This is a genomic window from candidate division WOR-3 bacterium, assembly GCA_039802005.1.
Classification (GTDB): domain Bacteria; phylum Hydrothermota; class Tepidihabitantia; order SM23-42; family JAOAFX01; genus JAOAFX01.
The window spans coordinates 1-57,671 of record JBDRVV010000006.1; the positions used below are offsets into that span (position 1 = coordinate 1).

Annotated in this window: 58 protein-coding genes, 2 tRNA genes and 1 rRNA gene (1 of these 61 running past the window's edge); 38 read left to right on the forward strand and 23 right to left on the reverse strand. The window is 36.5% G+C overall.

Annotated features, from left to right (window positions below; all coding sequences use genetic code 11):
* The coding region (locus ABIL69_03170) for a DPP IV N-terminal domain-containing protein (protein ID MEO0122987.1) at positions 1–385 on the forward strand (385 nt) is incomplete at its 5' end.
* Here the strand turns inward: ABIL69_03170 and ABIL69_03175 are convergent.
* Positions 328–711: a hypothetical protein gene (locus ABIL69_03175; protein MEO0122988.1), complete on the reverse strand. Its 384-nt coding sequence runs from the start codon at positions 709–711 to the stop codon at positions 328–330. The genes ABIL69_03170 and ABIL69_03175 overlap by 58 nt on opposite strands.
* A 775-nt stretch (positions 712–1,486) precedes the next feature.
* On the opposite strand from ABIL69_03175, the gene ABIL69_03180 reads away from it, so the two are divergent.
* The 12 genes from ABIL69_03180 (at position 1,487) to ABIL69_03235 (ending at position 14,207) form a co-directional block, all read left to right on the forward strand.
* Positions 1,487–2,698, forward strand: a complete 1,212-nt coding sequence (locus ABIL69_03180) for an L-serine ammonia-lyase (protein MEO0122989.1) — start codon at positions 1,487–1,489, stop codon at positions 2,696–2,698.
* Positions 2,699–2,800: 102 nt separating this feature from the next.
* Entirely contained in the window at positions 2,801–3,715 is a 915-nt protein-coding gene (locus ABIL69_03185) for a V-type ATPase subunit (GenBank protein MEO0122990.1), read from the forward strand.
* Positions 3,705–4,025, forward strand: a complete 321-nt coding sequence (locus ABIL69_03190; protein MEO0122991.1) for a V-type ATP synthase subunit F — start codon at positions 3,705–3,707, stop codon at positions 4,023–4,025. The genes ABIL69_03185 and ABIL69_03190 overlap by 11 nt, the downstream gene beginning before the upstream one ends.
* Positions 4,022–5,794 carry a V-type ATP synthase subunit A gene (locus ABIL69_03195; GenBank protein MEO0122992.1) on the forward strand — a complete coding sequence of 591 codons (1,773 nt, stop codon included), beginning with the start codon at positions 4,022–4,024 and terminating at the stop codon, positions 5,792–5,794. Before ABIL69_03190 ends, ABIL69_03195 begins: the two co-directional genes overlap by 4 nt.
* Entirely contained in the window at positions 5,791–7,170 is a 1,380-nt protein-coding gene (locus ABIL69_03200) for a V-type ATP synthase subunit B (protein MEO0122993.1), read from the forward strand. The genes ABIL69_03195 and ABIL69_03200 overlap by 4 nt, the downstream gene beginning before the upstream one ends.
* A gap of 120 nt (positions 7,171–7,290) precedes the next feature.
* Positions 7,291–7,911 carry a V-type ATP synthase subunit D gene (locus tag ABIL69_03205; GenBank protein MEO0122994.1) on the forward strand — a complete coding sequence of 207 codons (621 nt, stop codon included), beginning with the start codon at positions 7,291–7,293 and terminating at the stop codon, positions 7,909–7,911.
* Positions 7,912–7,916: 5 nt separating this feature from the next.
* Complete coding sequence (locus tag ABIL69_03210; GenBank protein MEO0122995.1) at positions 7,917–8,237, forward strand: hypothetical protein; 321 nt, start codon at positions 7,917–7,919, stop codon at positions 8,235–8,237.
* Positions 8,219–10,252, forward strand: a complete 2,034-nt coding sequence (locus ABIL69_03215; GenBank protein ID MEO0122996.1) for a V-type ATPase 116kDa subunit family protein — start codon at positions 8,219–8,221, stop codon at positions 10,250–10,252. The genes ABIL69_03210 and ABIL69_03215 overlap by 19 nt, the downstream gene beginning before the upstream one ends.
* Positions 10,253–10,438: 186 nt before the next feature.
* On the forward strand, positions 10,439–10,918 hold the full coding sequence (locus ABIL69_03220) for a V-type ATP synthase subunit K (protein MEO0122997.1): 480 nt from the start codon (positions 10,439–10,441) through the stop codon (positions 10,916–10,918).
* A 2-nt stretch (positions 10,919–10,920) separates the two neighbouring features.
* Positions 10,921–11,484 (forward strand): V-type ATP synthase subunit E, encoded by a 564-nt coding sequence (locus tag ABIL69_03225; protein MEO0122998.1) that lies wholly within the window; start codon positions 10,921–10,923, stop codon positions 11,482–11,484.
* A 268-nt stretch (positions 11,485–11,752) separates the two neighbouring features.
* A complete protein-coding gene (locus ABIL69_03230; protein MEO0122999.1) occupies positions 11,753–13,543 on the forward strand; it encodes a sigma 54-interacting transcriptional regulator in 1,791 nt (596 codons plus the stop codon).
* A 118-nt stretch (positions 13,544–13,661) separates the two neighbouring features.
* Complete coding sequence (locus ABIL69_03235) at positions 13,662–14,207, forward strand: hypothetical protein (GenBank protein ID MEO0123000.1); 546 nt, start codon at positions 13,662–13,664, stop codon at positions 14,205–14,207.
* A 74-nt stretch (positions 14,208–14,281) separates the two neighbouring features.
* Here the strand turns inward: ABIL69_03235 and ABIL69_03240 are convergent, their stop codons facing one another.
* The 4 genes from ABIL69_03240 to ABIL69_03255 are packed head-to-tail and all read right to left on the reverse strand — an operon-like array spanning position 14,282 to position 17,058.
* Positions 14,282–14,827, reverse strand: coding sequence for a 2-oxoacid:acceptor oxidoreductase family protein (locus ABIL69_03240; GenBank protein MEO0123001.1), 546 nt, complete (start codon positions 14,825–14,827; stop codon positions 14,282–14,284).
* A 27-nt stretch (positions 14,828–14,854) separates the two neighbouring features.
* On the reverse strand, positions 14,855–15,673 hold the full coding sequence (locus ABIL69_03245) for a 2-oxoacid:ferredoxin oxidoreductase subunit beta (GenBank protein MEO0123002.1): 819 nt from the start codon (positions 15,671–15,673) through the stop codon (positions 14,855–14,857).
* On the reverse strand, positions 15,660–16,802 hold the full coding sequence (locus ABIL69_03250; protein MEO0123003.1) for a 2-oxoacid:acceptor oxidoreductase subunit alpha: 1,143 nt from the start codon (positions 16,800–16,802) through the stop codon (positions 15,660–15,662). The genes ABIL69_03245 and ABIL69_03250 overlap by 14 nt, the downstream gene beginning before the upstream one ends.
* 52 nt (positions 16,803–16,854) lie before the next feature.
* Positions 16,855–17,058 (reverse strand): 4Fe-4S binding protein, encoded by a 204-nt coding sequence (locus ABIL69_03255; GenBank protein ID MEO0123004.1) that lies wholly within the window; start codon positions 17,056–17,058, stop codon positions 16,855–16,857.
* Positions 17,059–17,400: 342 nt separating this feature from the next.
* On the opposite strand from ABIL69_03255, the gene aroF reads away from it, so the two are divergent.
* From aroF to ABIL69_03300, 9 genes are all read left to right on the forward strand, one after another.
* Entirely contained in the window at positions 17,401–18,417 is a 1,017-nt protein-coding gene (gene aroF, locus ABIL69_03260; GenBank protein ID MEO0123005.1) for a 3-deoxy-7-phosphoheptulonate synthase, read from the forward strand.
* Positions 18,414–19,268 (forward strand): prephenate dehydratase domain-containing protein, encoded by an 855-nt coding sequence (locus tag ABIL69_03265; protein MEO0123006.1) that lies wholly within the window; start codon positions 18,414–18,416, stop codon positions 19,266–19,268. Before aroF ends, ABIL69_03265 begins: the two co-directional genes overlap by 4 nt.
* Positions 19,249–20,562, forward strand: coding sequence for a 3-phosphoshikimate 1-carboxyvinyltransferase (aroA, locus tag ABIL69_03270; GenBank protein MEO0123007.1), 1,314 nt, complete (start codon positions 19,249–19,251; stop codon positions 20,560–20,562). The genes ABIL69_03265 and aroA overlap by 20 nt, the downstream gene beginning before the upstream one ends.
* On the forward strand, positions 20,522–21,904 hold the full coding sequence (gene trpE, locus ABIL69_03275; GenBank protein MEO0123008.1) for an anthranilate synthase component I: 1,383 nt from the start codon (positions 20,522–20,524) through the stop codon (positions 21,902–21,904). The genes aroA and trpE overlap by 41 nt, the downstream gene beginning before the upstream one ends.
* Entirely contained in the window at positions 21,901–22,485 is a 585-nt protein-coding gene (locus ABIL69_03280; protein ID MEO0123009.1) for an aminodeoxychorismate/anthranilate synthase component II, read from the forward strand. Before trpE ends, ABIL69_03280 begins: the two co-directional genes overlap by 4 nt.
* Before the next feature lie 14 nt (positions 22,486–22,499).
* Positions 22,500–23,768 (forward strand): histidinol dehydrogenase, encoded by a 1,269-nt coding sequence (gene hisD / locus ABIL69_03285; protein ID MEO0123010.1) that lies wholly within the window; start codon positions 22,500–22,502, stop codon positions 23,766–23,768.
* Between the two features lie 44 nt (positions 23,769–23,812).
* The gene (locus tag ABIL69_03290; GenBank protein ID MEO0123011.1) at positions 23,813–24,421 is read left to right on the forward strand and encodes a hypothetical protein; all 609 of its coding nucleotides are present in this window, start codon (positions 23,813–23,815) and stop codon (positions 24,419–24,421) included.
* Positions 24,421–25,626: a hypothetical protein gene (locus tag ABIL69_03295; protein MEO0123012.1), complete on the forward strand. Its 1,206-nt coding sequence runs from the start codon at positions 24,421–24,423 to the stop codon at positions 25,624–25,626. Before ABIL69_03290 ends, ABIL69_03295 begins: the two co-directional genes overlap by 1 nt.
* Before the next feature lie 93 nt (positions 25,627–25,719).
* Positions 25,720–25,790, forward strand: a tRNA-Gln gene (locus tag ABIL69_03300).
* 4 nt (positions 25,791–25,794) lie between these two features.
* Here the strand turns inward: ABIL69_03300 and ABIL69_03305 are convergent.
* The 8 genes from ABIL69_03305 to ABIL69_03340 are packed head-to-tail and all read right to left on the reverse strand — an operon-like array spanning position 25,795 to position 32,530.
* Complete coding sequence (locus ABIL69_03305; protein ID MEO0123013.1) at positions 25,795–26,196, reverse strand: OsmC family protein; 402 nt, start codon at positions 26,194–26,196, stop codon at positions 25,795–25,797.
* A gap of 27 nt (positions 26,197–26,223) precedes the next feature.
* A complete protein-coding gene (locus ABIL69_03310) occupies positions 26,224–26,718 on the reverse strand; it encodes a TlpA disulfide reductase family protein (GenBank protein ID MEO0123014.1) in 495 nt (164 codons plus the stop codon).
* On the reverse strand, positions 26,715–27,065 hold the full coding sequence (locus ABIL69_03315) for a thioredoxin domain-containing protein (GenBank protein ID MEO0123015.1): 351 nt from the start codon (positions 27,063–27,065) through the stop codon (positions 26,715–26,717). The genes ABIL69_03310 and ABIL69_03315 overlap by 4 nt, the downstream gene beginning before the upstream one ends.
* Before the next feature lie 37 nt (positions 27,066–27,102).
* A complete protein-coding gene (locus ABIL69_03320; GenBank protein MEO0123016.1) occupies positions 27,103–27,774 on the reverse strand; it encodes a hypothetical protein in 672 nt (223 codons plus the stop codon).
* An 11-nt stretch (positions 27,775–27,785) separates the two neighbouring features.
* On the reverse strand, positions 27,786–31,160 hold the full coding sequence (dnaE, locus tag ABIL69_03325) for a DNA polymerase III subunit alpha (protein MEO0123017.1): 3,375 nt from the start codon (positions 31,158–31,160) through the stop codon (positions 27,786–27,788).
* 6 nt (positions 31,161–31,166) lie between these two features.
* Complete coding sequence (locus ABIL69_03330; protein MEO0123018.1) at positions 31,167–31,445, reverse strand: hypothetical protein; 279 nt, start codon at positions 31,443–31,445, stop codon at positions 31,167–31,169.
* Positions 31,446–31,447: 2 nt separating this feature from the next.
* Complete coding sequence (locus ABIL69_03335; protein ID MEO0123019.1) at positions 31,448–32,029, reverse strand: GTPase domain-containing protein; 582 nt, start codon at positions 32,027–32,029, stop codon at positions 31,448–31,450.
* Positions 32,030–32,035: 6 nt separating this feature from the next.
* Positions 32,036–32,530 (reverse strand): roadblock/LC7 domain-containing protein, encoded by a 495-nt coding sequence (locus ABIL69_03340; protein MEO0123020.1) that lies wholly within the window; start codon positions 32,528–32,530, stop codon positions 32,036–32,038.
* Positions 32,531–32,623: 93 nt separating this feature from the next.
* Between ABIL69_03340 and ABIL69_03345 the strand changes: the two genes are divergently transcribed.
* The 9 genes from ABIL69_03345 to fba are packed head-to-tail and all read left to right on the forward strand — an operon-like array spanning position 32,624 to position 41,049.
* Positions 32,624–33,130, forward strand: a complete 507-nt coding sequence (locus ABIL69_03345) for a hypothetical protein (GenBank protein MEO0123021.1) — start codon at positions 32,624–32,626, stop codon at positions 33,128–33,130.
* Entirely contained in the window at positions 33,130–33,825 is a 696-nt protein-coding gene (locus ABIL69_03350; GenBank protein MEO0123022.1) for a biotin--[acetyl-CoA-carboxylase] ligase, read from the forward strand. The genes ABIL69_03345 and ABIL69_03350 overlap by 1 nt, the downstream gene beginning before the upstream one ends.
* The gene (locus tag ABIL69_03355) at positions 33,822–34,550 is read left to right on the forward strand and encodes a type III pantothenate kinase (protein ID MEO0123023.1); all 729 of its coding nucleotides are present in this window, start codon (positions 33,822–33,824) and stop codon (positions 34,548–34,550) included. The genes ABIL69_03350 and ABIL69_03355 overlap by 4 nt, the downstream gene beginning before the upstream one ends.
* On the forward strand, positions 34,543–34,977 hold the full coding sequence (gene tsaE, locus ABIL69_03360; GenBank protein MEO0123024.1) for a tRNA (adenosine(37)-N6)-threonylcarbamoyltransferase complex ATPase subunit type 1 TsaE: 435 nt from the start codon (positions 34,543–34,545) through the stop codon (positions 34,975–34,977). The genes ABIL69_03355 and tsaE overlap by 8 nt, the downstream gene beginning before the upstream one ends.
* The gene (gene tsaB, locus ABIL69_03365) at positions 34,958–35,671 is read left to right on the forward strand and encodes a tRNA (adenosine(37)-N6)-threonylcarbamoyltransferase complex dimerization subunit type 1 TsaB (protein ID MEO0123025.1); all 714 of its coding nucleotides are present in this window, start codon (positions 34,958–34,960) and stop codon (positions 35,669–35,671) included. The genes tsaE and tsaB overlap by 20 nt, the downstream gene beginning before the upstream one ends.
* The gene (rimI, locus tag ABIL69_03370; GenBank protein ID MEO0123026.1) at positions 35,668–36,117 is read left to right on the forward strand and encodes a ribosomal protein S18-alanine N-acetyltransferase; all 450 of its coding nucleotides are present in this window, start codon (positions 35,668–35,670) and stop codon (positions 36,115–36,117) included. The genes tsaB and rimI overlap by 4 nt, the downstream gene beginning before the upstream one ends.
* Positions 36,114–36,629 (forward strand): hypothetical protein, encoded by a 516-nt coding sequence (locus ABIL69_03375; protein ID MEO0123027.1) that lies wholly within the window; start codon positions 36,114–36,116, stop codon positions 36,627–36,629. The genes rimI and ABIL69_03375 overlap by 4 nt, the downstream gene beginning before the upstream one ends.
* Positions 36,626–40,126, forward strand: a complete 3,501-nt coding sequence (locus ABIL69_03380; GenBank protein ID MEO0123028.1) for a tetratricopeptide repeat protein — start codon at positions 36,626–36,628, stop codon at positions 40,124–40,126. Before ABIL69_03375 ends, ABIL69_03380 begins: the two co-directional genes overlap by 4 nt.
* A gap of 2 nt (positions 40,127–40,128) precedes the next feature.
* The gene (gene fba / locus ABIL69_03385; GenBank protein MEO0123029.1) at positions 40,129–41,049 is read left to right on the forward strand and encodes a class II fructose-1,6-bisphosphate aldolase; all 921 of its coding nucleotides are present in this window, start codon (positions 40,129–40,131) and stop codon (positions 41,047–41,049) included.
* Between the two features lie 102 nt (positions 41,050–41,151).
* Here the strand turns inward: fba and ABIL69_03390 are convergent, their stop codons facing one another.
* A complete protein-coding gene (locus ABIL69_03390) occupies positions 41,152–41,313 on the reverse strand; it encodes a nickel-binding protein (protein MEO0123030.1) in 162 nt (53 codons plus the stop codon).
* A 496-nt stretch (positions 41,314–41,809) separates the two neighbouring features.
* On the opposite strand from ABIL69_03390, the gene ABIL69_03395 reads away from it, so the two are divergent.
* A complete protein-coding gene (locus ABIL69_03395) occupies positions 41,810–42,742 on the forward strand; it encodes an Ig-like domain-containing protein (protein ID MEO0123031.1) in 933 nt (310 codons plus the stop codon).
* A 16-nt stretch (positions 42,743–42,758) separates the two neighbouring features.
* On the opposite strand, the gene ABIL69_03400 is transcribed toward ABIL69_03395, so the two are convergent.
* Positions 42,759–43,979, reverse strand: a complete 1,221-nt coding sequence (locus tag ABIL69_03400) for a 4Fe-4S binding protein (GenBank protein ID MEO0123032.1) — start codon at positions 43,977–43,979, stop codon at positions 42,759–42,761.
* A gap of 269 nt (positions 43,980–44,248) precedes the next feature.
* Positions 44,249–45,169: a DUF362 domain-containing protein gene (locus ABIL69_03405; GenBank protein ID MEO0123033.1), complete on the reverse strand. Its 921-nt coding sequence runs from the start codon at positions 45,167–45,169 to the stop codon at positions 44,249–44,251.
* Between the two features lie 124 nt (positions 45,170–45,293).
* Between ABIL69_03405 and ABIL69_03410 the strand changes: the two genes are divergently transcribed.
* Positions 45,294–46,214, forward strand: a complete 921-nt coding sequence (locus tag ABIL69_03410) for a PhzF family phenazine biosynthesis protein (GenBank protein ID MEO0123034.1) — start codon at positions 45,294–45,296, stop codon at positions 46,212–46,214.
* 17 nt (positions 46,215–46,231) lie between these two features.
* On the opposite strand, the gene ABIL69_03415 is transcribed toward ABIL69_03410, so the two are convergent.
* Positions 46,232–46,879 carry an HD-GYP domain-containing protein gene (locus tag ABIL69_03415; protein MEO0123035.1) on the reverse strand — a complete coding sequence of 216 codons (648 nt, stop codon included), beginning with the start codon at positions 46,877–46,879 and terminating at the stop codon, positions 46,232–46,234.
* Positions 46,880–46,997: 118 nt separating this feature from the next.
* Here ABIL69_03415 and ABIL69_03420 point away from each other — a divergent pair, with 118 nt between their 5' ends.
* Positions 46,998–48,404: a PQQ-binding-like beta-propeller repeat protein gene (locus ABIL69_03420; protein ID MEO0123036.1), complete on the forward strand. Its 1,407-nt coding sequence runs from the start codon at positions 46,998–47,000 to the stop codon at positions 48,402–48,404.
* A 73-nt stretch (positions 48,405–48,477) separates the two neighbouring features.
* On the opposite strand, the gene pth is transcribed toward ABIL69_03420, so the two are convergent.
* From pth to ABIL69_03450, 6 genes are all read right to left on the reverse strand, one after another.
* Complete coding sequence (gene pth, locus ABIL69_03425) at positions 48,478–49,050, reverse strand: aminoacyl-tRNA hydrolase (protein MEO0123037.1); 573 nt, start codon at positions 49,048–49,050, stop codon at positions 48,478–48,480.
* A 17-nt stretch (positions 49,051–49,067) separates the two neighbouring features.
* On the reverse strand, positions 49,068–49,751 hold the full coding sequence (locus tag ABIL69_03430) for a 50S ribosomal protein L25 (GenBank protein MEO0123038.1): 684 nt from the start codon (positions 49,749–49,751) through the stop codon (positions 49,068–49,070).
* A complete protein-coding gene (locus ABIL69_03435; GenBank protein ID MEO0123039.1) occupies positions 49,748–50,686 on the reverse strand; it encodes a ribose-phosphate pyrophosphokinase in 939 nt (312 codons plus the stop codon). Before ABIL69_03435 ends, ABIL69_03430 begins: the two co-directional genes overlap by 4 nt.
* 56 nt (positions 50,687–50,742) lie before the next feature.
* Positions 50,743–50,813: transfer RNA gene (locus ABIL69_03440), tRNA-Gln, on the reverse strand.
* A 139-nt stretch (positions 50,814–50,952) separates the two neighbouring features.
* Complete coding sequence (ispE, locus tag ABIL69_03445) at positions 50,953–51,786, reverse strand: 4-(cytidine 5'-diphospho)-2-C-methyl-D-erythritol kinase (protein MEO0123040.1); 834 nt, start codon at positions 51,784–51,786, stop codon at positions 50,953–50,955.
* Positions 51,783–52,130, reverse strand: a complete 348-nt coding sequence (locus ABIL69_03450; protein MEO0123041.1) for a septal ring lytic transglycosylase RlpA family protein — start codon at positions 52,128–52,130, stop codon at positions 51,783–51,785. Before ABIL69_03450 ends, ispE begins: the two co-directional genes overlap by 4 nt.
* Before the next feature lie 266 nt (positions 52,131–52,396).
* Here ABIL69_03450 and dnaA point away from each other — a divergent pair, with 266 nt between their 5' ends.
* The 4 genes from dnaA to ABIL69_03470 all read left to right on the forward strand — a co-directional run.
* A complete protein-coding gene (gene dnaA / locus ABIL69_03455) occupies positions 52,397–53,719 on the forward strand; it encodes a chromosomal replication initiator protein DnaA (GenBank protein MEO0123042.1) in 1,323 nt (440 codons plus the stop codon).
* Positions 53,720–53,912: 193 nt separating this feature from the next.
* Positions 53,913–55,007, forward strand: a complete 1,095-nt coding sequence (gene dnaN / locus ABIL69_03460; GenBank protein ID MEO0123043.1) for a DNA polymerase III subunit beta — start codon at positions 53,913–53,915, stop codon at positions 55,005–55,007.
* Positions 55,000–55,491: a hypothetical protein gene (locus ABIL69_03465; protein MEO0123044.1), complete on the forward strand. Its 492-nt coding sequence runs from the start codon at positions 55,000–55,002 to the stop codon at positions 55,489–55,491. The genes dnaN and ABIL69_03465 overlap by 8 nt, the downstream gene beginning before the upstream one ends.
* A gap of 228 nt (positions 55,492–55,719) precedes the next feature.
* Positions 55,720–57,671 (forward strand): 23S ribosomal RNA (locus tag ABIL69_03470) (it continues 1,077 nt past the right edge of the window).

A 57,671-nucleotide genomic window follows, 5' to 3' on the forward strand; every position in this document is an offset into this window, starting at 1 on the left:
AATGAATATTGCGAGTAAATTTATGGAGCTTGCTATTGTCAATATCGATGGTACTAATTTCCAGGTTTTAACCAACGATACCTTTCCTGATTTTGCGCCGGCAATTTCACCGGATGGAAAGTTTATTGCCTTTGAGTCGGTCCGGGAACGGAACAGGGATATTTATATAATGGAAATTGAAAGTAGAAAACTAACCCGATTAACTGAACATCCTGCGGATGATTATTCACCTACCTGGTCGCCGGATGGTAAGCGTGTTGCCTTTATATCGGATCGTGATGGTCATTCGCATATTTATGTGATCAATGCTGATGGGACAGGGTTGTTTCAATTGACCAAAGGTGAGTTTGAAGTCTGGCCCGGCATTTCCTGGTCCCCGAGATAACTTTCCTGTGCCTTTTTCGTCTTACGCATCTTTGCCCGAATTTTTCTTTTATACATTCGCCAATAGCGTCTTAATTTTTTTCTATTTTTTAAACGATAATTTTGATAATAACCCGGATGTTTTTCTCTAAACCTTCGCGAATTTTCAGCGGCATGATTAGGATTATCTGTTTTTAACTTTTTGTAATAATACTTCCAATAATCAGGATGAATCTTCCGCCAGTTTAAATAATAATCAGGATTTAACTGGCACCAAACACTTCTATATAATCTTGTATAATAACCATCTTCGTCATTTTTTTGATTGTTAATATCATCGTTAATCATTTTTTAACCTCCTTATGTTCAATTTTGTAAATTAATGTAAAAGGTATCTTTCTCAATCATTACTTTTCTCCTTTCGCCTTTAACTTTTCTCTTTCAAGATTCACCTTCAACCCCTTTGTTTAACCCGCCCCGCCGGGAGGAAACAGCGGGGCGGAGGGGAGTGTGAAGGGGAGGTTTGTCCTTCACGAAAAAATTAATTTTAGCCTTTTTATGCCCTTTTTAGCCCTCTGCCATACATATATAGCAAAAATCGTGCCTGCTCAAAAGTGCTGAAATTTCAACACTTTCAATTTTTTCACTGACATTTAATGTCAGTAAGTTATCCACAAATTATCCACAAAATCGTGTAAATGCAGGACAGTTCAGCATTTTAGCCACTGACATTTTATGTCAGTGGTTTGACATAAAATGTCAGTAAAACCGATTTTTGCCACTTTTTTGCAGAAAATCCTCAAACCCCATCAAATTTCAACACTTTGATATTAAAAATCAGGGCTATTTTTGATAAAATTTGTAGTATTTTTCTATTTTTCCTACGATTAAGTCTCGTAAAAATCACAACTTTTCAGGCAAAAATCTTAAAAAAAGTTAGAAAATTTACACAAATATTTGCGATTGTTTATATTGATTTTTATTTGCTGAAAAAATTTCTGACTTTGTTTAGGCGATACAGAGAATTACATTTTGTACAGAAAAAATTATGGTAAAAAAGGAGAATGTGAAATTTATTTGATGCGTTATTGACATATTGGATTTTTTATTTATATTTTAGCCCATGGAGTCTATAAGGGAATTATACAGAGTTGGTAAAGGACCTTCAAGCAGTCATACAATGGGACCTTCAACCGCCGCAAGGATTTTCAAAGAAAAAAATCCTGATGCCTTAAGTTATCGTGTAACACTTTATGGTAGCCTTGCTGCAACAGGAAAGGGACATCTCACAGAACAGGCAATCAAAGAGATATTGCCTCCCCAGAATACAACGATCATTTTTAAGAAAGAAACATTTCTACCTCAACACCCTAATGGTATGCTTTTTGAGGCAAAAAAAAAGAATGGTAAAAAAGTTAAATGGCTTGTCTTTTCAATAGGTGGGGGCGCCATTCGCGACCTTAAATCAATCAATAAATATAAAAAAATCTATCCCCACAAAAGTTTTGAGGAAATCAATGATTTTTGTTCAAAGAAGGGAATTACTTTATATGAATATGTATTTAAGTACGAAGGTAAAGAAATCAAAAAATTTCTATCGGCTATCTGGAAATCAATGCAGGACGCGATTAGAAGAGGAATAAAGACAGAAGGAATACTTCCAGGACCGTTAAAGCTGGAAAGGAAGGCAGCATCTATTTTTATAAAGTCCTGTAATAGTCGTGGATTGATGGAAAGGATAAGCCGGGTATTTTCCTATGCCCTTGCTGTCGCTGAAGAAAATGCTGATGGTGGAATCATAGTCACTGCACCAACCTGTGGTTCAAGCGGAGTATTGCCCGCGGTATTCAAATATCTAAGCGAAAATTATAAATTTTCTGAAGAAAAAATTATAAACGCCCTTGCGATTGCCGGACTTTTTGGCAATCTTGTAAAACACAATGCCTCAATCTCTGGTGCTGAGGTTGGGTGCCAGGGAGAGATCGGAACCGCCTGCTCAATGGCCGCAGCAGGTGCAACATATCTCTTAGGTGGAAGTATCAAGCAAATGGAATATGCTGCTGAAATGGCGCTTGAACACCATCTTGGTCTTACCTGTGATCCGGTTGCAGGAATGGTTCAGGTTCCATGCATAGAAAGAAATGCAATGGCAGCGGAAAGGGCATTGGATTGTGCGGTATATGCACTTCAAACTGATGGAACTCATAAGATCTCTTTTGATGAGGTTGTGAGAATAATGAAGCAAACTGGAATGGATTTAAAAATTCAATACCGGGAGACTTCTGGTGCGGGTCTTGCAACACTTCTTAAGAATAAAAAATTAACCAGAGGTTAATGCTTAAAATTTTCTGGATGAATAGAAAAAGAGCTGACCCATTAGACTTAAGTCTTGTTGGGATTGACAGAATCAGTTTTTTAGATATAATTAAAAGATTATATGATTAAAGGAACTGAAGATACCCGATATGCCTTTGTTAATGGCATTGTCCGCGCGAAAGAAGCAAAATTTTTAAAAAAAAGTCATTTTGATAGGCTCATTGATGCCGGAATTGATAACTTCCGGCCAATCCTTAGTGATACGGTCTATACCGGCACCGGTGAATTTCTTGATCTGCTTACTGATATAGAAAAACAGGAAAGGCACTTTTTTGATAAATATTGTTTACATTATGAAATTAAAGAAATGATAACTTTACCCGAGGCAATACATAATCTAAAGGTAAAATTAAAGAATGGGGAGACCAGGTTATTATATGACCTTGATATATCAGCATTGGAATCTTCAACCGAAATAATTGAAATAATTTCTGAACACCTCAAACATAAAAATAGTTTTATTCTGTCAACAGAACTTGATAAATTCCTTTGTAAAAAACTCTGGGAATTTTCAAAGGTCTCGCAGTTTTTTGTAGAATATTTTAAAATCTATTTTGACTTAGAAAATATCCGCAGTTTCTTCCGTGCAAGACAGTTTGAAAATTCGTTTGAAATATTTAAGCAGGTTTATATTGAATATGGTAGTATTCCTAAAAAGATATTTTTAGAAAATCTAAATAAAGATCTGCGCACGATTATTAGAGCATTTCGTAATACTATATATGGTTATATCGTGGAACAGGGTGGTACCTACTTGGAAACTCAGGGTTCATTTCTAAGACTTGAACGACTCTGTGATGAAATGAGACTTTCATTTTTGAAATTAACAAGATACTTTACATTTGGAGTGGAACCATTGTTTGGTTATTATCAATTCAAATTGAGTGAAATCAAAAGATTGCGCCAGGTTTATATGGGAAAACAATACAATATTCCTTCACCACAATTAAAGGAGAGTATCCCTGATGTCTGGTGACCTGGCAATTCTCGGCAAAAAACAGGAGATCTTGCCCTTTTTAGCAACCGGTGCAATGATCTGCGCAGTTGAAAAGGGTGAAGTAGATAAAAAAGCCCAGGAATTAATTAATCAAGGTGTGCGGGTGATATTATTTGCTGAAGAGTTTACAGACGAATTAAAAGATGTGCTCAGAAAATATCAAACTGAAACATTTCCTTGTCTTATTCCATTTTCTACTGGTGCTACAAAGACCCGCATTGCGATTGAAAGGCTTAGAGGAATTATTAAAAAAGCCGTAGGTGCAGATATTTTTCTGGAGGAAAAATGAGACAGGGTGAAATTGTCAAGGTCTCTGGACCACTGGTTATTGCAAGCAATGTTACCGGTGCCCGTATGTATGATGTGGTCCGGGTGAGCAATGAAAGATTGATTGGCGAGATAATTGGATTAGAAGGTGACCGTGCATCTATTCAGGTCTATGAAGATACTTCAGGTATTGGACCCGGTGACCCGGTATTCCTGACCGACCAGCCTCTTTATGTAGAATTGGGTCCGGGTCTTATTGAGAACATATATGATGGCATCCAGAGGCCTTTAAACTTGATAAAAGAAAAAGCAGGTTCAAATATTACGAGGGGTATTGAGGTACCTGCACTTGATAGAGAAAAATTATGGGAATTTGAGCCGTTGGTTAAACCTGGCATTAAAGTCTCGGCCGGTGATATAATCGGGCAGGTGAGAGAAAGTGTGCTCGTTATTCATAAAATTATGATTCCGCCGGGTGTATCAGGTGTATTAAAAGATATAAAAGGTGGAAAGTATAAAGTCACGGATGTAGTATATGTTGTAGAAACAGAAGAAGGAATTAAAGAATTTAATCTGATACAGCGCTGGCCCGTGCGTGTTCCCAGACCTTATGATAAAAGATTAGCACCAACAACAATATTAAGTACCGGACAAAGGGTGATAGATACTTTCTTTCCAATCGCGCGTGGTGGTACTGCCTGTTGTCCAGGACCTTTTGGCTCAGGTAAGACAGTCATACAACATCAATTGGCAAAATGGGCAGACGCAGAAATAATAGTCTATGTTGGATGTGGTGAGCGTGGAAATGAAATGACTGATGTACTCATTGAATTCCCAGAATTAAAAGATCCAAAGAGTGGTGAACCATTGATGAAAAGAACGGTTCTTGTTGCCAATACATCAAATATGCCTGTTGCGGCAAGGGAGGCATCGGTTTATACTGGTATTACAATTGCGGAATATTTCCGCGATATGGGTTATTCTGTAGCATTGATGGCGGATTCTACTTCAAGATGGGCAGAGGCAATGAGGGAAATTTCGGGAAGGCTGGAAGAGATGCCGGGAGAAGAAGGTTATCCCGCCTATCTCGGCGCAAGGATAAGTTCTTTTTATGAACGGGCAGGCAGGGTAAAACCTCTCGGTAATCCTGAAAGGGAAGGTGCATTGAGTGTGATTGGTGCAGTCTCACCACCGGGTGGAGATTTATCAGACCCGGTTGTTCAGGCAACACTCCGTGTAGTAAAGGTATTCTGGAGCCTTGAAGACCGTCTTGCCTATCAGAGACATTTCCCCGCGATAAGCTGGTTGAATTCATATTCACTTTATATAGACGATGTAAGTGACGACCTTGATTCCATCGCATCTGGTTTCACAACCCTATCAAAAGAAGCAATGAGAATCCTCGAAGAAGAGGCAGAATTGCAGGAGATTGTGCGTCTTATAGGAATTGACGCCTTATCACCTCAGGACCGATTGCTCTTAGAGGGTGCCCGTTCAATTCGTGAAGATTTTTTGCATCAAAACGCCTTCCATGAAATTGATACATATACATCCTTGCTGAAGCAATATAAAATGCTTGAATTATGTTTGTTTTTCTATAATCAAGCTCAAGATGCATTAAGTAAAGGTGTACCGTTTAATGATATTGTTCAAATGTCCGTACGGGAAAAGATTGCGAGGGCAAAGTATATGGATGAAAAAAATTTGAATCAGATTGATAAAATAAAAGAAGAAATTTTAAAGGATTTTAAAGAATTAATAAGCAAAATACCAGCAGGAGTTGGAAAATGATTAAAGAATATACGAGCATTGCCAATGTGAGTGGACCACTTTTACTTGTTGAAGGAACCCAGGGCGTAAAGTATGAAGAGCTCGTTGAGATATACACACAGACCGGTGAGAAAAAAAGAGGCAGGGTTCTTGAGGTTGATGGAGATAAAGCCCTGGTCCAGATATTTGAAGGTTCTTCAGGTATTGATGTAGCAAATTGTCGTGTTAGGTTTCTTGCAAAGACTCTACAGATCGGTGTATCGTCAAAAATGCTGGGCAGGGTATTTGATGGATTAGGCAGGCCGATTGATGATGGTCCAGAGATTGTTCCTGAGGCATTGCTTGATATAAATGGCGCGCCGATAAACCCTACAGCAAGGGATTATCCAAATGAATTCATTCAGACTGGAATTTCCGCTATAGACGGGATCAATACCCTTGTGCGCGGTCAAAAACTTCCGATTTTCTCTGGCTCAGGATTACCACATAATAGACTTGCTGCCCAGATCGTCAGACAGGCAACCGTGCTTCAAGAAGGAGAAGAGTTTGCAATCGTTTTTGGTGCAATGGGAATCACATTTGAAGAAGCAAACTTTTTCATCAGTAATTTCACATCAACCGGCGCTCTGGAAAAAGTTGTTATGTTTTTAAATCTCACTGACGATCCGGCAATTGAACGTGTATCAACACCAAGGGTTGTTCTTACAGTTGCGGAATATCTTGCATTTACAAAAGGTTATCATATCCTCGTTATACTCTCTGATATGACGAACTATGCTGAGGCACTGCGTGAAATATCAGCAGCGAGAAAAGAAATTCCTGGTCGCAGGGGTTATCCTGGTTATCTTTATACAGATTTAGCAACGATCTATGAGCGTTCAGGCAGAATAAAAGGAAAAACGGGCTCAATAACATTAATTCCAATTCTAACAATGCCCGAGGATGACAAAACCCACCCAATTCCTGATTTGACCGGATACATTACTGAAGGTCAGATAATTCTTTCCAGGGCATTATATAGAAAGAAGATTTTACCGCCGGTGGATGTAATGCAATCATTATCAAGGTTAAAAGACAAGGGAATTGGTAAGGGAAAAACACGTGAAGACCATTCAGATTTATTCAATCAATTGATTGCCTGCTATTCAAGGGGTAAAGAAGCTCAAGAACTGGCAATTATTCTTGGTGAGGCAGCACTTTCTGATATGGATAAAATCTATTTAAAATTTGCCACTATCTTTGAACAACGATATATCAATCAGGGAGAATACGAAAATCGCACAATTGAACAGACACTAAATTTAGGCTGGGAGCTATTAAAACTGGTGCCCAGGACTGAAATGAAACGTGTAAGAGAAGAATACTTGAAAAAGTATTATGATAATTCAGAAAAATAGATTTTCAAATCCGAAATCCGAAATCCGAAATCCGAGATTAAAGATTAAAGAACTCAATCATTGGTTAGCATGCCAGAGTTCGGTTTATAGGTTTAAAATCTTTTTCGGGATTCCGCAATTATGAGATTAGATATTCCTCCTACCCGAATGCAATTGTTAAGGTTAAAGCGAAGAAATGTTATCGCCCGCCGCGGGCATAAATTATTGAAGGATAAACAGGATGAGTTAATTAGAAAGATAATGGAGCTTGTTAAACAGATTCAGGATTTACGATTGAAAATTGAAAAAGAGCTTGATTCCGCTTACAGTTTTTTCTATTTTGCATCAAGCAAACAGACACCGAATACTACAGAAGAAGCATTGCTTGGCGGAAATAAAAAAATTGAAATAGAATATACTACAGAACGAGTCTTTAATGTCCGCATACCAAAATTCATTCAGAAAATTTCCGGGACAATGCTCAGTTATGGATTCTTAAATACCTCAGGGGACCTTGATCTGGCACTAAAAAAGATTGATACGCTGCTTGAAGGATTACTAAAAATTGCCGAATTAGAAAAAGCCCTGGAACTCCTTGCAATAGAGATTGAGAAGACCAGACGCCGGGTAAACGCACTGGAATTTATACTAATACCCTCGATAGAAGAGACAATAAAATATATAAATTTAAAGTTGTCGGAAATTGAGAGATCTGATTTAACAAGGTTAATGAGGGTAAAAGAAATACTTGGAAAAAGGTAGGTTATATGGATTTAATTGAAGCAATAAAAAATGCTGAAAATGAGGCAGAGAGACTAAAAAAAGAAACAGAACAAAAAGGCGCTGATTTGTTACAAAAAATTAAAGAAGATTTACAGAAGCAACTTGAAAGGGTGGACCAAAAGAGAAGTAGATTATTGGAGGAAAGCAGACACGAGACCGAAAGGATTATTGCTGAACAAAAAAAATTGCTTGAAGAAGAATATGAAAAGTTAAGCAAAGAACTTAAAGAGAAATTCAAAAAATTTAAAACCAAGGCAATAGAAGAAACCCAGGAGATGATTTTGAAATGGCAACAGTCCCGTTAGAAAAGATTGCGATAGTTATCCATAAAAGCATAAAAGAGCAGTTTATTGATAAACTACATAAACTCAAAATAATACATATAACCGAATTAAAAGAGGCACCATTTTATACCCCCACAGAATTAGAAAAAATAAAAGAGGCAATCAGCCAGATTGCGTCGTATCAGAAAAAAGGAGTTCTTGATAATTTTGTGCCCCCACGCATCCCGCTCAGTTTAAAAGACTTTGAACAACTCACAAAAAGGTATGATTTCCAGAGAACTGCTGATGAACTTGAACAGATAAAGAAAGAAAGAGAAATTTCAAACAGCCAATTGCAGAGTTTCAAAACTTTATTGTCAGTACTCATCCCTTTTGAACCATTGAAATATAAATTAAGTGAATTAAAAACCTTTAAAAAAGTTGAGTCCATACCGGTTCAAATAAAATCTGAAGAAATGTACAAGATTATAGAATCATCAATTATAGACATACCTTTCTCTTTTGAAATTGTAAACAGACTCGGCTCAAAGATTTTTGGTTTATTCTTTGTCCGCCAGGTTGATGTACAAAAATTTAAAGGGAAATTGATTGAACTTGGATGCGAGATTATAGAGCTTCCTGATATAGATAAAACACCGGCGGATTTGATACAAGAATACAATGAACAAATTAAAAAAATAGAAAAAAGACTTATTGAACTTAACCAGAGAGAATCGGAACTCGCCCAGGAGATTATCAACTTGAAGATTATTTATGACTGGATAGATAATGAGTTTAAAAAGAACGGTATTGCTCAGGCATTACCGGAGACTTCAAGTACATTAAATATCATTGGATGGATAAAAAAGAAAGATTTACAGAAACTAAAAAAGATTGCCGAAGAATTCAAACTTGTAGCATTTGAAAGGATCGCTCCAGAACCAGATGAAAAGCCACCCGTAGCAATTGAAAATCCCTGGTGGAGCACCCCTTATGAGATGTTGATTAGACTTTATAGTATGCCGGATCAGAAAGAATATGACCCGACACCATTTATTGCAGTTTTTTTCCCAATATTCTTTGCCCTTTGTCTTACTGATGCAATATATGGAATATTTCTTGCATTATTTTCATTATATCTTATGCGCAAGGTGCCCGGGGATAAGAGTTTATTATGGATTTTATTTGCAGGTGGTATTATTACCATATTCACTGGTAGTATGGTGGGTGGCTGGGCAGGAAATTTATTTGATTTAATTGGAATTGGATTTTTTAAAAATTTAAAAAAATTGATGCTCTTTGACCCGCTGACCAATCCGATGCCATTTTTCTATCTATCGCTTGGGATTGGATATGTCCATGTTCTTTTAGGAGTGCTGATAGAAGTTTTTGATGATCTGCGTAACAAAGAATATGCCCGGGCGATATTTGAAAATTTAACCTGGGCGATATTAATTGTATGCCTGCCATTGTATTTTACTGTTTTAAAATTGCCCGTTTTAAAAATTTTGATACTTTTATCGATCACAGGTATTATACTATTTTCAAACCGGACCGGTAATCCACCATTACTGGACCAGATTTTATGGACACTGCTTGTATTGTTTTTATTAGGAACTCTAATGAAGGTTTTCCCTGGGTTTTTTAAATATATCTGTCTCGGATTATTTGTCATAAATATCATTCGTATAAAATATGGGAAAAAGGTTCTGATTCGTATTGCCTGGGGATTATATACACTCTACGGCATAACATCTTTTGTAAGCAATATTCTTTCGTATATTAGATTAATGGCTTTAGGAATGGTTACGGGTGGAATAGCAGTTACTGTTAATATGATTGCCTGGATGGTATTAAAAGTTCCAGTTATCGGCATAGTTTTAGCCATTGTAGTATTGATTATCGGACATAGTTTCAATATTGTGATAAATGCACTGGGTGGTTTCATACATACAATGCGTCTTCATTATATAGAATTTTTTGGCAGATTTTATGCGGGCGGCGGCAAAATGTTCAGACCATTCGGAATGGAGACAAGATATGTGGAGATTAAATAATAAATTGAGGAATTTAGGTATTTTGGCATTTTGGCATTTGATTTGCGCGTTTTTGTTATATATCGCTGTTGGTATTTTTAATAACATTCTAAAAAGTTTGTTTTACTATAAACCAATAACTATTGACTATACCAGCATCCAAGCCCAAAAACCATTAATTACTAACTTTTTTAATAAGGAGGTATTATGACTGATCCATTAGGTATGGCAATCGCCATTGCTGGTGGTGCCCTTGCCGCAATTCTGGCAGGCATCGGTTCAGCCATTGGAATTGGATATACTGCCCAGGCAGCAAATGGGGTTTTGAGTGAAGACCCTGATAAATTCGGGCAGTTGTTGATTCTTGTTGCATTACCAGGAACACAGGGGTTCTATGGATTTCTCGGTGCATTCTTATTAATGACCAAGATTGGCTTACTCGGTGGCACAGTTCCCGCAATATCGCTATGGCAGGGTTTACAACTATTCTTTGCCTGTATGCCTATAGCACTGGCAGGACTCGTTTCAGCAATCTGGCAGGGAAAGGTATGCACCGCAGGTGTTGAAATGGTTGCAAAAAGACCTCAGGAATCAGCAAAGGCAGTAATTTATGGAATCTTAGTTGAAATCTACGCAGTATTAGGATTGATTGTTACAATATTGAGTCTGATGGGAATGAAATTATAATTATGCAGAATGTAATTGAAAAGATCTTGGAAGAAGCAAAGAAAGAGGCTGAGGCAATCACCGAGAGATACGAGAAAGAAATTTCAAGGTTAAAGCGGGAATATGAAGAAAAGATTTTAGAAGCAGAGAAGAAATTGAACGAAGAAATTGAAAAAAAGAAGAAAGAAGAAGTGATGAAGGCAATCGCTCAGGCAAGGCTTGAATATAATAAAAAACTCGCAGGAGAGATGCAGGAGTATATAGATGATGTTCTTAATTCAGCGATAAAAAAATTGCCCGAGCATAAGAAGTATTTTAATTTTCTAAAAGATTTGATAAAAAACAGCGATGTCAAAGAAGGAGAATTGTATTTGTCCAGCGCGGATAAACAAAAATATCAATCCCAGATCGAAAAATTCATAAAACAGGAAGGCTATAATTTTATAATAAAAAATGATGATAAAATGTCTGGTGGAGTCATTATCAAAAAAGGAAAAGTCACATTTCTTGGTTCGATTGATGTGATTGCTGAAATAATGAAAGAAGAACTGAAAATTATGATTGCCCGCTCTCTTGGTTTCGTGTAAATCAAGTTATTGAAAATCTTCATTTTGTGCGAAACCACCATTATACATAAATGTAGCAATGTGTATTTTTATTAAGAATTAGAGTTGATATTTTTGTATTGACAATCTCCAATTCCTGAATATAATAACCATAAGGTATAAGGCCCCTACCTTAAGAGTTATAAAATACACTTGAATACGGCGCCTTGTACCTTTTTTTTACAAATTATTGGGGAGATTTTCTTTCCAAATTATGGAATTGGATTATTAATAAAAGGCGGGTCTATATATGTCTGAAATATCAGAAAGAAAGAAATGGATTGCTGAATCCAAAGCGCGTTGCAAAAAATTGGGATTGGATCCCAATAAGCAGCGTATTACAAAATCATTGACCCGCTCTGAACTTATTCACCGACAGACAATCAATGAGTCTTTTATAAAATCAGCGCTTCCGTATATGAAACTTTGTAGCGAAACATTTAAGTTATGCGGCTCAATAGTTGTATTAACCGATAAAGAAGGCTATATACTAAAAGCGATCGGTCCAGAATCTATTCTACAGAGCAGGCGTAAGATGGGACTTGGAGAAGGAGGGTCACTTCGCGAAGAGGATGCGGGAACAAATGCAGTAGCACTTGCCATAAAACATTTAAGGCCGGTTTATGTGGAAGGTAAAGAGTATTATTTAAAAATCTTTCAGTCCGGTGCCTGTTTTTGTGCGCCAATTATTCATAATGAAATCTTTTTGGGAACAATTGTAATAGTGCATCCGGAAAAGAAGGGACATCCCCATACCTTTACACTGGTAAAACTCCTTGCTGGAGTAATTCAAAAAGATTACCAGAGGTCATCGGAATTAAAATTTTTTGCTGACTTATCAAAATTACTCAATTTAATTTTTGTGATTACAGATTATAAAGGTAATATAATCTGGCTTAGCGAACGTGCGAAAAAAGTGCTAAGGTGTAGCAACAAAGATAATATTACAACTAATTTTGATATTGAAATCATAACTAAAAAATCAGTTATAAATGAAGTATTTAAATCTAATAAAACCTCCTCAAAGTATTATGTATTACGAAGGGAATATGATGATAAATATATATTTATCTTTGAGCCCGTATCTGAAGAAATGATAGAAGAAGGTGATTTCACTCCGCGGGCTCCTTATACTTTCGATGATATTATCGGATTAGAAGAAATCAAATTGAGTGCTAAGAATATAGCATTACAGGATACCAATCTTCTAATCATCGGGGAAAGTGGAACCGGAAAAGACCTCCTTGCTTCAGCAATTCACAACGCAAGCCCCAGGGCAAAGGAAAAATTTGTAGTGGTTAACTGTGCAGCAATACCGGAAAATCTTTTTGAGTCTGAATTGTTCGGATATAAGAGAGGCGCATTTACTGATGCCCGTTATGACAAGATAGGGAAAATTGAATATGCAAACAACGGAACACTTTTCTTCGATGAGATTGCTGAACTGCCACCCAATGTTCAGGCTAAACTTTTGCGTGTTCTTGAAGATAAAAAAGTTATTCCATTGGGCACTAACGAAGGACGTATTGTGAACATTAGATTTATTTTTGCTACAAATCGTAACCTTGAAGAGCTTATAGAAAGAGGTAAATTTAGAGAAGATTTATACTATCGGATACATTCACCTAAGATTGAAATTCCGCCACTCCGTGAGCGCCGTAAAGAAATACCGGTTTTAATTGAACATTTACTATTAAAAATACGCGAGAGATATAAAGGTTTTGTTTCTGGACTAACTGAACAGGCAAAAAAGGCTTTAATGGAATTTGATTATCCTGGCAATGTACGTCAGCTTGAGAAAATTTTAGAACAGGCTTTCTTGACCTGCAGAAAAGAGTATATTGATGTGGAGGATTTAGGATTAGAAATTGTTGAGCCACTTTCAATTGAGCAAAAGGTTCAACGATATAAGGCGAATCTGATTTATGAAGTTTTTATAGCCAATGGCAGAAATATTAAAAAGACTTGTTTAGAACTTGGCTTATCTGAACGTCAGGTCTATAGATATTTGAAGATGATAAAAGTGAATAACAATATATAGATTCAAATGCAAGATTTCAATTTTTAATATTTTTCAACATTTTTCCACCTGCTGAAAAATGTTGCTTTTTGAAAAGAACTGATTATAATCGGCATTATGATAGAAAATAGGAGTGCAAATGGAAAATAATTATCTTTCAGAAAAAGAGGGAATAAAAGGAATAACTGATTGTGATCAAAAAGGGACAGCAAAAGAAGATATAATTTTTAGAATAGAAGCAAAAGCAAAATATATGATGTATACAAATTTTGGTGGAATTATTTTTGGAATTTTATTATTATACATTTTACTATCTATTCGTAAATCATATTCCATTATTCTTTTCATTGTTGGAATTTTTATAATTGTTCTATATATGGTTATTGACTACTTAATCTGGCAAAAAAAGGGAATAAGAGTTATTGAAATTGATGCAAATGGAATAAACTTTTACAAGGGCAAAGATAGAAAATTATTCAGGGTAGAGAAAAGTCAAATAACAGAGATCAATTTTTTCAGTAAATTAGGAAGAAGGGTGATTAATATAATTCTCATTGGGGGCAAGGTAGTACACATAACTCCATGGATTACCTTATTTTTCGGTCCGCGCATAAGAATCACCGATGATGCATTTAACGATAACCAGTTCACCAATTTTGTTGAAAAGTTGAGGCAATTAAAATAGTATATTTTTGTTATTTGTTGAAAATATGTATCTGCTTTGTTTTTTCTACAAAAATAATTATAATGCGTAAAAGTTTATTTAATTTTCTGTGCCGCAGATATGCCGGCGCGGAATGCCTTAATATTGAGTTCTTCTGTTCCTTTTGGAACACGAGAAAGGATTGCGGACTCCATTGATTCCTTGGATACAACGCCTGTTAACTCAGTGATCATACCCAAGGCAACAATATTTGCAACCAATGTCTTGCCGGTCTCTTTTTCAGCAATTTCTGTAATGGGGGCTGAAAAAACTTTAAATTTACCTTCAGGGATTCTATTTACAAATCCTGAATCAACAAGTATAACGCCGTTCTCTTTCACATCTTTACTATATTTATCACAAGCCTCCTGGGTTAAGGCAAGAAGGAAATCGATATTCACCGCCTTTGGGTAATCAATATCTTCATCGCTGATGATAACTTCTGACCTGCTTGAACCACCCCTCGCCTCAGGACCATAAGATTGGCTCTGTGTTGCGTTCTTTCCATCATAGATTGCTGCTGCTTCAGCGAGAATCTTTCCGGCAAGGATTAACCCCTGACCACCTGAACCACTCAATCTAAATTCATATCTAAAAGGCATATAACTCCTTTTTAGTTAAAAAACATATCAGCTATGTTTAATTTGAACTCGATCTAATAACTTCTGATATTCCTCGCAAAATTCAGGTCTTTCAATATCATGCAAAACACCTATCGTGATCTTTCCTTTTTTCTCCTCTTCACTCAATTTTTTTGCAGTCTCTACAGGAATGCTATTTTCTTTATAGTATCTTAACATATCAACTGCATTCCCTAAACGATTCGGCCTTCCATAATAAGTAGGACATTGTGCGAGAACTTCAATCAAAGAAAAACCCTTTTTTAATAATGCCTTTTCAATCAATTTATCTAATTGTGTAGCGTGATAGCAGGTAGAACGTGCAACAAAGGAAGCACCAGCAGCAATGGCAAGAATTGAAATATCAAAATCAGGCTCGGTGCTTCCATAGGGAGCAGTACTTGCCCTTTTCCCAAATGGTGTGGTTGGCGAAACCTGCCCTCCGGTCATTCCATAAATATGATTATTATAAAGTATCACAGTCATATCAAGATTTCTTCTTGCGGCATGGATAAAATGGTTTCCACCAATTGCAGTAGCATCCCCATCTCCAGTGACGACAATAACCTTCAATTTGGGTTTTGCAAGTTTGACTCCTGTAGCAAATGCAATTGCCCTGCCATGATGGGTATGCAATGTATTAAAATCAAGATAACCCGGGGTTCTGGAAGAACATCCAATTCCAGATACTATTGCTACATCATCTTTCTGAATTTTTGCACGCTCAATTGCCCTCAACATTGCTTTCATTATTATGCCACAACCACAACCCGTGCACCAGATATGAGGAAATTTATCTAATCTTAAATATTTTTTATACGGAAACATATTTTATCTTCTCCAGAATTTCTTGAGGGGTTATTGGACTCCCATCAACCCGATTTACCTTTATACACTCGGTCCTTGTGGCACATTCAACTTCGTGGGCTATCTGTCCTAAATTCATCTCTGGTACTATGAATTTTTTAATTCTGTTTGATATTTCTCTCAATGCCTCACAGGGAAAGGGCCAGAGCACATATATCTGGAATAATCCTACTTTTATTCCCGAAGCCCTGGCTTCGCGCATTGCCCTTTTTGCTGAACGCGCACTTGAGCCATAGGAAACCAGACATATTTCTGCATCATCAAGTAGTTCTGTTTTATAAAAAATTATTTCATTTTTATATCTTTCTATTTTGCGGTTGATACGTCTGTATAATGCATCAATCTTTTTTGGGTCGTTTGTTGGAAATCCTGTTTCATCGTGGCTTAACCCAGTAACATTGAATCTATAACCGGTTCCATAATGGGCAATGGGTGGAATATCATTTTCAGTTAATTTATAAGGAATATACTTTTCCGGTGGATCTGTGGTGATGGGTCTATTGATAATCTCAATTTCATTAGCATCAGGGATTACTATCTTTTCATTCAAATGTCCTACAATTTCGTCCATCAAAATAATTACCGGTACACGGTATTTTTCTGAAAAATTGAATGCCTTTACAGTCCATTCATAGGTATCCTGGACCGTTGATGGCGATACCGCAATCACTGGATGATCCCCATGGGTGCCCCATCTTGCCTGCATAACATCTGCCTGAGAAGGTAATGTTGGTAATCCAGTGCTTGGTCCACCGCGTTGAACATTAACTACAACGACCGGAACCTCTGCCATTGATGCATAACCAATATTCTCCTGCATCAAAGAAAATCCCGGACCGCTTGTTGCAGTCATTGATTTCAATCCTGATAATGAAGCACCAATTATTGCTCCCATAGATGCAATTTCATCTTCCATTTGAATAAAAACCCCTCCAACTTCCGGTAACCTTTTGGATAAAACTTCAGCAATTTCGGAAGATGGGGTGATTGGATAACCAGCGAAAAATCTCATTCCGGCAACTATCGCAGCCTCGGCGCAGGCTTCATTGCCGGTCATTATCTTTATAGATCTATTGTTTAATTGTGCCATTATATCAACCCTGATAACCTGATAGTCTGATGACCTGATATGCTTCTATCCTTCATACTTTCTCTACTTCTATAGCAAAGTCCGGACAATAAATCTCGCATAGCTGACAACCGGTGCAGGCTTCTAAATTGGCGACCTTTGCCTTTGCCTTTTCCATAATCAAAACCTGTTTTGGGCAAAAGGCAACACAAATTTCACAGCCTTTACACCATGATTCATTTATTTTAATCTCAAATTTTCGTGTAGAAGTTGTCATTTAAAAATAATTATAATCAATTTAGAAATAAAGTCAAGCACCCGATCTACTTACAAAATATATATTGACAAAGAATATTTTTTGAATATACTTTGCCCGTGGTTAAGAGATTTTTTTATATCTCATATAATACCGACCATCAGATAACGGTGGAGTCGGATAACTATTCTCTTTACCACACAACACGCACCTTCCAATTTAATCACTACTGGTATTGGCGCTTCCGGGCCCAATAAGGGTCAAAAAAACCTTTTTGGTCCCGGAAGTGCCACTAATCTAAGTAAATAATTCCATCATTTCAATACAATTTTAAAAGTAAAAATAAGAAAAGGAGGTAATATTATGATTATTACAATGTCTGTCCAGGCACAGGCTGAAGATATTGAAAGGGTCAGGAAAAAAATTGATGAGTTAGGTTATGAGACAAAACTCTTTCGCGGTGAGAAGAAAACCGTTATCCATGTCATCGGGGTTACCGACAGAGAAAAACTTGCCAAGGCAGTTGAGTCACTCGCCGGTGTTGAGAATTTAATTCCAATTTTGAGTCCTTATAAACTCGCCAGCAGGGAATTCCATCCTGAAGATACTGTTATTTCAATAAATGGGAAAAAGATCGGAGACAAGTCAATCGCGGTGATTGCTGGTCCGTGTGCAGTAGAATCAGAAGATATGATGATTGAAATTGCTATTGCTATCAAAGAAGCAGGCGCACAATTTTTAAGAGGTGGTGCATATAAACCACGCAGTTCGCCATACAGCTTTCACGGACTTGGTGAGAAAGGACTTGAGATACTCGCAAAGGCAAGGGAAAAGACCGGTTTATACATTGTAACAGAAGTTCTCTCTGAAATTGATGTTCCGCTGGTGTATAAATATGCCGATATACTACAAATCGGAGCGAGAAATATGCAAAATTTCCCATTGCTTAAAACTGTTGGCAGATTTAATAAACCAGTTTTATTAAAAAGGGGAATGTCTGCAACGATTGAAGAATGGCTCATGGCAGCAGAATACATACTTTCTGAAGGAAATCAAAATGTCATATTATGCGAAAGAGGAATCAGAACCTTTGAAACATATACACGAAACACCCTTGATATATCTGCTGTCCCCGTGATAAAACGCTTTTCTCATCTCCCAATAATTGTTGATCCCAGCCATTCATCTGGTGATTGGAGATATGTAAATGCCCTTGCCCGTGCAGGTATTGCTGCGGGAGCTGATGGAATTATTGTTGAGGTTCACCCTGATCCGGCAAATGCCCTTTCTGATGGAAAGCAGTCATTAAAACTTGAAGTATTCAAAGAACTTATGGAAGAGGTTAAAAAGATTACTTCGGTAATCGGGAGGACGTTATGAATAAAAATAGAATAAGAGTATATTTTCAGGGAACGAAAGGTGCATACAGTGAACTTGCAGCGAAAACCTATTTTGGCGACAGATTAGAAAGCCTTGGCTTACCACGATTTGAAGATTTAACCCTTGCTTTAAACGATGACCCTGAGGCATACGCAATATTGCCCATTGAAAATTCCCTTATGGGTAGTATACACAGAAACTATGATTTGCTTCTATCTAATGATATCTGGATTATAGCCGAAGTTGAACTAAAGATAACTTATAATCTTTTTGGACTCGGTTCTGAAGAAGATATAAAGGAAATCTGGTCCCACCCTGCAGTACTTGAGCAATGTAGAGAATTTATCTCAAAAAATTCCCTTTACAAAACTGTATCATTTTTTGATTCTGCCGGTGCCGCAGAAATTGTGGTAAAAGAAAGTAGAAAGGATATAGGTATAATCGCCGGTCCACAGGTCGGTTTTATCTATGGATTGAAAGCAATAAAACAGCATATAGAAGATAATTCAATGAATTTCACAAGATTTCTGATTCTTTCAAAACAAAAAAAGATTTATCCAGGAATAGATGCAAAATCTTCACTTGTCTTTGGTGTCAAAAATGAACCAGGAATTCTGTTTCGGTGTTTGAGTATATTTGCCCTGCGCAATATTGACCTTATGAAACTTGAATCAAGACCAATAATTGGAAAGCCGTGGGAGTATATCTTTTATATCGATCTTAAAGGAAGTATTGAAGACGAAAAAATTAAAAAGGCAATTGAAGTATTGCAGGACATCTCAATTTACTTCAAGTTTTTAGGTAGTTATCCAGTAATAAAGGAGGGCAATGATGAATCTCGTTGTCCATAGTTGTGAGAGTATTTCAGGGAAAATATCGGTCGGCGGAGATAAATCAATAACCCATCGGAGTCTGATTCTTGGGTCAATTGCCAGAGGAAGAACCGAGATAATTAATTATTCGTCGGGCAAAGATTGTATTTCAACATTAAATTGCCTTAAGTCATTGGGCGTAGCAATAAATTTAAGTAAAAGAAAGATTTCAATTGAGGGCAAAGGGTTGAATGGTCTCAAAGAACCCGAAAATATTCTTGATTGTGAAAATTCCGGTACAACAATGCGTCTTCTTGCAGGATTGTTATCGGCACAAAAGTTTTATTCTGTCCTCACCGGTGATGATTCATTGAGGAAAAGACCTATGGGAAGGGTAATTGAACCTTTAAAATTTATGGGCGCAAGGATTGAAAGCAGGAAAGGGAATTTTGCCCCGCTGAGTATAGTGGGCAATGAATTAAAGGGGATAGAATATACAATGCCGGTTGCCAGTGCCCAGGTGAAATCTTCATTGATGCTTGCGGGCTTATATGCAAAACCTAATACAATCATACATGAGCCAATTCCATCAAGGGATCATACTGAAAGATTATTTGAGTTTTTTGGAATAAAATTTATCAAAGTGAACAATAATATTGTAGTGCCCCCGACGAAAGTATTCTTCGGGAAAACCATATTAATTCCAAATGACATATCATCTGCTGCATTCTTTTTGATACTGGGCATTCTTTCTGCGGATAAACTTGTGCTCAAGGACACAGGAATAAATCCCATGCGCAGTGGTTTAATGGAGGTACTTAAAATTTCTGGAGCAAAAATTGATATAGAAAATCAAAAGAATTTTTGTAATGAGCCAGTTGCCGATATAGTTGTAAAAAGGCAGAACCTGAAACCATTTATTATTGCAGATGCAATGGTTCCCAAATTGATTGATGAAATTCCCGTGCTGGCGGTTCTGGCAACCCAGTTAGAGGGCAGGTCAATAATAAAAGATGCAAAAGAACTGCGTATCAAAGAGACTGACCGCATAAAGGCAATTGCGGGTGAATTGAAAAAATTTGGTGCAGATATAAAAGAGATAGAAGACGGATTGATAATAAATGGACCAACAAAGTTGCAAGGGACTGTATGTGATAGTTATAAAGACCATAGGATTGCTATGGCACTTACAATTGCGGGATTGATTGCAAAAGGTAGCACAATAATCAAGGACATCGATTGTATAAATATATCGTTTCCCGATTTTGTAAATATCTTAAAGGAGGTCTGTGGTGAGGAATTTATTCAACTTGATGATAAATGCCTATATTGAAAAATTCAATATATCGCCCTTGGAGGCATTTTCTCTTCTCTATGGACAGGATTCTTATGCATTTTTGTATGAATCGCTTGAACTCGGTGGAACTACTGGAAGATATTCTTTTCTTGGTGGAATACCAAAAATTATTTTTAAGGCAAAAAATGGTGTAATAAATTTAATGGCTTCTGATAGCAGAAAAACAAACTATGGAAATCCATTTCTATGTCTGCGGGATTTGTTAAAACTCAATAAAAAAATGACATATTTTGCCCCCCTTACCGGGGGCGCAGTAGGTTATGTTTCATACGATTCAATAAGATATATTGAAAAGATTCCTGATAAAAACCCTGATGAAATAAATATGCCCGATTTATTTTTTATCTTTCCTCAGGAATTCATTATATTTGACCATAAATACAAAATTGCGCGAATAATTATGTATTACAGAGATAGCACCCGTCTAAAATTCATTAAAGAAATTCTCCGTTCTAAACCAATGTTGAAAGATATCATTATGAAACCCAGCAGAAAAATAAAATACAATTCAAATTTTACTCCCCAGGAATTTCATAATATAGTAAAAAGAGCGAAGGATTATATCTTTGCTGGAGATATATTTCAAGTCGTGCTTTCGCAAAGATTTAAAACAAAGATATCCTCCTCGCCTTTTGCTATATATCGTGTATTGAGAATTACCAATCCTTCGCCCTATATGTATTATCTCAAACTCAATGATATAACGGTTTTGGGTTCTTCGCCGGAGATACTTATAAAATTAAAAAATAGAACCGCTATATCAAGGCCTCTTGCCGGAACAAAACCACGGGGTAGAGATAGTAAAGAAGATAAAAAACTGGAAAAGGAATTGCTAAAAGAGGATAAAGAAATTGCCGAGCACATAATGCTCGTTGATCTGGCAAGGAATGATTTAGGTAAAGTTTGTGAATACGGAACTGTTAAGCCGACTGCATTACTAAAAATAGAAAAGTATTCAAAGGTAATGCATATTGTATCAAATGTAACTGGCAGATTGCGGAATGATTGTGATATGATTGATCTTTTTATTTCATCTTTCCCTGCCGGCACAGTCTCGGGCGCACCAAAAATCAGGGCAATGGAAATAATTGATGAATTAGAACCGGTTAAAAGAGGATTATATGCAGGTGCAATTGGCTATTTTGATTTTAGTGGAAATATGGATTTTTGCATCGCAATTAGAACGATTATTATTAAAGAACATATTGCTTATATCCAAGGCGGCGCAGGAATTGTCGCCGATTCAATTCCTGAAAAAGAATATCTGGAGACAATAAATAAAACAGCAGCATTGAAATCAGCATTGGAGATGATATGATAATTTTGATTGACAATTATGATTCATTCGTCTATAATCTTGCCCAGTATTTAGGAGCAATGGGTGCAGAATTATCTGTTTTTCGGAATGATGAGGTGACAATAAAAAAGATAAAAAGAATGAAACCAAATTATATTTTTATCTCACCCGGTCCAAAAACACCCAAAGAGGCTGGAATGACCTGCCGTATAATTGAATATTTTGCAGGGAAAATTCCGATCTTTGGTGTTTGTCTTGGGCACCAGGCTATTGCTGAAGTATTTGGAGGAAAAATCACGAGGGCAAACAATGTTGTTCATGGAAAGGTATCTTTAATCTTTCACAACCGAAAAACAATCTTTCAGAAGATAAAAAATCCATTTTATGCAACCCGATATCATTCATTAATTGTGGACAAAGAATCCCTTCCTGATTGTCTTGAAATAACTGCCTGGACAATTGATGGTTTAGTAATGGGAATAAAACACAAAAATTATAGTGTTGAAGGTGTACAATTCCATCCTGAATCAATCTTAACAGAAAAGGGAAAAAGAATTTTAAAAAATTTCTTGATTAATTACAGAAATAATTATAAATCATAATAAAAGGAGGAAAGTTGCGAATCATTAAATACCAAGATTTAGATAAAGAAATTTCTGATTATCCGGTTGAAGATATTTTATTTGATGTTTATAAGATAATAAATGAAGTAAAAAAACACGGAAATGAGGCTGTGTATAAATATACAAAAAAATTTGATAAAGTTGCATTAACGAATTTCCGGGTCACGCCCAAAGATTTGAAAGACGCATATTGCAAAATTGATAAAGAATTAATGAGTGCAATCAAAATAGCGAAAATGAATATTGAAAATTTTTCTATTGCCCAGTTGAAACAGTTGAAGAATCTAAGAGTTAAGATCGCAAAGGGTGTTATTGCCGAGCAAAAAGTAATACCAATAAACAGGATAGGAATATATGTACCGGGTGGGAAATTTCCTTTAATCTCAACAGTGTTAATGTGTGGTATACCAGCAATAGTTGCGGGTGTTAAAGAGATAGTCCTCTGCTCTCCACCTGGATACAAAGGCTCAATCCACCCGGCAATACTTGCCACCGCAAAACTTTTAGGGATTAAGGAAATATATAAAATTGGTGGTATCCAGGCAATTGCTGCGCTTGCCTACGGGACAGAAACAATAAAACCTGTGGATAAAATATTTGGACCTGGTAATATCTATGTGGCAACTGCTAAGAAAATTGTTTACGGAGATGTAGGGATTGATTTCATTGCTGGGCCAACAGAAATCTTGATAATTGCCGATAGTTCTGCAAAACCAGAAATTATTGCTGCCGATTTGCTTGCTCAGGCAGAACATGATACAAACGCAATCCCAATTCTTGTTACTGATTCAAATAGTTTAGCGAAAAAAGTAAAAGAAGAATGCAAAAAACAAATGCATTTTCTAAGAACAAAAGAGATTGCTGAGAAATCAATCCAAAAAAATGGATTAATAATTATTGTAAAAAATTTAAACCAGGCGATTGATATTGCTAATAAAAAGGCACCGGAGCATCTGGAACTACAAATAAAAAATCCAACAAAGTATATCAAGAAATTAAAAAATTATGGCTCATTATTTGTTGGAAGATATTCAGCCGAGGCACTCGGTGATTATAGCAGTGGATTGAATCATACACTACCAACTGGTGGTTCAGCAAGATATACAGGTGGACTTCATATCAAGGATTTTTTAAAATTTCAGACGGTCCTGATTGTAGACAAAAATGGACTTAAAAAAATTGGTCCGAGCGCTGAAATGATTGCTAAAGCAGAAGGACTTTATGGGCATTTTAACTCAATAAAAATAAGAGAGAAGTATTGAAAGGATGCCCTTGATTTTTTGACGGAGATATATAGAATTATTATATGATTACAAATGTTCTTAGCCTTATACTCTTTACACTCACCATCAAATCATCAAATGGTGCGTACATTGGAGATGTGGTGTACACAGGAGGCACAAATCTTCAAACTGCCTCATTCAAACTTTATGACCAAGATGGGAATATGTTGTATCAGATTTTAAATCCTGAGGCAATCTCATTCTTCATTAGCAATTCTGGGGTGGTCTTTGCAACAAACGAGCAAAATCTTTATCTCTATAAGACCGATGGACAGATATTAAATTTGAAAAAATTGAATTATCCAAATGGCTTTGGGTTTTCACCTGATGGCACAATATTCTTTGCCTCAGACCGCGATGGGATGTATGCATACTCATTGTCAGGAAGTTTGGTTTACCAATTCAAACCAGGAAGATTGTTTGCCAGTACTGATATTGCACAAAAGGTGGCGGTTGTATCGAATGATACAATTGTTTATTATGAAAATGGAGAATTGAAATTTCAGAAGATACTTGAAAGTCCTTTTGTCCGCAGTCTGGAATTCTTTGACAATGATAAGATAATAAAAATTGAACTGCCTGATAAAGTAGAAAAGATAAAAATTGATGATATTTTGAATAAGGGGGATTAATGCTTTTACTTTTGTTATTCAGTGTTGGCTGGCCCCTTTCACCGCAGAATCAGGCACATCCCTTAGGTAATAACTGGGGTGAATTTCAGGACTACGGTGGAAGCCCATATATGCATCCAGGAATTGATGTAATGGGAATAACAGTGGGACGTCCTGTTTATGCGGTTCAAAGAGGAATAGTCAAGGCGTGGCTTACAACCCAGGCTGAACTTCACTGGCGTTTAGCAATTGCTGATACAAATATTTCTACAGATTCTGTTGAAGCATGGTTATATGCACATATTGACCCGAACCAGTATCATAAGAATGTAGGTGATGTAGTAAACGCTGGTGATTTAATTGGCTATCTGGTCCAATGGCCTATAACTGGTTTTGACCATTGCCATTTTGCACGGATTAAAGATATTGGCGCAACATGGAATACAGCGGATTGGGCATTTGTTAGAAATCCATTAGTCATAATTTCACCAAATACCGATACGGCAAAACCAGTCTTTGAAAATGCCTATGGTAATTATAAATTTGCAATCTGCAATAATAATACCAGTACATATTTAAACCCACCTACTGTTGTATCAGGAAATGTTGATATTATTGCGAAGATTTACGATAAAACTGGACTTCCATTGACTCAGAATCCAGTATGGGAAAAAATGATACCCATGCGTATAAGTTATGAAATTCACGGTCCCCAAAATGTTCCAGAAAGACTCTCCTTTTTGTTCAGAGGGTATTTATACTATACAAGCAATGTAGGTGTTGTATACAAGGATGATGCAGTCTGTAATACGCGCGGCGATTATGATTATCGTGATTTTTATTTCATTGTCACAAATACCGATGGAGATAGTCTGATTGAGGCTACTGATGCTAATTATTCCTGGAATACTACAGGATTTCCGCCGGGCAATTACTGGATTGTAGTTACTGCGTCTGATGCAGCAGGCAATACGACAAAGGATAGCATGATGGTTACAATTCCTGGGCAATATATTGCTGAAAATTCATCTGCAGTCATTAAAGCGAGCAATTTCGGGAATTTCATTAAAGAACTAAGCACTTTGTTCATTGAAAATGACGCAAGGTTATATGATATCAATGGTAGAACTGTGAATATCCAGACGAACCCTTCTGCAGGAGTGTATTTTTTAGTCTACAAAAAAGATGAGCAGGTACGTCATAAAAAGATAGTAATTGTTAAATAGAATTTTCTAAGTCTTGACTTAACAGAAATATTATGTAATATTATAGAGGGCAGACTTGAAGATTATGCCCTATATCAAATAACCATCTTCTACTGGGGGATCGTCTAATGGTAGGACGGTTGGCTCTGGACCAACTGATCGGGGTTCAAATCCCTGTCCCCCAGTCTTTTACAATATTTTAAATTCAAACTCGGGTTGATTTTTAAGTGTCGCCAGAACCGAGCAGTATTTATCCCTTGATAATTCAAATGACCTGACCAAGTCTTCGCGTTTGTAATCCCCTTTACATTCGATTTCATAAAATATCTTAACATATCTTCTTGGATGTTCAGGGTTCTTTTCACCCTTAAGAACCATTTTGAATGAATCAATCTTTCCACCTTTTTTTTGTAAAATCGCAACGATATCCATCCCCATACAGCCTGCGAGCGCAACGAGCAATAAATCCATTGGCTTAAACCCTTGACCAAAACCACCAGTTTCTGTATCAGTATCAACGATTATACTATGATTTTGTTGATCCTGGGCAGTAAATTGCAATCCTTTTTTATTCCAAGTTAAAGTTATCATTTTGCTCTCTCATATTATCAATAGACCCTATTCATTTATTAGGGTTTCAATCAGGTTTTCAAATTCCGGGAGAAAATCATCTGAATAACCTATCTGCGTTTTTCTTACATTTCCTTTTTTATCAATGAATAATGTGTGGGGAATTGAACGAACTCCGAATTTTTGAAAAACTTCATTATTTCCTAAAAGAATTGGATATGTTACATTATTTTCTTTTCTAAAAGTATCAAGCGTCTGCCGGTCTTCGGTGCTCACACCGAGGATTATCAATCCTTTATCTTTATATTTGTTATAAAAATTGACAAGATGTGGAACTTCTCTTTTGCACGGTGGGCACCAAGTTGCCCAGAAATCTACTATAACAACATTCCCTTTAAGTTTTGAAAGGGTGTATTCTTCGCCTTCAAGGGAATTCAGGGTGAAATCATTGCCTGTGGCAACTGGTTTACTTCCTGCTTTATTTGAACAAAAAATATGGAAGATTGCTAATGTTATTAACAGAAGTTTTATTGATTTTATCATTTTGCCCCCTTTGTTTTCTTGGTTTTTGTCCCAAGATATTTATTTAATCTTTTTAACAAAACTTCTTTTGTTATCGTTCCTATTATTCTCTCTTTTACAACACCGCCCTCAAATATAAGGATTGTAGGGATATTTTGAATATCGTATTCATTAGCGGTTTTTATTTCATTATCTACATTTACCTTACCGATATTTAATTTATCAGGATATTTCTTATCTATTTCTTCAATATATCGGGTCATTGTTATACAATTTGGGGACCAAATTGCCCAGAAATAAACTAAATAAGGAATTGGAGACTTTTCTACCTCCTGAAAAAAATCTATATCGGTGAGTTCTTTTATCATAGTTTAATTACCTCCTCTCAATGTTTCACGTGAAACATTAAAAATTTGACTTATAGCCTATTTTTATCATCCTGTTCAATTGCTGGTTTTTATTGCTATTATCAAGTAAATCCCTGAGTGCAAATTCAAAAAATACCTGTTCATAAAAAATAAATCTTATACCAGCGTTGAAATACCCTTTATTTTGATCCCTGGGGTCATTAAGATTGGGTGAATAATCAAGCATTAATTGTGTTGAACCTATTTTAAATTTTATTCCACAAAAAAGGTCTAGCCTTCCACCCCGTTCAAAACAATAATTTACACCAATATTTGGTGCAATCAGTAAATCAGGATATTCAAATTTTTCACCAATCTGTAGATATAATCCTTTTGACATAATATCATACCTTGATGAATCATATACCCCATATCCCTGATTATCAAATCCACATATTACAGTCGGAATCATCATGGTTTGTTCAAACGCAAGCAAACTTACCTGGATACCCGGTAATTTATAGAACCCCGGGTTCCCCGCACCAATGAGGTTTGATGCCCCATAGCTCAATCCAAAGGACAATCTATCAAATAAACCTAATGCACCATATCCAATTATCTCTCCACCAGGACCAAACCTCAATTGCAATCCATACTCCCCGTGATTCAAGAAATCTATATCAGGCTGGTCAACAAGATAAAATGAGAGCAAAAAGATAATTAACACCATATTACCTCCTTTTAAAATTTGCCTATTATTTTTAATGCATTGTTTCCAAAAAGTTCTTTGATTTTTGATAAAACCTCTGGTTTTGGGTTTATCTTTAAGCTTCTTGACCTGATATTTTTGAATCCATTTGAATCAGGAACCATAAACCATATTTCACATTCACCACGGTAATTATTAATTAATTCATAAAACGCCTTTAGTTTATCGGATTGAATTTCTGAAACCTTACACTCAATAAGTATTTTTTGGTAATAATTATAAACTTCGTTGAATGGGCAAATAAACTCAGCCTTTATTTTTTTCTTCTCTTCCTCTCCAAATACCGAACCCTTTATAATCAAAATATTATCTTCTTTTAATAAATTAATATACCGCTCAAACTGGTCAGCAAAGACAAAAACATCTATATTTCCTTCAAAATCTTCAATTGTGATAATGGCATACTCCCTGTTTTTCTTATCTTTTTTAATTCTTTTTGTACTCAAAACACCGCCTATGGTGATTGTTCTGCCATTTTCAAACCCGTTTACTTTGGAACAGGGTATTATACCTATGGTCTTAAATTCTTCTCTATATTTTTCCAATGGATGTTCCCGGAAATAAAAACCAAATGCCTCTTTTTCAAGGGCAAAAAAATCTATTTTTTCTTTTTTAACTGGCTCTTTTTTATTTTTATGATTATTTTTATGTTCTATTTCACCAAAAAGTGTTTCTTGAGATCCGCTCATTTCTTTTTCTGTTATTCTATCAAGTAATTTCTCAATATCAGGGTCAAGACTGGCAAAGGCACCGGATTTTATTAAAGATTCAAGGGCTTTTTTATTCAACCCCTTATTTCTGACCTGAAAATCCAAAAATGAGCGGAAGATACCCCTTGCCCTTTCTTTTACAATCGCATCGGCAACGGGTTTTCCCAGATTCTTTATTGCACCAAGCCCATATCTTATTTCCTTCCCCTCTTTAACAAAACCATAAAAACTTTTATTGATATCGGGTGGAAGGACCTCTATGCCAAAATTTCTCGCATCTTTTATAAGAATATTTATCCTATCGGTGTCGTTCATTTCACTATTTAGTGAACATAACATAAATTCAAGTGGGTGATGGGCTTTTAAATATGCCGTTTGATATGCAATCACTGCATAGGCAGTCGCATGGGATTTATTAAATCCATAACCAGCAAATGGTGCTATTTGATTAAATATCTTTTCTGCTGTTTCAACGGTAATTCCATTCTTTTCTGCCCCTTTTATAAACTTTTCCCTTATTTCTTGCATTAGTTCTGGAATTTTTTTTGCCATCGCCCTTCTGAGGTTATCTGCTTCAGATAAAGAGAATCCTGCGATTACCGAGGATATCTGCATTACCTGTTCTTGATAAAGGATTGTGCCATATGTCTCTCTCAGTATCGGCTCTAATTTTGGATGAAGATATACAATCTTTTCTGGATTCTTCTTATTTTCAATCAATTTTTGAATATTTACATTTCCCATGGGACCAGGACGGTACAATGCAATTATAGCAATTATATCCTCAAAGCACTCAGGTTGCATGCTTTTTAAGAGTTCCTGCATTCCATGACTTTCTAATTGGAATACGCCTATCGTCCGTCCCTCTTTTAACAATTTATATGTCTCATGATCTTTAAAGTCTATATCTTCTTTTTTTAGACCAACCATTTTTAAACATTCATCAATAACAGTAAGGGTCTTTAGACCGAGGATATCCATTTTTAATAATCCGATTGATTCAAGGGCATTTTTTTCGTATTGGGTGGAAATATCGCCTTTTTCTGGATTTCTATATAACGGGACATATTCGGTCAATTCCTTTGGTGTTATAACTACTCCTGCAGCATGGATTGATGGATGGCGTGCCAATCCTTCTAATTTTTTTGCTATTTCAATCAATTCTATATATTCTTTTTTTGAATTTATTAAAGTGGAAAATTCTTTGTTCTCTTCAAGAACCTGGACAATTTTTTTATTCGGTGGTATAAGCTTTGCTATCAAATCTACTTCGCTATAGGGTATTCCTAAAACCCTTGCGACATCCCTTACCACTGCCCGTGCCTGCATCGTTCCAAATGTGATGATTTGACTCACATTATTCACTCCATATCTCTTTTTAATATAATCTATCACCTCATCCCGTCTTGTATCACTAAAATCAACATCCACATCCGGCAGACTGATGCGTTCTGGATTCAAAAATCGTTCAAAAAGTAGATTAAATTGCAAAGGATTTACTTCTGTTATATCAAGTGCATATAAAACAAGACTACCGACTGCTGAACCCCTGCCCGGTCCCACGGGAATTCCATTTTCTTTTGCAAACTGGATTATATCACGAACGATCAAAAAATACCCTGTTAGACCCATTCTCTTTATCACCTTCAATTCATATTCAAGGCGGTTTTTTATCTCATCGTTCAATTGAGGAAATTTTTTTTCTATATTCTTATATGTTAAATCTTTTAAATAATCAAAATCAGATTCGTATTGTTCAGGCCTTGGAAAGCTCGGCAATTTTACATCCCTGCCCGATGTATCAATTAATAGATTACATCTTTCACCAATCAGCCATGTATTTGAGATTGCTTCTGGAAGATCATTGAACAAATCTGCCATTTCTTTTGGACTCCGGAAATATGCTTGATGAGTTTCAAATTTCAATCTTTCTTTGTCATTTATTGTCTTTTTGGTTCCTATACATAAAAGGACATCATGGGCTTTGTAATCATCCGCTGAAAAGTAATGGCAATCATTTGTAGCAACAATCGGTGCGTCATATCTCTGACTAAATTCCAAGAGTTTTTTTATAGTCTCTTCTTCATTTTTTAAGCCCAGTCTCATAATTTCAATATAGAAATTATCTTTACCAAATATCTCCTGATATTCCTGTAATGCATACTCTGCACCTTTTAAATCACCAATATTGATTCTATAGGGAATTTCACCCTTAAAACAACCTGATAAGGCGATTAGCCCTTCACGGTATGTCATCAACAATTCTTTATCTACCCTTGGTTTATAATAAAATCCCTCAAGATATGCAAAGGATGAAAGTTTTATCAAATTTCTATACCCTGTCTCATTTTCACATAAAAGGGTCAAATGAAATGATGATTCGGGAATTCTTGAATCCCTTGTCTGATCTTTCCTTGAACCAGTGGCAACATATGTTTCCATTCCAATAATTGGTTTGACACCCCTCTCCCTTGCGGTCTTATAAAATTCAATTGCACCAAAAAGATTACCATGGTCAGTTATTGCCAGTGCTTCCATTTCATATTTATGTGCAAGTTTTATGAGTTCTTCAATATTCATTGCTCCATCAAGCAAGGAATATTCGGTGTGATTATGGAGATGAATAAATGATTTCACTTTTATTTAAAGATGAACATTATCCAAAGGTAAAAATAAAGGGTTTGCACAGTATATTTCTTTGCACCTTGGGCAGAGGATGAATGTAAATTCCTTGAATACTTCTTCTTCCAAAAGATCCTCAGGAACGGATTTGATCTTTTCAAACTCTTTTTTAAAATCAACATTTGTATTCTTTATATTTATTACTCCATCAAAATCAGCAAAAACCTTTATCATAAGCCGATAAAACAAATCACCAGGGTTGATGATTTTCTGGCAACGACTGCATCGTTGTGAAGCCATTTTTAAGATAGGGTCAATAAAACCCTTTTACATACCTCTTTTAATGTTTCAAACACCCCTATGCCCTGCACTGCCACTGCTTCAAAATAAGGATATTTCAGATGTGGATTGAGTACTTTCTGAAGTTCCTCCACTGATGTAATATTAGGTAAATCCCTTTTATTATACTGAATAACAATCGGAATCTTTTCAATTGAAATATTATATGTCTTTAGATTATCCTCCATATTTTGAAAAGATTCTATATTTTCGTCAAATCTTTCAATCTGAGAATCTGCCACAAATACGATTCCATCAACACCTTTTAAAATCAACTTCCTTGAGGCATTATAAAAAACCTGACCCGGGACAGTATACAAATGAAATCTGGTTTTGAACCCCTTTATAGTGCCGAGGTCTACCGGTAAGAAATCAAAGAATAGTGTTCTATCTAATTCGGTAGCAAGACTGATTAATTTTCCTTTAATGTCGGGATTAAGTTTGGTATAGATATATTTTATGTTTGTAGTTTTACCGCCCAAACCGGGTCCATAATACACAATCTTGCAGTTAATCTCTCTTGAAGCGTAATTTATTAATGCCATATTATATTAAAAGCCAAATAGTTTATCAAGTTCGTCCTCGGCTGCTTTTGTAAAGTCTAAATCAAAAGGCTTTTGCGATATCTGGTCTTTGCCGAGTTTTTTGAAAATATCTTCGAAAATCTTTTCTAATTCCTGAGCAGTGTTCTTTGCCTTAACCCTTACTAAACCCAATGTTGTGCGCTGGTCAAATATCACAGCAAGTATTACACGATTTGCAACCAGACACACATAAAGATTTTCTTTTTCTCCTTGATGAAATAATGTAGAAAATTCTTTTTCACCAATTAAAGAAGCGAGCTGGCTTGTCGCAGCAAAATCTGCAGCAGAGAGTGTGGCAAAAGAAGAGACATCCATTCTTGAGGTATCGCCAGCAGAAGTAATGAGCTGACCTGCTTTATCAATAAGCAATATTACCCGGGCGTTCGTCCCCTGAAGTAATCTATTTAATGCTTCAGTTATCGCCCAGAAATCGTCTTCAAAGATGTTAAGTCCTTCCTGCATCATAACATTATAAATATAATTTGATAAAAGTCAAGACTGATTTTAATATTGACATACAATGATTTTAAGATAAAATTTATTGAGGAGGTCGTAATGAGATTTTTCCATTTTGCCTTTTTTTCAATATTAATGATAATTGCGTGTGCCCAGAATGCCTCAGTTGAAATTGGATTTAATGATGGTCTCCTTTTGAGAGGAACTTATGGTGATATAATTGTTCGGGTGACCAAGATAGAGATATTTCAGGGTGGAGAATTTATTGATATATGGAACAATAATAATATCGTGGGTATCCCGTTAAATAGCAATGATTACTGTAGCATCACCAATGGTTATCTTTCAGTTTCTTCTGGTTCTTATAAAAAAATGCGGATAACAATTGATTCATTGAGTTATAAAATTGATAACACAACTATTACCTTGCTTGATTCAGCTTACCAGTTTACTGCTAATGCATTTACTGATATTGTTATTGACGCTAATGATGAATACCGACTCGTTGTGAGTATTGCCAGCGCTAATTGGTTTGACCCGGATTCGCAAAAGATTAAAACCGGACATCAACCATTTGAGGGTGCAAGTTTAAAGGTCTATTATTAATGCATAGGGAACTACTCAAGTTTAAACAAGTTGCATCCACTCAGGATGTATTAAGAAGACTAATAAAAAATGGAAAAGAAATTGCTGTATTCGCCTATCGCCAGACAAGAGGAAGGGGTAGACATAAAAGAGAATGGTTTTCACCTGCAGGTGGATTATATCTTTCTGTGCTTGTATTCCCTGAAAGGCATATAAATTCCATTCCTTTGATTTCCTGCCTTTCGGTGATTGAAACATTGAAGGAATTGAACTTTAACAAAGTTTCCATTCACTGGCCCAATGATGTATTTCTGAACAATAAAAAGATTTGTGGTATTTTGTGCGAGAGGATTGATAATGCAATAATATGTGGGATAGGACTGAATGTTAACATAAAAAAGTTTCCTTCAAAGTTGTCAAATGCTACTTCCCTATACATAGAAACAGGCAAAATTTATAGCCTTGAAAAAATTCTAAAATTGTGTCTGACAAACTTTTGGAAGCTTTATGATTCCTCACAGAATGGCTCATTCAATATCGCAGATGCCTACAAATATATAAGTGGTGTAGGTGAATCGGTTGTAGTAAAGTTATCGTCAAGGGAAATAATAAGAGGTATTATTCACAATGTAGATGAAGACTGGAGTCTCATTGTGCGAACCAACGACGGGTTGATCAAAAGAATTTATTATGGAGATGTAATTAGATTATTATGATCCTAATTTTTGATATTGGCAATACAAATATTCATATTGGATACTACAAAAACGATAAACTAATTCAAGACAGAAATTGGCGCACCGAGAATGGATTTAATAATAAATTGCTAAAATATTTAACTCATGATAAGGCCATTGAAGGCGTAGGTATCGCCTCGGTGGTGCCTTCATTAGATCGAAAGTTATACAGATTTTTTTTGAAAAAATATTCTGTAAAGGCATTCTTTGTCAATGCAAAAATAAGAATGCCCGTAAAGATTGCGTATGATAATATTGGTTCAGACCGTGTCGCAAACATCAATGGTGCGTATATCCGTTACAAAAGTGATTTGATAATTTTTTCATTTGGAACCGCTGTTACTGGAGATGTAGTATTAAAAAATGGGATTCATGTGGGTGGATTGATTATTCCCGGGATTGACACACAAATATGGAGTTTAAAACAGAAAACCGCATTGATTAGAAATATTTATCTACAAAAATCTCCGCCGCTATTAGGCAAAAGTACTAATGGTTGTGTGCAGACTGGTATCATAAATGGAATAAAATTTTCTGTAGAAGGATTTATAACTAAGATAAAAGAAACTTATAAAAGGGATTTTAAAGTAATCGTTACGGGTGGATGGGCAAAAAGATTTAGTTCTTTAATATCTGTAATAGACAGGTATGATAATGATTTAACATTTTTTGGAATTTATCAGCTCTACAGGCAAAATGTCTAAAATTAAAAGATATTTTACCAAAACATCAAGAGAAACAATTGCCCTGGCAAAGAAATTTGCTCGTGAATTAAAGCCAAAGGATATTCTATTTCTTGCTGGAGAGCTTGGTAGCGGTAAGACTACTTTTACCAAAGGAATCTGCATTGGACTTGGAATTAAAGAACCCGTGACGAGTCCAAGCTTCGTCATTGTATCTGAATACAAAGGGAAATTTAAGGTCAGCCATATAGACCTCTATCGTCTAAAAGAGTCTGACTTTTCCTTGCTTCCATTGGAAGAATACTACATAAATGATGGCATAACGATTATTGAATGGGCAGACCGATTACCTCAATTTTTAGCACGTAGCATTAATGGGATATATATATGTTTCAAGGTTTTAAAAAACAACAAAAGGGAGATTACAATTGAGGATCTTAGGAATTGATACATCAACCACCATCTTTTCTTTTTGTATTTTTGATGATAATAAACTTCTTTACGAGTTAAATCGGGAGCGGACTTTTAGTAAAGAGACAAAAGATGCTGGTCTCTTTTTTGCATTACAGGAATTAATGGAATATACGGATAACGAATCGATACATGCAATCGCCCTTAGTATCGGTCCTGGCATGTTTACTTCCTTAAGGGTTGGACTTGCCCTTGCTAAGGGATTAAATTTCAGTAGAAATATTCCCTTATGTGGAGTCAATACTCTGGATGTTATTGCCCAGCCGTTTTTGTCCTTTGATTTTATAAAAAAAGAAAAAGGTGTTATCTGTGCGACTGTCATGGAAGCATTCCAGGGAGAAATTTTTGTAGCATTTTATAATCAAAAAACAAAGATCAGCAATGATATTGTTTGCAGTCCGAGTGAATTTATGCACTATATTAATCAGCATTTTAAGGATAAAAAAGTGTTTGCCATTGGACCCGGGGTTAAAGTATTAACAGGATTTAAAATGGCAGGAGTTATGAAAAAAAATCTGTATATTACAGATTCGCATTTCTTTTATCCTTCGTCGTCCAAAGTTGTTTATGCCGCACTTAATAAAATAAAATTGGGTTATTTTGATGATCCAGACAATCTTGAGCCTTATTATATAAAAAAGAGTTCAGCAGAATTAAAAGGAAGAAAATGAATTGTATAATAAGGGCTATGAAATTTACTGACATTGACCATGTATATAAGATTGAGTGTCAGGTATTCCCCAATCCTTGGCCCAAATCATTCTTTGAAAATGATCTGCACAAGCATAATACTATTGCCCTGATTGCTGATACCAATGGCGAAGTTAAAGGATATGCACTTGCTGATTGTGTGGCAGATGAGTTACACATTACAAATATCGCAGTTGATCCCAGATATCATCATCAGGGTATAGGTAAACAACTCCTTTCAGAATTAGAAAAATTAGGAATAGAAAGGAATTGTATATATGCTTATCTTGAAGTAAGGGTGAACAACCTGAATGCAATTAATTTTTATAAAAAATTTGGTTACCGTATTATACAGATAAGAAAAAACTATTATCTTGATGGCACAGATGCCTATGTGATGGCAAAGGAATTAAAGGAGGTTTTATGAGTTTAATATTAATATCTTTTATTGCCCAGTTAAATCTGTATTTTTTAAAAGATTCTCCAAACCTTCTGGTTCGAATAAAATTAGAAACGCCTGCTCAGCAAATAATTCTCTACTACAGTTTTGGAGATGCAAAATGGGACTCTGTTATTGCCCAGTCATATGCTACACATTTTGATGCAGTAATTCCAGCCCCTGATACTATAAATGCTGTTGGATTCTATTTTCTTTATGATGGTAAGTTGAACAATAACAACGGCAATCTTTATCTCTATGAAGTTAAAAAATCACCGAGAATGATACTACCATTATCTATTGACTATCTTGAAACAATACTCAAGCAGGCACGAAAAAAAATTACAAGCCAGACACATATCGATGAAGGAATTGCACTCGTTGAATATGTTGAGAAGACATTAAAAACAATTCCTTATTTGAAGGGGTCTGAATTGGATAATAAGATCAATCTTTTAATGAGCGAAGTTAATGAATTGAAAGCGCTGGGAGGGCGATGAATTGCCCAAGATGTGGATATAATAATCCTGATACCGCAAATTTTTGTAGCCGTTGCGGACTGCAATTGCTTAAAACAACAGGGCAGCGCAGGCCTGTAGCGGTGATTTTTGCCGATATATCAGGATTTACGCCTCTGGCTGACAAAATGGATCCGGAAGAAGTAAAAGACCTTATTGACCAGTGCCTCCAGCGTTTGGCATTGATTATTCAAAAATATGAAGGTTTTGTAGATAAGTTCATAGGTGATTGTGTAATGGCGCTTTTTGGTGCGCCCCTTGCTCACGAAGACGATCCACTACGGGCAGTCCTTGCCAGCCTTGACTTATTAAAAGAAATCAAGGTATTTAATTCTGAAAAAAAGCAAAATTTATCACTTTCCATTGGTATTAATTATGGATTGGTCGCTACCGGTGACCTGGGAAGGCCGGGTGGATATACAGTTATGGGGGATACAGTAAATATTGCACAAAGGCTTCAGGTTGCTGCACCCAGAGGAAAAATATATGTAAGTGAAGAAATTTATAAATATACCAATCGAGAAATCCTTTATAAGAAACTCAAGAAGATTTCAGTCAAAGGTAAAAAAGAAAAAATTCTGGTCTATACTCCACTGCGAGTGCGATTAAAATATGGACAGAGAAAAATTCAAGAAATCCCGTTGATTGGCAGGGTAGAAGAAATGAATCTTCTCAATAAAATATTTCAGGAAGTGAATGCAGGCAGAGGGCGCGTTGTGGCGATAATTGGCGAGGCAGGAATTGGTAAAACTAAACTCGTTTATGAATTCAAAAGGCAGTTAGAAAAAAATGTATTTATCACCGAAGGCAAAGGGATAGAGTATCATATAAATTCCCCTTATTTTGTTCTAAAGGAAGTCTCGAAAAAGATTTTCGGAATAAACGACAACGATACACCTGCAATGATTACACGGCGGATTACCAAATTCATTGAAAGTAGTGATGATGCTATCTTGAAGGTAAAGATTCCATATTTTAAATATTTTCTTTCTGCAGATTTAACAAGATCTGAGCGGATGCAGATTGAATCAATGCAGAGTGAAGACCGAATCAGATTATTGCTTGAAGCTATTAACTTACTTTTTGTGAAATTATCCAGGTCCAAACCTCTGTTGATGATCTTTGATGACTGCCATTGGATTGATAAGGAAACAATAGATTTTATTCATAATATTGCTGGATCAATAGGATATAAACCAGTTATGCTTATCACCCTTTATCGTCCCACCTTTGATATAGGCAAGATAAGTCGGCTTCCTTATTTTAACACCATAACACTAAAACCGCTGGGGATTGATGAAACGACTGTGCTTTTAAAGAAGATATTACGCTGTGAAAAAATTGACAGTTACTTATTTGCACTCCTTCTTAAAAAATCAGGCGCCATACCATTTTATATAAGTGAGCTCGCTTTAAATCTTGTTAGCAACAATATGATACAAATAAAAGATGGTACTGCTATCTTAAAAGGAGATTTAACACTTACACTGCCGCGCAGCCTTGATGAGCTCATTATGACAAAAATTGACAAGTTATCAGCTGAATTACGATATATCGTTGATATCGCTTCCGTAATAGGAGAAGAATTTTCTTTTAAAATTCTCAATGCCTTGATCCCCGGAAAAGAGAGACTTAAACAGAATCTTGCCTATATTGTCCAGCAAAATATATTTAAAGTAACTGGGGATAAAGATTCTTCAGAAGATGAAAAGTATGCTTTTACTCACAGTATCATGCGGGATGCTGTATATAATTCTTTGTTAAAAAAACAAAGAAGAGAATATCATCAGAAAGTTGGTTTTATTATAGAAAAGATCTTCAATCTCACGATTGAAGAATATTTTGATGCCCTTGCCCACCACTTCTATCTCGGCGGGGAAATTATGAAAGCACTCGAATATCTGGAAAAGGCAGGAGACCAGAAAAAAGAACTTTATCTGAATAGTTCAGCAATTGAATTATACAAAAAGTGTTTAACAATGATTCCTGATGGAATGCCTCACATAACCACAAGAATTTTTGAAAAACTTGGAACGATTTATGAATTAATTGGCGATTATGAAAATGCCTTGAATGCGTATTATAAGATGGAAAGCTATGCAGGAGAAGATTTGGTGGTTAAAGCCAGGAGCTTAAGGCATCGTGCAAACATCATTGCAAATCAGGGAGATTATGATAAAGGATTAGAACTGTTATCACGGGCTTATGAATATTTAAAATCACTAAAAGAAAAATCAAATTTATCAGTATTGCTTGAGTTATCAAATATCAGAAATCTTGAATGCTGGCTTTATCGGATTAAAGGAAAAATGGAAATAGCCGAAAGCAAGGGACTTGAGGCAATTAAAATCATCACAAAAATCAAGGATTGGAAGTTTAAAATTGAATTAAAGCAAGCATTGACCAAGGCATATAATCATCTTTCTGTGATATATTGCGTGAAAGGCGATTTCGAAAAAGCACTTAAATTATGTAAAGAAGCAATTAGTATCGCTGAAGATACCGGAGATTTAAGGGGCAAAGTAAATGCATATAATGTTATGGGCACGGTATTCAAAGCCCAGGGAAATTATGAAAAGGCTATAGATTCTTTCACGGTAAACCTTAAGATTACAGAAGAATTAGGAGATAAGAGAGGCATTGGTGTTGCATACTGCAATCTGGGAAATGTCTATCAACATATCGGTGATAATTCTACCGCCCTTGATTTATATCAAAAATTTCTCGAAATATCACAAGATCTGCGTGATAAATCAAGTATTGGCATGGCATCAAATAATATGGGCATTATCTACTTCAATATGGGTGATTATGAAAGGGCGTTAAAGTTTTTTGAAAACTATCTAAAAATCTCTGAGGAACTCGGTGACAAAAGAGGGATTGCAATCGCATATGGCAATTTAGGAGAAGTTTTAATGAATAAGTTTGAATATAATAAGGCTGTGGCGCTGTTTAAAAAATTTCTAAAAATTAGTCAGAGGATAGGTGATAAAAGAGGGATTGCATCCGCATCCTATAATCTCGGATATGTATATGCTGAAATTGGCAAACTGAAACTGGCATATAAATACTCAAATGAAGCAAAGAATTTTTTTGAATCTATTGGGAATAAAAATGCCCTTGGTATGGTATTGAACACAATTGCTTTGATCAGATTTAAAGACAATAACTTAGAAGAGGCGCTAAAAATTTTAAATTCATCGTTAAGTCTTGCCGAAGCAACCCATTCCATGGAATTAAAGATAAATTGTTTATTCAATCAAGCACGGGTATATGCAGAGATCGATAAAGAAAAGGCTAAAGAAGCTTTTCTCGCAGCAATAGAATTATCTCAGAAATCAAAGATAAAAAAACTCCTGGCAGATATTTATTATGAATATGCACACTTTCTCTACCGAATTGGCGAAATTCAAACAGCAAAAAAATATAAGAATCTTGCTATAAAATTTTATAATGAAATGAACATAAAAAGAAAATAGTTATGCTCGTTACCTTAAATGAAATATTACCAAAAGCAAGAAAGCACAATTATGGGATTGGACATTTTAATACATCAAATCTTGAAATAACTCAGGCAATAATTACAACTGCAGAAGAACTGAATTCACCGGTTATCATTGGTGTAAGTGAAAAGGCGATAAATTATGCGGGTATGAAAATGCTCGTAGGGATCGTCAGCAGTCTTGCTGAAGAGTCAAAAATCCCAATTGTTCTCCATCTTGACCATGGGAAGAACTTTGATATTGCAAAAAGGTGTATAGATGCTGGTTTCACATCCGTAATGATAGATGGCTCATATCTACCTTTTAAGGAGAATTTGAAACTTACAAAAAAAGTGGTAGAGTATGCACATAAGAAAAATGCTTCAGTAGAAGCGGAAATTGGAAGACTCGCCGGGATAGAGGATGATATAGAAGTAGAAAAAAATATTTATACAAATCCTGAAGAGGCAAGGATTTTTACGAAAGAGACTGGTTGTGATGCTCTGGCGGTTGCTATTGGTACATCTCACGGTGCATATAAATTCAAAGGTAGACCAAAATTACGTATAGATATTCTTAAGGAAATCGCTGAAAAAGTAAAAATTCCATTGGTTCTGCATGGTGCATCTGGGGTAAAGCCAAAATGGGTTAATTACGCAAATAGATTCGGAGCAAAAATAGAAAAGACGAGTGGCGTGCCCGACCGTTTAATAAAAGAAGCAATCAAAAATGGGATAGCGAAGATAAATGTTGATACTGATATCAGAATTGCATTCACTGCAGGGATTCGTGAATTTTTAATCAAAAATCCCCAAGAATTTGACCCGAGAAAGATTCTTGGTTACACTCGGGAATTGATAAAAAAGGTGGTAAAAGAAAAGATAATCCTCTTCGGCTCTGCAGAAACAGGAAACAGATAATAGCAAAAATCAACATTTTCTGACAGAAAAATCTGCTACGATTTTGGAATTGGGTGGATAGTTTAACCCGGCGTGTGCATTAATACACACGCCGGTTTTATGTTATCCGTTATACACTGTTACGGATTTTATTGATTCGGGCTTAACCTGAGCCTTCTTAAAGATATCTTGTATCGTCTTCTCATCTGGTGCATTCCAGCAACAGATTGCCTGTCCTGTTTTATCGTCTATATAAGCCCGATCCATCTTTGCGTTGCTTCCCACGGAAGCATTTATAACCTGTGATCAGCTTGACAATACCTGATCTTTAGGCATTGGCGGTAATGTTATTAAAAACATAGCCATTGTAACCTCCTTCGTATATATTATATCTATTTTCATAGAAAACTCAAGAGGCAAAAATCCTGAGTCCTCTCCATATCTTAGTCTCTTGAGATATTAAGTTTTCATACCATATGTCATTATGTATTTTTTTCTGTTGTAACCACTTTTCACAGATATGTATGGAATCACAATTTCAATCCCCCTCTTTCCCCCTTTTGTAAAGGGGGATAACAGGGGATTATTAAATGGAAAAAATCAAGAACTAACTTTTAATATTGAAAAATGTGGAGAGGAGACAGATAAAAAACTGCTTCCTTTCCGGTTTTTGAAACTTAAATTCGCAACACTGGAAAAAATTAAGGCTAAAAACTTGTTAGATTTGCTTTATTTAACCTTGACTTTTGCCAAATGGAAAATAAAATTATAAGAGGTTTATGTGAAGAACTCTGTCTGCCATTTATTGAAAATAATACTTTTTACAGTGATAAATTTCTTCGCAGATTGCGGAAAAAAAACACCACTAATTGATATCACCAATCCCAAAGACGGGGCAGTCGTTGAAGGCATTGTAGAAATAACAGCGCAGGTAATGAATGGGGAAGATATATGGAGTGTAGGATTTTTTATTGATGATTCCCTTGTAAAATTTTTTGAAGAAGCACCGTATTCATATTTATGGAATACAATTCCCCTTCCTGATAGTTCAATTCATACGATATATGCAAAGGCTGAACTTGAAAACGGGAATTATATATACTCCGAAACAATCTCAGTAATGGTCTATAATATTCTGCTCTTTTATGATGATTTTGAATTTTATTATATTCACAATTACCCTTCCCAATACTGGTTTCAAATCTGGCCCGGAATCGGTGAAAGTACCTATGTTGATTCACTTTTTTCCTATGATGGATTTAAGAGTTTCCGACTTTGTGGCTCTTCACAGTGGGTAAGAACTGATGGCATTGAACTTGATTTAAAAAAATTGCATAAACTTACTTATGAATATGCCTTAATGATTCCGGAGACGAGCCCAGCCGGTGCGCTTGCAGGATTTTTTGTAAAATTGAGCCCCACACTGGGTACGATATATAACGGTGTTCTTTTTGATTTCAACGATAGTCTGGTGTATGTGCGGGGTGTTGATCCACAACCAACCGGATATAAGTGGCAAAAAAATCTGTGGTATAATGTAAAAGTGCACCTTGATTATGATAATCTGTTAATGGATGTCTGGATAAACGAACAGAAGATTGCTGATAATGTTCCTGCGGCAGAGGAATCAATTTCTGACACCTTTGCCCTATCCACCGAATACGGCGCAGGGGGCGCAGTATATTTTGATAGAATCCAGATATTAAAAAAATAATTAGTTGGAATTTCTTTCACTTAATCATAAACCCCGAAGGGATGTCTTCCTCTTTTTCTTCACAACTCCGCAATTTTTCTTTTTCTTCAGTGATATAAGAACCAGATTGCTTCCTTTCTTCGCCAATGGAATATACCTGTATCGCAGCGGTTCCTTCAACCGGGCAGCGATTTTCACACATACCACAGCCTGTGCATATTCTTTCGTCCACCACGGGCCTGCTTAAAGAAATTCCATAGATTGTTTCATTAATCATCTTAATTGCATTATACTGGCAGGCTTCATCACATATCAAACAGGCCTTGTTTTGTTCCCATGCAATACACCTCGCCTTGTCAATAATTGCAGTCCCGATCTTCGCATAACTCTTTTCTTTCAAAGATAAATTCCTTATTGCCGAAGTCGGACAAACCTTGCCGCACATATTACAATTTTTTTCACAGGCACCAATGCGCGGCACGAGTCTTGGTGTCCAGAGCCCCAGAATGCCTGATTCAAAAAGACAGGGCTGGAGTCCATTCGTGGGACATACCTTCATACACCTGCCACAATGCAAGCATCTACTTAAAAATTCTGATTCAGGAATTGAGCCGGGCGGACGGATCAATCTTCCTTCAATTTTTTGATGATGAACTGAACGCAATAATGGTGCAAGGACAAAAGCACTGCCGATAGAGAAGATTACCTGACGTTTCTTAATATCAAATTCAGGTTGTGTAAATCTTATTTTATATTTAATTACATTTTCCGGACACTCATAGATACAGTTAAGGCAGATAATACATTCGCCTGTGTCAATCGTCTCATTTTTTGAATCTATCGCACGGGTCGGGCAGATCTTTTCGCATAAAGCACATTGCTTACACCCATCACCAAAGATAAACTTAAATAATGAGAATTTTGCAAAGAAGGCGAATAATCCACCCAATGGGCAGATATTCTGACACCAGAATCTTTTTGAAAAAAAATTCAGCCCGAGTATTATTGCGAAAAATAAAATGGCAAACAATCTTTCGGTATAAGCAAAAGAAGCCTTTAGAGTAAAAATGCCGACAAAAAATGAAATGACAGGAAATACAATCAACAAAAGAGTTCTTTCAAATATCACAATTGGGTCAAAATATTGAATAAAAGAAAAACCGAGAACCGCCGCTGTAATTATAAATATCAGTATTAGATATTTGAATTTTTTGAGTTTATTTTGTATAATCAACAATTTTTGTGGTTTAATGAGCATTCCGGATAAATCAATTACTGTCCCTAACGGACAAATAAAACCGCAGAAAAATCTGCCAAAAATGAGTGTTAAAAAAATTAGAATAAGGGAAAAAAGGTATGGACTGAGCAATATGCGGGTTGAAATGCTGATAATAAAAAATATTAAAGGGTCAAAATAATAAAAATATTGAAAATGAATCTTTGAGCCGTAATGAATTTTGAAGAACAGAAAGACAAAAAATAACAAAAAGATTAACTGAATGGATAATCTAAGTGCGCGGTGCTTCTTTATACACTAACCTCCTTAATCACCATTTTTTCTGTATCAATCTCACCGAGTCCGAGCTCATAAGCATAGGCGATGTGTTTTACATTCTTACCGGTAAACGATTTATTGTACCACTGACTTATGCCTACGGTATAAGAATCAACCGCAACCATATCTGCACCCGCAATAACGGTATTTAATATCACCGTCTTACCTGGACCACCCGGTCCGCCACTCGTCAGAACCCTGGTTGCATCAACGATTGTAAGGTCGGGTTTAAATACCAGTCCAAGTTCAGCAATTGCCCGATGAAGGTCAACCCGATGCAAATAACTTCGGTCCCAGATAAGTCCCATCAAGTTTTTTATTCCCAGACTCACCCCGGTTGCCGAGTGTGATTTTGCTGTAGGAAGGTTGATAAATTTATCTACTTTCTGCAGTTCCCGGGCAATCTTGATGGTTTTCAGTTCCTTGCCGCCTGGCACTTCAATCTCAATAAATTGGCGTTCTTTATTTAGCATCAATAAATTAACTTTGTTTGAATCCACAATTGCCTCTCTAACCCTGCTTTTTTCAATACATATTTCAGCATTGGCCAGCGGATAATCAATAATAACGATCTTTGATGCACCTGCTTCAAGGCAGAGTTCAACGACCTGTTTTATTATCTCAACACTCGTCGTTGCCCCACACTCGGCATTGGCAGAAAAAGAAATATTCGGTTTAATAAGCACTCTTTCTTCAGGCTTAATAAATTTTTCTATACCACCTATCGCATCAACCGCTGCCTTTACAAGTTTACCCTTGTTTCCGCGTGCAACACCAATCATTGGTCTGACTGAATTTTTCCCATTGCTTGCAAAAATTTTCACTGGCAGTGCTAAACTTGCAACAACACCAGCACTTATTTTTAAAAAATTTCGACGGCTGATTATTTTCATTATTTTCACCTATTATTTAAAAAATAATCCGTTTAATACTTAAGTATATAAATATTCCCATCCCTGTCAAGCATAATCTCTATACAATGCTTGACAAATATTAAAATTTGTGTATCATTTTAATATGGCAAAATGGGTTAAGGCAAAAAGATTAAGTGTATTCACCTCAAACCCATATACAGGAAATCCAGCATGGGTTGTTATGGGCGTGGACGATGTCAATGAAGAAAATTTAAAATTACTTGCCAGTGATTTGAACCCAGTCTCTGATACGGCATTTGTTCTCACCGAATCAACCCATGAAGCAGATATTTATTTAAGATTTTTCACGGGCTCTGGAGAAATAAATTTCTCCGGACATGCCTCAATCGCTGCCTATTTTGCCTTGAGTGGCGAAAACATATTGAATTTACAAGAACCCGACACAATAATAAGACAAAGAACAAAATCGGGCATTCAGCAGGTTGAATTGAGGGTAAAGGATAATAAAGTCACAAGGGCAACAATGACACTTGCAAAACCTAACTACCTTGATATTGAAGTCAATCCGGTTCAGCTATCAAGGATCCTTGGTATCAGTCAACATGACCTTCTTGCTGCTAATCTACCTTTTGATATTATTTCAACAGGTTATTATGACCTGATTGTTCCTATAAAATCACTTGAAATAATGAGAAATCTAAAGCCCGATTTTACATTTATGAACAACTTTTGTGTCCGCCTTGGTATACACGGTATCATTGCATTCTGTATGGAAACATTTGAACCCGGTGATACTGTATTTATGAGGCACTTTGCGCCGGTGGTAGGTATTAATGAAGACCCAATTTCAGGAGCAGCAGCAGGAAGCGTAGGATGTTATCTGATAAGAAAAAATCTAATTGAACCGAGTAATTTTTCAAGGATAATTGTGGAGCAAGGTTATTTACAAAACCGCCAGGGGAAGGTATACGTTCACGTTGAATGCAGTCGTGACCAAATATTCAGAGTCAAGGTTGGCGGAAATGCTGTTTTAACCTTCACAGGATATATACTCACACCTTAAAATATATCACAATATATTTATTTCTTTTTTGTAATATACTTAATAAATATTCTGACGATTGCCGGGTCAAATTGTGTTCCGGCATTTGCCTTCAATTCTCTTATTGCTTCTTCTTTAGACATTGCATTTCGGTAGGGTCTCTTTGAGGTCATTGCGTCGTACGCATCCGCAACAGCAATTATTCTTGCGATAATGGGTATTTCCCCTTTTTTCAATCCTTCTGGATAACCAGAACCATTGTAATGCTCATGGTGATGTTTTACACCACCGAGGGCTTCAATAAGTTCATTAAAACCTGCAAGCATATAATAACCGCGCATCACATGCATATCTACTTCTTCTTTCTCCTGTTCACTTAATTTTCTTGGCTTTAATAATATACTTTCGTCTATTCCAATCTTCCCAAAATCGTGTAACAGTGCTGCAACTTCCAGGACAACTTTTTCTTCTTCAGTGAATCCTAATTCTTCGGCAATTGCAAGTGAATATTCCGTAACCCTGAGGATATGACCGTCGCGATATGGAATCTGCCTATCAATGTCTTTCCCTATTTTTCTTAAGGATTTCAATGCCTTTTTTGGATTCTCCCGAAGGGTCATCGCCACAGAACTCAGGGTTCGTATAATCTCATCAAGATCAAGCTTAAAGGGCTTATCATTGTCCATACATAAGTATAATCAGATATTAAAATCTGTCAAGGATATAACTAATTATTCGTTATTTCCTCTTGATTATGTGGAATATTTAGTTATCATTATTGTATATATCTACTGGGAGGCAAAAATGGGTTTAAGATGGACTTTTTGTTTAACGATTTTTTTGTATATGGGTTTTGCACAAATTGAAGAGGTGCAGAAAAAGGCATTTAATGCAGAGGAAGCAGTATTACAGAATCGAGACTTAGAGTCCTCTGGTATCAATCCGGAGAATATTACATTACCCGGTGGTCATAAGGCATGGAAGGTTAGAATTCCGGGGAACCTGCCATTGGCAACAGTTGCTTATGAAAATGGGTTAATATTTTTAGGTGGTGGATATGGCAGTTATGAGTTTTATGCATTGAATGCGGAGACGGGCAAATTGGTTTGGAAATTTAAAACAGGTGATGATGGGCCAACTGCAGCAGTGGTGATAAATGGCTATGTGATTTTTAATACTGAATCCTGCATTATTTATGTTCTAAAAGCAAAGACCGGTGAAAAGGTGTGGGAAAAATGGTTGGGTGACCCATTGATGAGTCAACCCGCAGCAGATGAAGAAAATGTTTATATGGCATATCCGGGGCAGGATGGTTCACATCACCTTGCCTGTATGAAATTAAAAACCGGTAAAGAAGTATGGAATTCCACAATTGCAGGAGATTTGATATCAGCACCCATTATTTACAAAAATTCAGTTTATATAACATGTTTTGATGGGACTGTTTATAGATACGACAAAACCAATGGGAAACTGATATGGTCACAGAAAAAGAACGCTACCAGCGCACCGACAGTATACAACGACAGAATATTTGTCAGTCTGCGCGAGGCAAAAAAAGTTGGAAAAGATTCAATAAAACAATATGAAGGTATTGCCACGCTGGATCAAAATAATGGAAACCAACAACAACAGGAACTTTGGGCAAAAAGGACTGCTGAATATCTTGTTTATGGCAGACAATCAGCAAATAGAAAGGTTCAGACAGAACTTGATGCCAGTGTCGGGTTCGGTTCAGCACCAAGTACAGCGAAAATAGAACAGGCAAAAGAAAATGTTGGACAGGGTTCGGTTGTGGGCTGCTGGGCATATCAGGGGTCGCGGCCATTTGTACGCGATATTTACTCTTATAATACCATGGGGAATGAGATACTCAGCATTGACATTAATACAGGAAAGGTCAGGTGGTCACAAAAATATGATAAATTGTCTGAAGAGAGTATAGGAGGCAGGGTATTTACGCCCCCATCCTATGCTAACTCAAAACTTTTTGTCTGTTCAGGAAGTGGTGAGCTATTCTGCCTGCGCGAAGAGAATGGAAAACTGCTGTGGAAAGAAAAGGTAGATGGAGCGATAAGTTTTCAACCAGCTGTGGCAAATGGTTATGTCTTTGTTTCCTGTGATAATGGAAATCTGTATGGTATTAAAACCGGCGATAAAAATGATGATGGATGGTATATGTGGGGCGGAAACGCCCAGCATAATAAATAATTTTTACAAAAATAATGTAGTCCAAAAATTTTCCTCGCGCAAAACCGCCATTTTATTATGCATAAAAGATAAATTAGCTTTCAGTAAATCTGAAGGCATTTATAAAATTCTGTGCTTTTTCAGCTCCTTGAGTTATAAAAATCTCAATACCCTCGATTGCCTTTTCAATAACATTAATAAGAATCTTCTTCTCAGCCCTTCTAAATGGACTCAAAACAAAATCAGCCGAATCAATCTTTCGCTCAATAATTTCCTGATTTGCAACGCCGATTCGTAATCTTGGAAAATCTTCGGTATTTAATGCCTCAATGATAGATCTTAAACCAAGGTGTCCACCATCACTACCTTTTGCACGAAATCTCATTCTGCCCAGTGGGAGATTGATATCATCAAGAATAACTACAAATTCATCGCATTGTTTCTCCAGGATATGAGAAACAACTATGCCTGAGCGATTCATAAACAGAAGCGGTTTTATCAGTAATATCTCTTTTTTCTCTACAACTATCTTTGCCTTTTTGTATTCAGGATAACGGAAAAATTTCTTCTTGAATTTTTTTGCCAGACGATCAATAAATATGAAACCTACATTATGCCGTGTCCATTTATAATTTAAACCTGGGTTTCCCAGGCCGAAAATTATCATTTAATATTCTATTTAGCCTATTCCTTTTTTTCTTTCTGGACTTCCTTTGTCGGTTTTTCTTCTTTACCTTTTTCTTCTTTGGGTTTTTCCTCTTTTGCTTCTTCTGCCGCTCCTTCAGCTGGTGCTGCGGCTGGTGTCGGAGCCGCCTTTTCAACCTTCGGTGCAAGAATTGAAACAATCGGCGTCTCTGGTTTTATTTCAAATTCAATATTGGGAATCGTTATGTCTTTTAAATGAATCGTCTTTCCTATATCCAGACTTGAAATGTCCACATCAATATGGGAAGGCATATGGTCAGGCAAGCAGCGAATAACAACTTCATATAGGTGTTGGTCGAGAAGACCGCCTTTCTTTACACCCGGTGCCTCACCGACTAAGTGTATTGGGATTGTTGTCTTTATCTTTTCTTTTTTGCTTATATGCTGGAAATCAATATGTAATAAACTTCCATCTATTGGATTATGCTGAATGGATTTAATAAGACAGGAATAGGTTTTTTCTTTTAACTTTAAGTCGATAGTAACTGTTTCCTTTCTAAGTGTTTCAAGAATTTTTTCAAATTCCTTTTTTAACACATAAATTCTTTTGCTCTTTTCTTTGTGCCCATATAAAACACCCGGAATCTTTCCTTCCATTCTCATTCTTCTCACATCACCCTTTTTCTGGGGTTCATATATATAGGCTTCAAGTTCCATTTTCATTCTGCTACCTCCTTAAATAATGAACTTATTGATTCGTTATGATGAATTCTTTTTATTGCCTCAGCAAGAAGATAGGCAATAGAAAGTATCTTCAATTTCCCCACTATCTTCTCTCGGGCAATTTTAAGCGTATTGGTTATTGCAACTTCTTTTATTGGAGATTTTTCAATCTTTTCTATTGCGTTTCGGGAAAAGAGTCCATGAACCGCGCAAACATATATCTCTTTGACTCCCTTATTGGACAGTGCCTCTGCAGCATCAACTATTGTACCACCTGTGTCAATCATATCATCATATATTATTGCGTTTTTACCCTTTACATCCCCAATAACATTGATAACATTTGACTGATTCGGTCCAGTCCGTCTTTTATCAATTATTGCAATTGGAACATTTTTTCCCAAGCGACGGGCAAAGGCACGGACTCTATTTACCCTTCCTGCATCTGGAGAAACAACTACATAGTTTTCAATGCCTTTCTCGTTATAATAATCAATAAATACAGGTGCGGCATAAAGATGGTCCACTGGAATATTAAAAAATCCCTGGATTTGTTCGGCATGCAGGTCGATAGTTAAAACCCTTTTTGCACCACTCGTGGCAAGTAAATCCGCAATCAACTTTGCAGAAATTGGCACCCTTGGTTCATCCTTGCGATCCTGGCGGGCATAGCCGTAATATGGAATAACTGCTGTTATCCTTTCTGCCGATGCCCTCTTTGCAGCATCAAGAAAGAGTAAGAGTTCTAATAAATTTTCTGCGGGTGGATTTGTTGATTGAACGATAAAAACATCTTGTCCTCTAATATTTTCTTCTATTTTGACCTTCAATTCACCATCAGCGAATTTAGTTACCGTGCTCTTGCTTAAAGGAATATTAATAATCTTTGCTATTTCTTTAGTCAATTCGCTATTTGAATTTCCCGAAAATAACATTATTTTATCCAATCAACCCCCTTTATCCTTATCCCTTGTGCACCTTCTCATCAAATCTGGGGCGGGAGGAGTCGAACCTCCGCAACAGGATCCAAAATCCTGGGTCCTGCCATTAGACGACGCCCCAATAAAAATAGTTATCAGTTATAGGGCATTGATGCCGGTATGATAATAGATTTTAAGTCTATGGTATTTTTAACCATAAAACTATGCCCAAAGACCGTACTGGCTGCTACGCCATAAAACCACGAAACACAAACCTATTTCTATATCGTTTCTGTCTCAAAATACATTGCGCCAATACTGGATAAATATTTTATAACATTTTTCTTTACATTCTTCTCATCTACGACTGCATAAAGGCAAGACCCACTACCAGATAAAGAAACCATATATGCACCAGCCCCCAATAAATTCGCCTTTACATCCATTAAATCAGGATGTGCTTTGAAAACAACCTTCTCAAAATCATTTACTATATTTAGCCCAACTCTATTTTTTTTCTTTTTTTGCATTAATATATTATCCACTTCCATACCTGTTGTCAACATTGTTTTATTATATTCTTCGTATGCCCATTTTGTTGAAACTTGATAACCAGGATAATATATTACTAAAAGCATTTTGGGAAGTTTAAAAAATTTTAACTCATCCCCAACACCCCGGGCAATCGCTGCACCACCTTTTATAAAAAACGGAACATCACAACCTAATTCCCTGCCTAATTTCATTAACTCTTCATCCGGAATATTCAAATTAAAGACCTCACACATACCTTTCAATACCCCGGCTGCATCTGATGAACCTCCACCTAACCCTCCACCAATTGGAATATTTTTCTGAAGTGTTATCTTTATGCCCTCATCAATATCATAAGTTTTTAAAAATAACTGTGCCGCTTTATAACATAGATTGTCTTCAACAGGAATTTTCAATCCCGGAGATATTAACTCAATTCCTTTTTCAATTTTTTCAAGCAGAATTTTATCACTCAACGAAATTGTGGATAATGTTGTTTCAATATTGTGATAGCCATCATCTCTCTTGTTGAGTATTGTTAGTCCTATATTTATCTTTGCATGAGCATTGATGCGAATCATCTGATAATCTCTATTTTGACTTTAACAATACCCTTTGTTATCATATCTATGTCCCGCGCGGCAGCGTAAGATAGGTCAACAATTCTATCCCGTTTCTGGGGACCTCTATCATTGACTTTTACAACTACGCTCTTTTTATTTTCTAAATTAATGACCTTCAGTTTTGTACCAAAAGGGAGCGTTCTGTGTGCACAGGTATAGTCCCATTTATCGTAAATTTCTCCCGATGCTGTTTTTTTTCCATGAAAAGAATCACTGTAATAACTTGCCATTCCAATTTCAACGAATTTCGTCTGTGGCTGTCCAGTAAGGCAGCAGGAAAGAAGAAAATAAATAACATTCATAATTTATTATAATGGAATTTATCATTTTGTCAATGAAGTTTTTTGTTAAAATCTATTTCAAATTCAAGAAATGCAAATCCTGTGCCAAAAAATTTTTTTAATTTATTTATTTTTTCTTGACTTTTTCTAACTTTTGGATAAACTTATCCTGCTTAAATTTTTTTATTTTGTAAAATTTTTTCTAAAAATTAAAACATTATGAAATTTCAAGGAGTTTTAAGGAAAAATATGTGGATAACTTTGTGGATAAATGTGGATAACTAAATATGGGTGAACAAGCAAAAATATATTGGCAAAACATATTAGCATATATTAAAGAGCGGATACATCCGCAGTCATTTGCCACCTGGTTTAACCAGAGTAAAGGTATTGAGATAAAGGATGATGTCTTGCTCGTTGAAATGCCGACCAATTTTCATATTGATTGGATAACGATGCATTATTCAAAAATTCTTGAAGAGGCGATTGGTTCGGTCAATGGCGCCAACATGAGACTTTCTTTCAAGGCAGCTAACCAGGAGGCAAATCGTCCTGTGGTCAAGAAGAAAAGAATAATTCTTTCGCATGATGTGACAAAACTCCAGGAAAGATATACTTTTGAAAATTTTGTCGTGGGCAAAAATAATGAACTTGCCCATGCTGCGGCGCTTGCTGTTGCCGAGGCACCTGGAGAGGCATACAATCCACTATTTTTATATGGTGGAGTAGGTTTAGGGAAGACCCATTTAATGCAGGCAATAGGCAATTTTATTCACAAGCAGCACAAAAATTTAAATGTCTATTATACCCAGGCCGAGAATATAATGAATGAATTGATTGATGCAATTCAGAAAAAAGATCAATTATCTTTTAAAAAGAAATATAGAAATAAGGATATTTTATTGCTCGACGATATTCAGTTCATTTACGGAAAAGAACGTCTTCAGGATGAAATCTTTCATACCTTTGATTATCTCTATACTCAGGGGAAACAGATTGTATTGACTTCAGACCGTCCGCCGAAAGAGCTATCTACGCTTGAAGAACGTCTTACTTCAAGATTTCAGGGAGGACTTGTTGTGGATATTCAACCCCCTGATCTTGAAACAAGGATTGCAATTCTTCAAAAGAAAGCAGATATGGAAAATGTAAAAATACCAAATAACGTCGCATATTATATTGCATCCAGAGTAAAATCAAATATCAGAGAATTAGAAGGATGTCTCATCAGACTCCTTGCCATATCATCTCTTTCGGGACAGGAAATTAATGAGGCACTTGCTGAGGAGGCATTAAAAGACCTCTTGGGGAACGGATACAAAGTGAGTAAAGAGAAGATAATTCAGGTTATCTGTAATGAATTTGGCTGCTCGCATGAAGATTTAAAAGGAACAAGACGAACCCAGAGACTTGCCCTTGGAAGACAGGTTACAATGTATCTTTTACGTAACTTACTGAATTTATCACTTGCTGAAATTGGTGCGTTTCTTGGCGGAAAAGATCACAGCACGGTGATTCATGCTATAGAAAAAATCAATAATTTAAAAGAGAAAGACCCTGAATTTTCAAGATTATTAGAGCGGATAAATTCAAAGATAAATGGTGGATAAAATGTTGATATTTTTATTTAATAAATTTTTTTTGAATTTATCAAAATTTATAAACATGATTATTAACATAAAAGAATATATTTTGTTAAGAAATTTCATAGAATACAATAAATATCAACATATCCACATAGTCAGCAACAATAACTATATTTCATTTTATTTAAAAAATTTGTTGACTTATAAGGAGGCTTAAATGGAATTTAAAGTCAGTAGAATTAATTTTGAGAAAACGCTTAATAGTATTGTGAAATTAATTCCACCTAAGAGTACACACACAGTTTTACAAAATGTTATTATAGATGTTAAAAATAACATTTTGAGTATAGAAGGAACAGACCTTGATATTTTTATAAGAAAATCAATAGGTTGTGATGTTAAAAGAGAAGGTAAGGCATTATTGCCAGGAAAAAAACTTCTTGAGATTGCGCGCGAATCAAATGTTGATGAATTATCATTTAAACTTAAGGAATTGAATCTTCAAATAAATGCCGGTAATGCACAATTTAATATTCCTGCACTTGATTATAACGAATTTCCTGAAATTCCATCTTTTCCTAAGCAGAAATGGATAACTTTAAATATTAGTGAATTAAATGAAATGGTAGATTCAACGGTATTTATGGTCTCAAAAGATGTGAGCAGAAGGGCAATGAATGGTGTTCTGTTGCAGATAAAAGATGATAACCTCAACATCGTTACAACCGATGGAGCACGATTGGCTTTATATAGAAAAGAATTGAAATCTGCAAATGGTGAATTAATAGTACCACCAAAGGTCTTTGATCTGCTTGATGTAAATCAATCAGAAGAACCTGTAGACATATTCATTGAAGAAAGAATGATTGGTTTGAAATTTTCTTCAACCGCAATCATTGCAAGACTCATCGAAGGTCCTTATCCAAATTATGAAAGTGTTATTCCAAAAGTCTTTCCTGGTACCTGTACAATTGAGAAAGAAATTCTGGATGGTGCTTTAAAAAGAGTTTCTCTTGTTTCAAGTCCAACCATAAGAAGTGTAAAGTTTGACTTTGGCGGCGATAATCTATTGTTATCGGCATCGTCGCCCGATTTTGGCGAAGCCAAAGAAGAGGTACAGTGTATTTACGAAGGCGAAAAGATTTCTATCTGGTATAATGCAGGGTATCTTCTTGAGATCATAAGACGTATCCCCTCAAATGATATTGTTTTCCAATTGACATCACCATCAACCGCCTCGCTGATAAAGCCCAAGAATATTGATAATTTATTTTATTTGTTAATGCCCTTAAGGATTGATTCATATGAATAGAAAAATTATTCTGTTATCTTTTATTGGCATATTTGTTCTTTTAAATATTGCCAATGCCCAGCATTTAGGAATTGGTATAATAATTGGTAGTCCAACTGGGTTTACTGCGAAATTTATAATGACACAAAGGTCAGCGCTCGCAGCGAATATTGGATGGTCTTTGGGAGACAATCCAAAACTTCATTTGACCTGCGATTATCAATTTCTCTTTCCTACTGTTTTGCGGTGGACCGATGATATGAATGGAGAACAGAGAGAGATAAAAAACTTAACTCCTTATATAGGAATTGGTGGAAGATTTAAATTCAAAGAAGATGAACCGGATCATAATACAGAGTTAAATATAGGACTTCGTCTTGGTGGTGGTGCGGAGTATAAGATTTCACGTTTCGGTATCTTCTTGGAGATATATCCTGTGGTCAATATCTTGCCATCCACAGATTTTGACATTGAAGGTGGGCTGGGCGCAAGAATTTATTTTTAACAAAATAGGTATTGACATTGTCTTAAAATTGATTATAATTGCGTTCGTGCTTTTTTGCCCTTGACTTTTTTAAATAATTGAATATAATATATTGCGGGGGATAAAAGATTTTCTAAGCAGATACTCATTTCTTATATAGCAAGCGTTAAAATGGGTTCTGCTAACAATATGGTGTGAAGCCATATTTTGATCTTTGAAAATTTATAAGAATTGGCGGAAGGATCGTGGGTTCAAGTTACTAAGGGCGCATGTGGGGATGCCTTGGCATCCAGAGGCGATGAAGGGCGTGGTAGGCTGCGATAAGCGCCGGTGAGGAGCGAACATCCTTTGACCCGGCGATACCCGAATGGGGAAACCCATCCCGTTGAAAAACGGGATATTCTCCGTCATTGGCGGAGAAGGCAAACCAGGGGAAGTGAAACATCTCAGTACCCTGAGGAAAAGATATTCCGAAAGTAGCGGCGAGCGAAATCGGAAAAGCCCAAACCGAACTGCATGTTAAAGCGGACAGGCGTTGTGCAGTCGGGGTTGTGAGGTTTAGCCGAATCCAATCTGTCCTGAGGATTGTGAAGTTACAAAACCTCGGAATAGCCGAATCTTCCTGGAAAGGAGAGCCGTAGATGGTGATAGCCCAGTAGGCGAAATCCTAGAGGTCTTCACTGGCTAAACCCTCAAGTAGCACGGGATAGGTTATCCTGTGTGAATCTGCCCAAACCACTGGGTAAGGCTAAATACTCCTGGATGACCGATAGTGCACCAGTACCGTGAGGGAAAGGTGAAAAGAACCCCTGGCGGGGAGTGAAATAGAACCTGAAACCATGCGCCTACAATCAGCAGGAGTTTGACCTCTACCTGAGCAATCGGGTAGATGTGTTGAATGACTGCGTGCCTTTTGCATAATGAGCCGGCGAGTTGTCCTAACCTGCTAGCTTAATTCCAGCATGAAAGTGTTGGGAGGAGGCGTAGGGAAACCGAGTCCAAATAGGGCGTATTAGTAGGTTGGGGCATTACCCGAAACCCGGTGAGCTACCCATGGTCAGGGTGAAATTCCGGTGACACGGAATGGAGGCCCGAACCGGTGGATGTTGAAATATCCTCGGATGAACTGTGGGTAGGAGTGAAAGGCTAACCAAACCGGGTGATAGCTGGTTCTCCCCGAAATGCCTCTAGGGGCAGTCTTGGATGTTCAGTAGTAGTGGTAGAGCACTGGATAGAAGAGAACCCTTCGGGGTTCAAATCTAACCAAACTCCGAATGCTACTACTTAAAAGTCCAGGAAAGAGGCGGTGGGGGCTAAGCTTCATCGCCGAAAGGGGAATAACCCAGACCACCAGCTAAGGTCCCTAAGAGTTGGCTAAGTGGGAAAGGATGTGAGGTCACTCAGACATCTGGGATGTTGGCTTAGAGGCAGCCATCATTTAAAGAGTGCGTAACAGCTCACCAGCCGAGTGGTCTTGCGCCTAAAATTTACCGGGGCTCAAGCCAACCACCGAAGCTGTGGCTTCTCAATCATTAAGATTGAGAGGGGTAGGGGAGCGTTCCGTTATAGGTTGAAGCTCTATCGCGAGATAGGGTCGACGAAACGGAAGTGATTATGCCGGCACGAGTAGCGATAATCCGGGTGAAAAACCCGGACACCGAAAGCCCAAGGGTTCCTGGGGAAGGTTAATCCACCCAGGGTTAGTCGGATCCTTAGCCGAGGCCGAAAGGCGTAGGTGATGGGAAAGCCGTCAACATTCGGCTACCATCTATAGTTTCGTTACTACCTATGGGGTGACGCTGATGGTAGAGGCGGTCCCTGTGTTGGAATACAGGGTCCAAATACTTCAGGGGAATTTCCAGGCAAATCCGGAGGTTCTTAACCCTGGAGTATGATGGGGAGGCCCAAAAGGCCATAAACCCGCCTCGAGATTCAGCCGAGAAAAACCTCTATGGGAGAAACTATGGGTGTCCGTACCGGAAACGAACACACGTGGGCGAGGTGAAGATCCACAGGTGCTCGGGTGAACCCTTGTTAAGGAACTCGGCAATCTAACCCCGTAACTTCGGAAGAAGGGGTGCCCGCTATGATGAATAGCGGGCCGCAGTGAAAGGGCTCTCGCGACTGTTTAACAAAAACACAGGTCTCTGCTAAGCCGTAAGGCAAAGTATAGGGACTGACACCTGCCCGGTGCCAGAAGG

What these genes read in the sequence shown, in the direction of transcription:
- ABIL69_03195 (MEO0122992.1), top strand. Translation starts at nt 4,022, where the DNA reads ATGAGACAGGGTGAAATTGTCAAGGTCTCTGGACCACTGGTTATTGCA.
- pth (MEO0123037.1), bottom strand. Translation starts at nt 49,050, where the DNA reads ATGATAATTTTCGGCCTGGGAAACCCAGGTTTAAATTATAAATGGACA.
- ABIL69_03380 (MEO0123028.1), top strand. Translation starts at nt 36,626, where the DNA reads ATGAATTGCCCAAGATGTGGATATAATAATCCTGATACCGCAAATTTT.
- ABIL69_03175 (MEO0122988.1), bottom strand. Translation starts at nt 711, where the DNA reads ATGATTAACGATGATATTAACAATCAAAAAAATGACGAAGATGGTTAT.
- ABIL69_03290 (MEO0123011.1), top strand. Translation starts at nt 23,813, where the DNA reads ATGATTACAAATGTTCTTAGCCTTATACTCTTTACACTCACCATCAAA.
- ABIL69_03340 (MEO0123020.1), bottom strand. Translation starts at nt 32,530, where the DNA reads ATGCAGGAAGGACTTAACATCTTTGAAGACGATTTCTGGGCGATAACT.
- ABIL69_03410 (MEO0123034.1), top strand. Translation starts at nt 45,294, where the DNA reads ATGGCAAAATGGGTTAAGGCAAAAAGATTAAGTGTATTCACCTCAAAC.
- ABIL69_03200 (MEO0122993.1), top strand. Translation starts at nt 5,791, where the DNA reads ATGATTAAAGAATATACGAGCATTGCCAATGTGAGTGGACCACTTTTA.
- ABIL69_03280 (MEO0123009.1), top strand. Translation starts at nt 21,901, where the DNA reads ATGATAATTTTGATTGACAATTATGATTCATTCGTCTATAATCTTGCC.
- ABIL69_03350 (MEO0123022.1), top strand. Translation starts at nt 33,130, where the DNA reads ATGCATAGGGAACTACTCAAGTTTAAACAAGTTGCATCCACTCAGGAT.
- ABIL69_03240 (MEO0123001.1), bottom strand. Translation starts at nt 14,827, where the DNA reads ATGCCTTTTAGATATGAATTTAGATTGAGTGGTTCAGGTGGTCAGGGG.
- ABIL69_03400 (MEO0123032.1), bottom strand. Translation starts at nt 43,979, where the DNA reads ATGCTCATTAAACCACAAAAATTGTTGATTATACAAAATAAACTCAAA.
- ispE (MEO0123040.1), bottom strand. Translation starts at nt 51,786, where the DNA reads ATGATTCGCATCAATGCTCATGCAAAGATAAATATAGGACTAACAATA.
- ABIL69_03250 (MEO0123003.1), bottom strand. Translation starts at nt 16,802, where the DNA reads ATGGCACAATTAAACAATAGATCTATAAAGATAATGACCGGCAATGAA.
- ABIL69_03255 (MEO0123004.1), bottom strand. Translation starts at nt 17,058, where the DNA reads ATGACAACTTCTACACGAAAATTTGAGATTAAAATAAATGAATCATGG.
- ABIL69_03310 (MEO0123014.1), bottom strand. Translation starts at nt 26,718, where the DNA reads ATGATAAAATCAATAAAACTTCTGTTAATAACATTAGCAATCTTCCAT.
- ABIL69_03465 (MEO0123044.1), top strand. Translation starts at nt 55,000, where the DNA reads ATGAATAGAAAAATTATTCTGTTATCTTTTATTGGCATATTTGTTCTT.
- ABIL69_03185 (MEO0122990.1), top strand. Translation starts at nt 2,801, where the DNA reads ATGATTAAAGGAACTGAAGATACCCGATATGCCTTTGTTAATGGCATT.
- aroF (MEO0123005.1), top strand. Translation starts at nt 17,401, where the DNA reads ATGATTATTACAATGTCTGTCCAGGCACAGGCTGAAGATATTGAAAGG.
- ABIL69_03210 (MEO0122995.1), top strand. Translation starts at nt 7,917, where the DNA reads ATGGATTTAATTGAAGCAATAAAAAATGCTGAAAATGAGGCAGAGAGA.
- ABIL69_03265 (MEO0123006.1), top strand. Translation starts at nt 18,414, where the DNA reads ATGAATAAAAATAGAATAAGAGTATATTTTCAGGGAACGAAAGGTGCA.
- ABIL69_03420 (MEO0123036.1), top strand. Translation starts at nt 46,998, where the DNA reads ATGGGTTTAAGATGGACTTTTTGTTTAACGATTTTTTTGTATATGGGT.
- ABIL69_03430 (MEO0123038.1), bottom strand. Translation starts at nt 49,751, where the DNA reads ATGAAAATGGAACTTGAAGCCTATATATATGAACCCCAGAAAAAGGGT.
- ABIL69_03220 (MEO0122997.1), top strand. Translation starts at nt 10,439, where the DNA reads ATGACTGATCCATTAGGTATGGCAATCGCCATTGCTGGTGGTGCCCTT.
- ABIL69_03450 (MEO0123041.1), bottom strand. Translation starts at nt 52,130, where the DNA reads ATGAATGTTATTTATTTTCTTCTTTCCTGCTGCCTTACTGGACAGCCA.
- ABIL69_03335 (MEO0123019.1), bottom strand. Translation starts at nt 32,029, where the DNA reads ATGGCATTAATAAATTACGCTTCAAGAGAGATTAACTGCAAGATTGTG.
- ABIL69_03305 (MEO0123013.1), bottom strand. Translation starts at nt 26,196, where the DNA reads ATGATAACTTTAACTTGGAATAAAAAAGGATTGCAATTTACTGCCCAG.
- ABIL69_03230 (MEO0122999.1), top strand. Translation starts at nt 11,753, where the DNA reads ATGTCTGAAATATCAGAAAGAAAGAAATGGATTGCTGAATCCAAAGCG.
- tsaE (MEO0123024.1), top strand. Translation starts at nt 34,543, where the DNA reads ATGTCTAAAATTAAAAGATATTTTACCAAAACATCAAGAGAAACAATT.
- ABIL69_03435 (MEO0123039.1), bottom strand. Translation starts at nt 50,686, where the DNA reads ATGTTATTTTCGGGAAATTCAAATAGCGAATTGACTAAAGAAATAGCA.
- ABIL69_03205 (MEO0122994.1), top strand. Translation starts at nt 7,291, where the DNA reads ATGAGATTAGATATTCCTCCTACCCGAATGCAATTGTTAAGGTTAAAG.
- dnaA (MEO0123042.1), top strand. Translation starts at nt 52,397, where the DNA reads ATGGGTGAACAAGCAAAAATATATTGGCAAAACATATTAGCATATATT.
- ABIL69_03245 (MEO0123002.1), bottom strand. Translation starts at nt 15,673, where the DNA reads ATGTTTCCGTATAAAAAATATTTAAGATTAGATAAATTTCCTCATATC.
- ABIL69_03405 (MEO0123033.1), bottom strand. Translation starts at nt 45,169, where the DNA reads ATGAAAATAATCAGCCGTCGAAATTTTTTAAAAATAAGTGCTGGTGTT.
- ABIL69_03345 (MEO0123021.1), top strand. Translation starts at nt 32,624, where the DNA reads ATGAGATTTTTCCATTTTGCCTTTTTTTCAATATTAATGATAATTGCG.
- ABIL69_03355 (MEO0123023.1), top strand. Translation starts at nt 33,822, where the DNA reads ATGATCCTAATTTTTGATATTGGCAATACAAATATTCATATTGGATAC.
- ABIL69_03215 (MEO0122996.1), top strand. Translation starts at nt 8,219, where the DNA reads ATGGCAACAGTCCCGTTAGAAAAGATTGCGATAGTTATCCATAAAAGC.
- ABIL69_03375 (MEO0123027.1), top strand. Translation starts at nt 36,114, where the DNA reads ATGAGTTTAATATTAATATCTTTTATTGCCCAGTTAAATCTGTATTTT.
- ABIL69_03190 (MEO0122991.1), top strand. Translation starts at nt 3,705, where the DNA reads ATGTCTGGTGACCTGGCAATTCTCGGCAAAAAACAGGAGATCTTGCCC.
- ABIL69_03415 (MEO0123035.1), bottom strand. Translation starts at nt 46,879, where the DNA reads ATGGACAATGATAAGCCCTTTAAGCTTGATCTTGATGAGATTATACGA.
- ABIL69_03225 (MEO0122998.1), top strand. Translation starts at nt 10,921, where the DNA reads ATGCAGAATGTAATTGAAAAGATCTTGGAAGAAGCAAAGAAAGAGGCT.
- ABIL69_03180 (MEO0122989.1), top strand. Translation starts at nt 1,487, where the DNA reads ATGGAGTCTATAAGGGAATTATACAGAGTTGGTAAAGGACCTTCAAGC.
- ABIL69_03315 (MEO0123015.1), bottom strand. Translation starts at nt 27,065, where the DNA reads ATGATAAAAGAACTCACCGATATAGATTTTTTTCAGGAGGTAGAAAAG.
- ABIL69_03235 (MEO0123000.1), top strand. Translation starts at nt 13,662, where the DNA reads ATGGAAAATAATTATCTTTCAGAAAAAGAGGGAATAAAAGGAATAACT.
- fba (MEO0123029.1), top strand. Translation starts at nt 40,129, where the DNA reads ATGCTCGTTACCTTAAATGAAATATTACCAAAAGCAAGAAAGCACAAT.
- ABIL69_03295 (MEO0123012.1), top strand. Translation starts at nt 24,421, where the DNA reads ATGCTTTTACTTTTGTTATTCAGTGTTGGCTGGCCCCTTTCACCGCAG.
- ABIL69_03320 (MEO0123016.1), bottom strand. Translation starts at nt 27,774, where the DNA reads ATGGTGTTAATTATCTTTTTGCTCTCATTTTATCTTGTTGACCAGCCT.
- dnaN (MEO0123043.1), top strand. Translation starts at nt 53,913, where the DNA reads ATGGAATTTAAAGTCAGTAGAATTAATTTTGAGAAAACGCTTAATAGT.
- rimI (MEO0123026.1), top strand. Translation starts at nt 35,668, where the DNA reads ATGAATTGTATAATAAGGGCTATGAAATTTACTGACATTGACCATGTA.
- ABIL69_03330 (MEO0123018.1), bottom strand. Translation starts at nt 31,445, where the DNA reads ATGGCTTCACAACGATGCAGTCGTTGCCAGAAAATCATCAACCCTGGT.
- aroA (MEO0123007.1), top strand. Translation starts at nt 19,249, where the DNA reads ATGAATCTCGTTGTCCATAGTTGTGAGAGTATTTCAGGGAAAATATCG.